Annotated in this window: 37 protein-coding genes, 1 pseudogene and 1 riboswitch; of the genes and pseudogenes, 21 read left to right on the top strand and 17 right to left on the bottom strand. The window is 71.0% G+C overall.

Translation table 11 applies throughout. The annotated features are described in order from the left end of the window. Positions 1-141: 141 nt before the first annotated feature. Together ABZ027_RS09090 and ABZ027_RS09085 are read left to right on the top strand one after the other, a co-directional pair. Positions 142-1,344 carry an FAD-dependent oxidoreductase gene (locus tag ABZ027_RS09090; RefSeq protein WP_356765932.1) on the top strand — a complete coding sequence of 401 codons (1,203 nt, stop codon included), beginning with the start codon at positions 142-144 and terminating at the stop codon, positions 1,342-1,344. 252 nt (positions 1,345-1,596) lie between these two features. Then, positions 1,597-2,409, top strand: coding sequence for an HAD family hydrolase (locus tag ABZ027_RS09085; RefSeq protein ID WP_356765930.1), 813 nt, complete (start codon positions 1,597-1,599; stop codon positions 2,407-2,409). Positions 2,410-2,422: 13 nt separating this feature from the next. On the opposite strand, the gene ABZ027_RS09080 is transcribed toward ABZ027_RS09085, so the two are convergent. From ABZ027_RS09080 to ABZ027_RS09070, 3 genes are all read right to left on the bottom strand, one after another. Next, positions 2,423-3,160 (bottom strand): LysM peptidoglycan-binding domain-containing protein, encoded by a 738-nt coding sequence (locus tag ABZ027_RS09080; protein ID WP_356765927.1) that lies wholly within the window; start codon positions 3,158-3,160, stop codon positions 2,423-2,425. 3 nt (positions 3,161-3,163) lie between these two features. Beyond that, a riboswitch (cyclic di-AMP (ydaO/yuaA leader) is annotated at positions 3,164-3,343 on the bottom strand. 274 nt (positions 3,344-3,617) lie between these two features. Further along, positions 3,618-5,612, bottom strand: a complete 1,995-nt coding sequence (locus ABZ027_RS09075) for a CocE/NonD family hydrolase (protein ID WP_356765925.1) — start codon at positions 5,610-5,612, stop codon at positions 3,618-3,620. Between the two features lie 18 nt (positions 5,613-5,630). Continuing rightward, positions 5,631-7,133: a peptide MFS transporter gene (locus tag ABZ027_RS09070; protein WP_356765923.1), complete on the bottom strand. Its 1,503-nt coding sequence runs from the start codon at positions 7,131-7,133 to the stop codon at positions 5,631-5,633. A gap of 208 nt (positions 7,134-7,341) precedes the next feature. Here ABZ027_RS09070 and ABZ027_RS09065 point away from each other — a divergent pair, with 208 nt between their 5' ends. From ABZ027_RS09065 to ABZ027_RS09050, 4 genes are all read left to right on the top strand, one after another. Continuing rightward, a complete protein-coding gene (locus ABZ027_RS09065) occupies positions 7,342-8,352 on the top strand; it encodes a polyprenyl synthetase family protein (RefSeq protein ID WP_356765921.1) in 1,011 nt (336 codons plus the stop codon). Positions 8,353-8,636: 284 nt separating this feature from the next. After that, a complete protein-coding gene (locus ABZ027_RS09060; RefSeq protein WP_356765919.1) occupies positions 8,637-9,869 on the top strand; it encodes a sigma-E factor regulatory protein RseB domain-containing protein in 1,233 nt (410 codons plus the stop codon). A 54-nt stretch (positions 9,870-9,923) separates the two neighbouring features. After that, a complete protein-coding gene (locus ABZ027_RS09055; RefSeq protein WP_356765917.1) occupies positions 9,924-10,910 on the top strand; it encodes an ABC transporter ATP-binding protein in 987 nt (328 codons plus the stop codon). Further along, complete coding sequence (locus ABZ027_RS09050; protein WP_356765915.1) at positions 10,897-11,901, top strand: ABC transporter permease; 1,005 nt, start codon at positions 10,897-10,899, stop codon at positions 11,899-11,901. The genes ABZ027_RS09055 and ABZ027_RS09050 overlap by 14 nt, the downstream gene beginning before the upstream one ends. A 3-nt stretch (positions 11,902-11,904) precedes the next feature. On the opposite strand, the gene ABZ027_RS09045 is transcribed toward ABZ027_RS09050, so the two are convergent. The 3 genes and pseudogenes from ABZ027_RS09045 to ABZ027_RS09035 form a co-directional block, all read right to left on the bottom strand. Beyond that, positions 11,905-12,489, bottom strand: coding sequence for an NAD(P)H-dependent oxidoreductase (locus ABZ027_RS09045; protein WP_356766140.1), 585 nt, complete (start codon positions 12,487-12,489; stop codon positions 11,905-11,907). Between the two features lie 111 nt (positions 12,490-12,600). Then, positions 12,601-13,836: pseudogene (locus ABZ027_RS09040) on the bottom strand (amidase). Further along, complete coding sequence (locus tag ABZ027_RS09035; RefSeq protein WP_356765913.1) at positions 13,833-14,351, bottom strand: DUF6668 family protein; 519 nt, start codon at positions 14,349-14,351, stop codon at positions 13,833-13,835. Before ABZ027_RS09035 ends, ABZ027_RS09040 begins: the two are co-directional and overlap by 4 nt. Before the next feature lie 258 nt (positions 14,352-14,609). Here ABZ027_RS09035 and ABZ027_RS09030 point away from each other — a divergent pair, with 258 nt between their 5' ends. Beyond that, positions 14,610-16,019, top strand: coding sequence for a tetratricopeptide repeat protein (locus ABZ027_RS09030; protein WP_356765911.1), 1,410 nt, complete (start codon positions 14,610-14,612; stop codon positions 16,017-16,019). Positions 16,020-16,103: 84 nt separating this feature from the next. Here the strand turns inward: ABZ027_RS09030 and ABZ027_RS09025 are convergent, their stop codons facing one another. Beyond that, complete coding sequence (locus ABZ027_RS09025) at positions 16,104-17,051, bottom strand: M28 family metallopeptidase (RefSeq protein WP_356765909.1); 948 nt, start codon at positions 17,049-17,051, stop codon at positions 16,104-16,106. 114 nt (positions 17,052-17,165) lie between these two features. Then, positions 17,166-17,633 (bottom strand): VOC family protein, encoded by a 468-nt coding sequence (locus ABZ027_RS09020; protein ID WP_356765908.1) that lies wholly within the window; start codon positions 17,631-17,633, stop codon positions 17,166-17,168. Positions 17,634-17,669: 36 nt separating this feature from the next. Here ABZ027_RS09020 and ABZ027_RS09015 point away from each other — a divergent pair, with 36 nt between their 5' ends. Beyond that, the gene (locus tag ABZ027_RS09015) at positions 17,670-18,302 is read left to right on the top strand and encodes a CGNR zinc finger domain-containing protein (RefSeq protein ID WP_356766138.1); all 633 of its coding nucleotides are present in this window, start codon (positions 17,670-17,672) and stop codon (positions 18,300-18,302) included. Positions 18,303-18,406: 104 nt separating this feature from the next. Here ABZ027_RS09015 and rarD read toward each other — a convergent pair whose 3' ends face one another. Both rarD and ABZ027_RS09005 read right to left on the bottom strand, forming a co-directional pair. After that, complete coding sequence (rarD, locus tag ABZ027_RS09010) at positions 18,407-19,642, bottom strand: EamA family transporter RarD (protein WP_356765906.1); 1,236 nt, start codon at positions 19,640-19,642, stop codon at positions 18,407-18,409. Between the two features lie 154 nt (positions 19,643-19,796). Then, complete coding sequence (locus tag ABZ027_RS09005; protein ID WP_356765904.1) at positions 19,797-20,651, bottom strand: NAD(P)H-binding protein; 855 nt, start codon at positions 20,649-20,651, stop codon at positions 19,797-19,799. A gap of 316 nt (positions 20,652-20,967) precedes the next feature. Here ABZ027_RS09005 and ABZ027_RS09000 point away from each other — a divergent pair, with 316 nt between their 5' ends. Both ABZ027_RS09000 and ABZ027_RS08995 read left to right on the top strand, forming a co-directional pair. Continuing rightward, positions 20,968-21,531: a DUF6082 family protein gene (locus ABZ027_RS09000; protein WP_356765902.1), complete on the top strand. Its 564-nt coding sequence runs from the start codon at positions 20,968-20,970 to the stop codon at positions 21,529-21,531. 192 nt (positions 21,532-21,723) lie between these two features. Next, a complete protein-coding gene (locus ABZ027_RS08995; protein WP_356765900.1) occupies positions 21,724-21,981 on the top strand; it encodes a hypothetical protein in 258 nt (85 codons plus the stop codon). A gap of 165 nt (positions 21,982-22,146) precedes the next feature. On the opposite strand, the gene ABZ027_RS08990 is transcribed toward ABZ027_RS08995, so the two are convergent. The 5 genes from ABZ027_RS08990 to ABZ027_RS08970 all read right to left on the bottom strand — a co-directional run bounded on the left by ABZ027_RS08990 (position 22,147) and on the right by ABZ027_RS08970 (position 29,083). After that, the gene (locus ABZ027_RS08990) at positions 22,147-23,229 is read right to left on the bottom strand and encodes a 2-oxoacid:ferredoxin oxidoreductase subunit beta (RefSeq protein WP_356765898.1); all 1,083 of its coding nucleotides are present in this window, start codon (positions 23,227-23,229) and stop codon (positions 22,147-22,149) included. Further along, positions 23,222-25,150: a 2-oxoacid:acceptor oxidoreductase subunit alpha gene (locus tag ABZ027_RS08985; protein ID WP_356765896.1), complete on the bottom strand. Its 1,929-nt coding sequence runs from the start codon at positions 25,148-25,150 to the stop codon at positions 23,222-23,224. The genes ABZ027_RS08990 and ABZ027_RS08985 overlap by 8 nt, the downstream gene beginning before the upstream one ends. Before the next feature lie 252 nt (positions 25,151-25,402). Then, positions 25,403-26,062, bottom strand: a complete 660-nt coding sequence (locus tag ABZ027_RS08980) for a response regulator transcription factor (RefSeq protein WP_356766136.1) — start codon at positions 26,060-26,062, stop codon at positions 25,403-25,405. Between the two features lie 279 nt (positions 26,063-26,341). Then, entirely contained in the window at positions 26,342-27,691 is a 1,350-nt protein-coding gene (locus ABZ027_RS08975) for a sensor domain-containing protein (RefSeq protein ID WP_356766134.1), read from the bottom strand. Positions 27,692-27,841: 150 nt separating this feature from the next. Further along, a complete protein-coding gene (locus tag ABZ027_RS08970; protein ID WP_356765894.1) occupies positions 27,842-29,083 on the bottom strand; it encodes a sensor domain-containing protein in 1,242 nt (413 codons plus the stop codon). 195 nt (positions 29,084-29,278) lie between these two features. On the opposite strand from ABZ027_RS08970, the gene ABZ027_RS08965 reads away from it, so the two are divergent. The 11 genes from ABZ027_RS08965 (at position 29,279) to htpX (ending at position 40,316) form a co-directional block, all read left to right on the top strand. Further along, entirely contained in the window at positions 29,279-29,671 is a 393-nt protein-coding gene (locus tag ABZ027_RS08965) for an NADH-quinone oxidoreductase subunit A (protein ID WP_356765892.1), read from the top strand. After that, positions 29,662-30,348: an NADH-quinone oxidoreductase subunit B family protein gene (locus tag ABZ027_RS08960; RefSeq protein WP_356765890.1), complete on the top strand. Its 687-nt coding sequence runs from the start codon at positions 29,662-29,664 to the stop codon at positions 30,346-30,348. The genes ABZ027_RS08965 and ABZ027_RS08960 overlap by 10 nt, the downstream gene beginning before the upstream one ends. After that, positions 30,345-31,649 carry an NADH-quinone oxidoreductase subunit C gene (locus ABZ027_RS08955; protein ID WP_356765888.1) on the top strand — a complete coding sequence of 435 codons (1,305 nt, stop codon included), beginning with the start codon at positions 30,345-30,347 and terminating at the stop codon, positions 31,647-31,649. Before ABZ027_RS08960 ends, ABZ027_RS08955 begins: the two co-directional genes overlap by 4 nt. After that, a complete protein-coding gene (locus tag ABZ027_RS08950) occupies positions 31,646-32,614 on the top strand; it encodes a complex I subunit 1 family protein (RefSeq protein WP_356765886.1) in 969 nt (322 codons plus the stop codon). Before ABZ027_RS08955 ends, ABZ027_RS08950 begins: the two co-directional genes overlap by 4 nt. Before the next feature lie 2 nt (positions 32,615-32,616). Beyond that, a complete protein-coding gene (locus ABZ027_RS08945; protein ID WP_356765884.1) occupies positions 32,617-33,192 on the top strand; it encodes an NADH-quinone oxidoreductase subunit I in 576 nt (191 codons plus the stop codon). Beyond that, the gene (locus tag ABZ027_RS08940) at positions 33,189-33,776 is read left to right on the top strand and encodes an NADH-quinone oxidoreductase subunit J (RefSeq protein WP_356765882.1); all 588 of its coding nucleotides are present in this window, start codon (positions 33,189-33,191) and stop codon (positions 33,774-33,776) included. The genes ABZ027_RS08945 and ABZ027_RS08940 overlap by 4 nt, the downstream gene beginning before the upstream one ends. After that, positions 33,776-34,177: an NADH-quinone oxidoreductase subunit NuoK gene (nuoK, locus tag ABZ027_RS08935; protein WP_356765880.1), complete on the top strand. Its 402-nt coding sequence runs from the start codon at positions 33,776-33,778 to the stop codon at positions 34,175-34,177. The genes ABZ027_RS08940 and nuoK overlap by 1 nt, the downstream gene beginning before the upstream one ends. Further along, on the top strand, positions 34,174-36,168 hold the full coding sequence (locus ABZ027_RS08930; protein WP_356765878.1) for an NADH-quinone oxidoreductase subunit L: 1,995 nt from the start codon (positions 34,174-34,176) through the stop codon (positions 36,166-36,168). Before nuoK ends, ABZ027_RS08930 begins: the two co-directional genes overlap by 4 nt. 6 nt (positions 36,169-36,174) lie before the next feature. Then, positions 36,175-37,749, top strand: coding sequence for an NADH-quinone oxidoreductase subunit M (locus ABZ027_RS08925; RefSeq protein WP_356765876.1), 1,575 nt, complete (start codon positions 36,175-36,177; stop codon positions 37,747-37,749). Further along, positions 37,746-39,269, top strand: coding sequence for an NADH-quinone oxidoreductase subunit N (locus tag ABZ027_RS08920; protein WP_356765874.1), 1,524 nt, complete (start codon positions 37,746-37,748; stop codon positions 39,267-39,269). The genes ABZ027_RS08925 and ABZ027_RS08920 overlap by 4 nt, the downstream gene beginning before the upstream one ends. Positions 39,270-39,452: 183 nt before the next feature. After that, on the top strand, positions 39,453-40,316 hold the full coding sequence (htpX, locus tag ABZ027_RS08915) for a zinc metalloprotease HtpX (protein ID WP_356765872.1): 864 nt from the start codon (positions 39,453-39,455) through the stop codon (positions 40,314-40,316). Between the two features lie 9 nt (positions 40,317-40,325). Here htpX and ABZ027_RS08910 read toward each other — a convergent pair whose 3' ends face one another. Both ABZ027_RS08910 and ABZ027_RS08905 read right to left on the bottom strand, forming a co-directional pair. Then, positions 40,326-40,727, bottom strand: a complete 402-nt coding sequence (locus tag ABZ027_RS08910; RefSeq protein ID WP_356765870.1) for a YccF domain-containing protein — start codon at positions 40,725-40,727, stop codon at positions 40,326-40,328. 177 nt (positions 40,728-40,904) lie between these two features. Then, positions 40,905-42,152 carry an amino acid permease gene (locus ABZ027_RS08905; protein ID WP_356765868.1) on the bottom strand — a complete coding sequence of 416 codons (1,248 nt, stop codon included), beginning with the start codon at positions 42,150-42,152 and terminating at the stop codon, positions 40,905-40,907. Between the last annotated feature and the right edge of the window lie 106 nt (positions 42,153-42,258).

Here is a 42,258-nt window from a genome sequence, read left to right as displayed (position 1 = left end):
CACGAACTGACGAACTGACGAACTGACGAACTGACGAACTGACGAACTGACGAACTGACGAACTGACGAACTGACGAACTGACGAACTGACGAACTGACGAACTGGCGAAGTGACGTAGTGACGTCCTGGGGAGGGACTTCGTGATCCAACCGGTAGCAGTCATCGGTGCCGGCCCGTTCGGCCTGTCGACCGCGGCGCATCTGCGGGCGCGTGGCATTCCCGTCCGTGTCTTCGGCGAACCCATGGTCAGCTGGCGCGACCACATGCCCGCCGGAATGCTCCTGAAGTCGACCCCGGCCGCCTCCACCATCGACGCGCCGCAACCCGGCCACACCCTGGTCGACTACTGCGACGCCGCCGGCATCCGGCGGCTCGTGACGGACGAGGACATCATTCCCGTCGAGACCTTCATCGCGTACGGCGAGTGGTTCCAGCAGAAACTGGTGCCCGAGCTGGAGCGGGAACGGGTGGTGTCCGTGGACCGGCGGACCGGCGGGGGCTTCGAACTGAAGCTGGACTCGGGCGAGTTGTTCACCGCCCGTGCGGTCGTCGTGGCGACCGGCCTGTCGGGCCTCGCCCATCTGCCTGGGGAGCTGGCCGCGGCCGCGCCGGACGGCCCCGCCCCCACCGCGGCGCTCTCCCACAGCTCCCAGCACCACGATCTCAGCCGCTACGCCGGCCAGGAGCTGATCGTCGTCGGCGCCGGCCAGTCCGCGCTGGAGACAGCGGTGCTGGCGGCGGAGGCGGGCGCGCGGGTGCGTGTGGTGGCGCGCGGGCGCGGCAGTGTCGCGTTCGGGGCGCCCCCCTGGCGGCAGCCGAGGCTGCGTCCCGAGTCACCGTTCGGCCGCGCCTGGTCCCTGTGGGCGCTCAGCTACTACCCGCACCCCTACCGCCGCCTGCCGGCCCAGGCCCGCCACTACCTGGTCCGCCGGGTTCTGGGACCGCTGGGCGCGTGGTGGTTGCGCGAGCGCTTCGAGAGCACGGTGCGGGTCAGCGAGGTCGACCGGGTACTGAGCGCGGACACCGCCGACGGCCACCCGACGCTGACCGCCCTCGGCCTCACCGGCCGCAGGGAACGGATGGCGGCCGACCATGTCATCGCGGCCACCGGATACCGCGTGGACCTCGCCGCGATGGACTTCCTCGGCCACGAACTGCGCACCCGGCTCACGGTGAGCCGGGGCGCCCCGAAACTGGGCGCGGGGTACGTGTCGTCCGTCCCCGGCCTGTACTTCACCGGCCTGCCGTCGGCGGCGTCGTACGGGCCGGTGATGCGGTTCGTGTGCGGGACGGAGTTCGCGTCACCGAGGCTGGCGAAACACCTGGCCGCCGCCCACGGGTAGCCGCCCGCCACACTCCGCCGCGCCTGCCGCCTGCCGCCTGCCGTCCGCCGCCCGTCGCGCCGCCCACTGCCGGGCTCCCGCGTCTGCGGGCGGCGGCACCCGAGCCCCTCCGATCCCTCCGAGGAGCCTCAGCGCGACGACCGTTGTAGAGGGACAGGCGCGCGCGGCCGGAGCGGGCGTCACCGCGGGGGAAGGCGGTAGCCGTCCGGTTCGCGTCGAGTCGGCGGGGCGTTCCATCCGTATTCTCTGATCATGGCCGCACCTACCGCATATTCACTGATCGCCACCGACCTGGACGGAACGCTGCTCCGCGACGACGACACGTTCTCCGACCGGTCACTCGCCGCGCTCGCGCGGGTGGCGGCGGCCGGCGCCCGGCACCTCGTCGTCACCGGCCGGCCGGCGCCCAGGGTGCGGCCCCTCCTCGACGTCCTCGGCAGCGAGGGGCTCGCGGTGTGCGGGCAGGGCGCGCAGGTGTACGACGCCGGCGCGGGCCGTCTGCTGTGGTCGGTCACCCTGGACCGGGAGTTGGCCGAGACCGCGCTCGGCAAGATCGAGGCCGAGGTGGGCGAGGTGTACGCGGCCGTCGACCAGGACGGCGTCGACGGACTCACGCTCATCGAACCGGGCTACCTCATGCCCCACCCGACGCTGCCCGCGGTGCGCGTGAAACGGCGCGACGACCTGTGGTGCGAGCCCATCAGCAAGGTGCTGCTGCGTCACCCCGACCTGTCCGACGACGAGTTGGCGGCGACCGCCCGCTCGGTGGTCGGTTCCCTCGCCACGGTCACCATGTCCGGGCCCGGCACCGTCGAACTCCAGCCGTGCGGCATCACCAAGGCGACCGGCCTCGCACTGGCCGCCGACCGTCTGGGCCTCGGCCCGGAACGGACCGTCGCCTTCGGTGACATGCCCAACGACATCCCCATGTTCGACTGGGCCGCCCACGGCATCGCCATGGCGAACGCGCACCCCGAACTCAAGGCCGTGGCCGACGAGGTCACCCTGTCGAACGAGGACGACGGCATCGCCGTCGTCCTCGAAGGACTGTTTCCGCTCAGGTGAGGGCAGGTGAGGCTCAGTACGGGCCGTTCACGTTGTCGATCGAGCCGTACATCGCGGCCGCGTAGTTGCAGGCGGCGGTGATGTTCGCGACCGGGTCGAACGGGTCGAAGGACGTGCCGGCCACGTGGTACGCGGCGAAGGTCGGGTCGATCACCTGGAGCAGGCCCTTGGAGGGGGTGCCCGCGGCGGCGTTGGAGTCCCAGTTGTTGATGGCCAGCGGGTTGCCGGACGACTCGCGCATGATGTTGCGGTAGATCCCGTCGTACGAGCCGGGGATGCCCTTCTGCGCCATGATGTCCAGCGACTCGCGGATCCAGCCGTCGAGGTTGTTCGCGTACGTCTTGGCGACGACCTGGGTGGCCTGGGCGACGGACGTGGTGGGCTTGGCGGCGGGTGCGGCGGCCTTGTCGGCCGTGCTCGCCTTGGTCGTCTTGACCGTGAGCTTGAGACCCGTGTGGATCAGGCTGGGGTGGGCGCCGACAGCCTTGCGGTTGTCCTTGTAGAGCTGCTGCCAGCCACCGGGCGTGTGGTACTTGGTTGCGATGCTGCTGAGCGAGTCGCCCTTGGCCACGGTGTAGGTGATGGACCTGACCTGCGGTGCGGCGCTCGGGGCGCTCGCGGTGGGTGCGGCGCTCGCGGTGGTCGCGGTCAACAGCGGGAGGGCGAGAACGGCGGCGCCTGTTCCGGCGGCGACGACGCCTCGGACGAGCGGGCTGAGTCTGGAGCGGTGGTGGTTACCTCGTGCGGACATGGGGACGTTCCTCTCCGGCGCCTGCGAGGTGAGCTGTCGGGTTCGGGCGGGAGTTGCCCGGCCGTGCCCCCGTGAGGAGGCACGGCTTCACCCCGAGCCGTACCGGAATGTCCTGGAACGTCCCGAACGGCGGCTTACCTGGGTCCCCCGCTCCTGCCGTGCGGTGTTCGTCGGTGGATGTCTCTATGGGCGGCGGCAGGATTCGGCGTCCGCCCGACAGGCCGGGAACGTATGCGAGAGCACATGTCCGAAACAAGTGGCGGATTCACACCTCGTACCTATTGACCTTGGTCTGAGGTATTTGGGGCACTTGATCCTTTGCTGTTGCCAAGGGTCAACTGGCGCGAATGGCAAGGGGGAGGGTGGTGGCGTGAGGCCCGGGTGCGCTGGACCGTGAGTGACTCAACTCACGGTCGAGCACAAGACCGGCAAATCGGGCAATGAGCCCAACTCGGAGTCAACCGGCAGTCCGTGGGATCCGCTTCTCCCAGGTCCGGTGGAAGACCACCTCGTCGCCGTCCGTGCAGATCACCTCGTTCGAGGTGTGGAAGTCCGCTCCGTCACAGGTGAGCTCCGAGCGGGTACGTACGGTGGCCTCCCAGCCGAGCTCCGGCCGGTGCAGCCGGACCGACCAGTCCGAGCGGGCGCGGGCCGACAGGGGATCGGCCTCGTCGATCGTGTACGTCTCCAGGGCGTCCTCGGCGAACTCCAGCCCGTCGGGATACACCCGGGTGCCGCCGTAGCGCGGATCGACCTCCAGCCGCCACTCGCCCTTGGCCACGTCCCGCACGACCAGCCGCTCCGGACGCGGCTCCTCCAGCGTGACCGGCTGGGCGACGCCGAGCGGCGCGGACTGCTCCGGTTCCTCGAAGGTCACCGACGGGCCCGTCTCGTGGTCGCGCACCGGGAGGTCGAGCACGCTGCCGGCCGGGTCGAGGGTGAAGCCCGCCGCGGATTGCGGCTGCGGCCAGATCCACGGCCAGTAGGCGGAGGAGACGGCCAGCCGGATGCGGTGGCCGGCCGGGAAGGCGTGGCCGATGCCGTTCAGCTCGAACTCGACCTCCTCCGTGGCACCCGGCTCCCACGGCACCGCCCGGTCCCGCCCCTGGCGTGCGGACAGGTTCAGTACGCCCCGGGTGACCAGGGTCGAGGAGCCGTCCGGGGCGACATCGCAGAGCCGGGCGATCACCTGGCCGCGCGGCACCTCGGAACTCAGCCTGAGCCGCACCCTCGGCCGCCCCAGCACCCAGGTCTCCTCGCCCACCTCGAACTCGAAGCACACCGACCGCGCGTCCTCCTCCCGCTGGTCCGGCGGCAGGTCGGCGTCGTTCCCGAACGGGAAGAAACGACCGGCGTCGATGCCGGTGTGCTGCGGGGAGCGGACCGGGCGCGGGGCGCCCTGAAGGGCGTACGAGACGGTCGAGACGTGGGGGGAGGGCCAGGCCGGCTCGCCGACCCAGCGGCCGGGCAGGGTGTCGTACACCGTGGCCGGGGGGTGCGAGTCGCTGAGGTAGGCGCGCAGCAGGGGCTCGTCGAGAACGCCCGTGGTCTTTCCCTTCAGCCAGTGGTCCCACCAGCGCAGGGTCTCCTGGAGGAAGCCGATCGCGGGGCCGGGCGGCAGACCGCGGTCGGGGTACTGGTGGGACCAGGGGCCGATCAGGCCGCGCACCCGCTCGGGCGGCAGGTGCTCGACGAGCCTGAGAACCGTGTCGCGGTACGGGTCGTGCCAGCCGCCGACCGCCAGCACGGCCGCGTCGATCGCGCCGTAGTCCTCGCAGACGCTGCCGTGACGCCAGTAGCGGTCCCGGGTCTGGTGGTCGAGCCAGGTGTGGATGAAGGGATCGACCTCCTCCAAGCGCTCCAGCCACATCTGACGCCATGCCTCCCCGGCGTACAGCGGGTCCGGTGGCCGGGACACGAAGGCGAGCATGGTGGACGCCCAGGCGTGCATGTCCACCGCGAGGACGGAACCTCCCATGTAGTGCACGTCGTTGTCATAGCGGTCGTCGGTGGAGCAGACGGTGACGACCGCCTTGAGCGGCTCGGGTGCGAGGGCCGCGATCTGGAGGGAGTTGAAGCCGCCCCAGGAGATGCCGAACATGCCGACCTTGCCGTCGCACCAGGGCTGCGCCGCCAGCCAGTTGACGACCTCGACGCCGTCCGCCAGCTCGGTGGCGGAGTACTCGTCGCCGGGCACGCCCTCGCTGTTGCCGTGTCCGCGGACGTCCACTCGTACGGAGGCGTAACCGTGGCCCGCGTACCAGGGATGGCGTTGCCAGTCGCGGGGCGCGGTCCAGTCGGTCAGCCGGTAGGGCAGGTATTCGAGGATCGCGGGTACTGGTTCGTCCGTCAGGGGGCGCCACACGCGTGCGTAGAGGCGGGTCCCGTCCGGCAGCGGGATGCGGATGTCCTCGTGGGTCGTCTCGTAGGGGAAGGACGTACGGATGTGCATGAGGGTGACCCCGTGAGTTCAGTGGACCGGGTGCATGGTGCGGCGCAGCCACGGCGCGGCTGCCAGCACGGCCAGGCCCGCGGCCACCGCGATCGCGCCGTTGACGCCGAAGTAGGCCTGCTTGGACATGTCGTCGTACAGCTTCACCGTCTGGGCCTGGATGCCGTTGGCGAGCGCGAGGGACAGCATCCACAGCGACATGGTCTGGCTGGAGAAGGCGGCCGGGGCGAGCTTGCTGGTGGCCGACATGCCGGAGGTCTCCAGCAGGATGTCGCCGAGGCCGAGCAGCAGGTACGAGCCGACGATCCACCAGGCGGACATCAGGTAGTCGTCGGAGGCGTGTCCGGAGGTGGGCACGGCCATCAGCAGGAAGGACAGTCCGCCCAGGACGACCCCGATCGCGATCTTGTTGGAGGCGTGCGGCTGGCCGCGGCCCATCCGGACCCAGAGCGCGGCGACCACGGGCGCGAGAGCGACCTCGAAGGCACCCAGCGCGGAGGCGTACCAACTGGCGGGGAAGTCGAAGCCGAGGATGGTCGTCTCGGCGTTCGACGCGGCCAGCAGCATCATCGTCGAGTACGCCTGGAACAGGATGAAGTTGAAGGCGGTGGAGGCGAGGAAGAGCACCACGTAGGGGCGCAGCCGGCCGCGTTCCTCGGCGGTCACGCGGGGGCTTTTGAACATCACCGCGAAGTACACGACCGGGGCGATCACCGAGACCAGGGTGAGCAGGTCGACGAAGCGGTCCATGGTGAGCAGGCCGGCCATGGCGAGGGCGGTCGCGAGCACCGCGACGGCCACGATCCCCGCCACGATCAGTCGGACCGCGCGGCGCATCGCGTCGGGCGCGAGGGCGAATTCGGCCGCGCTCCGGCGTCCGGCCAGATGGCGGCGGCCCCACACGTACTGGATCAGTCCGAACGTCATGCCGATCGCCGCCGCCGAGAAGCCCCAGTGCCAGCCCTGGTGGTCGCCGAGCCAGCCGGTGATCAGCGGGCCCGCGAAGGCGCCGATGTTGATCGCCATGTAGTAGAGCGCGAAGCCGGCGTCACGGCGGTCGTCGTCGGTGGCGTAGAGCTTGCCGACCAGGGTGGCCGCGTTGGGCTTCAGCAGGCCCGTGCCGGCGCTGATCAGACCCAGACCCGCCCAGGTCATGGCGGCCGTGGGCACGGCCATGGCGTAGTGACCGCAGGCGATCAGGACGCCGCCCCACAGCACCGCCCGGTACGAGCCGAGGATGCGGTCGGCGAGCCAGCCGCCGGCGACGGAGACGAGGTAGACGAGCGTGCCGTAGGCGGCGGAGACGGAGGCGGCCGTCCCGGCCGACATGCCCAGGCCGCCGTGCGCGACCGTGTCGGCGAAGTAGAGGACGAGGATGGCCTGCATGCCGAGGAACGAGAAGCGTTCCCAGACCTCGAGACCGGAGAGGGTGAGCAGGCCCCCCGGGTGGCCGAAGAAGGCGCGGTCGTTCTTGGGGGTCGGCGGACTGCCGGGCGAGACATCGGCGGTGGTTCTGGACACGCTCAGCTACTTCCGTACAAGTCGGTACATACCAGTTTGTTATCAAGTGATCAAAAACATTCCGGCAGTGATCCGATACCGCCCAGGCTGGACGGGCAGGCCCTATCGGTGATCGAAACGTGACCGGATACGCTGACTTGAGTGAGGGCAGCGACCTATCGACAAACCGTGTAATCGCCAGCAGACACCAGCAGACAGGAGATCCTTCGTGACCGTCGTCGGGCCGTTCGGGCTGAGCGTGCGGGACCAGGCTCTGGAAGCCGATGTCCAGGCCGGATTGGCGGCTGTCGAGGAGGGACTGCTCGAGGCCACCAAGAGCGAGGTTCCCTTCATCACGGAGGCCGCCCAGCATCTGGTGAGGGCGGGCGGAAAACGCTTCCGGCCATTGCTCGTGATGCTTGCTGCCCAGTTCGGTGATCCCTATGCACCCGGAATCGTGCCGTCGGCGGTGGTCGTCGAGCTGACCCATCTGGCGACGCTGTACCACGACGACGTGATGGACGAGGCCGAGGTGCGGCGCGGGGTGGACAGCGCGAACGCCCGCTGGGGCAACTCGGTCGCCGTCCTCACCGGTGACTTCCTGTTCGCGCGCGCCTCGCACATCCTGGCCGACCTCGGGCCCGAGGCGGTCCGGGTCCAGGCCGAGGCGTTCGAACGCCTGGTCACCGGGCAGATCCTGGAGACCGCGGGCCCCCAGGACGGCCGGGACCCGGTCGAGCACTACCTCGACGTACTCGGCGGCAAGACGGGATCGCTGGTGGCGGTGGCGTGCCGCTTCGGGGCGATGATGTCGGGCGCCGACGAGACGGTGGTCGACGTGCTGACGCAGTACGGCGAGCGGCTGGGCGTCGCCTTCCAGCTCGCGGACGACGTCCTGGACATCGCGTCCGACTCCCACGAGTCCGGCAAGACCCCGGGCACCGACCTGCGCGAGGGCATCCCGACCCTGCCGGTCCTGCGGCTGCGCGAACGGGCGGCCCGGCTGGGCCTCGCCGAGGACGTCGCCCTGTGCGAGCTGCTGGACTCCGACCTCACCGACGACGAACGGCACGCCCGGGCACTGGCCGGCCTGCGCGCGCACCCGGCGCTGGAACAGGCCCGCCGTGACACGGTCCGCTACGCGGAGGACGCCCGCTCCGCGCTGTCCCCGCTGCGGGAGTGCGACGCGAAGCTGGCGCTCATGGAGTTGTGCGACGCGGTGGTCCACCGGGCGGGGTAACGAGGTACCGCTGATCCGCGCCGCTGCCGCGCATACCTACCTGTCCGATCCGAGGCGGCGGCTCCCCACGACCCCTAGGGGTCACGGTGAGCCGCCGCCTTCGCGTGTCATACCGGAGGTGTACGTGGAGTTGAGCCCGCGGGTTGACGCATCTTCACGACCCATTTGGTCAGATGGACACCACGGGAAAACACCAATCCTCACCGATTCGGGTGAGAATGGCGGCTACGGGGTGGACGTAGGGGAGTCGCACAGCCGCCGCCGACGACGGAGGTAAGGCACACATGGCACCGTACGAGTCCGACGACAGCACGACTGCCGCGGCGGAGGTCGACGACAGGTACCCGCGGCGGCGCAAGGCCGCGCGGTACGCCGTCCCGGTCGCGGTGGTGGGGGTGGCGGCGGCGACCCTCGGCCTCGTCCCCGCACTCGCCGACTCCGGCGATCCCGACCTGCCGAAGATCAGCGCACAGCAACTCATCGAGAAGATCGCCGCGTCGGACGTGCAGCAGCTGTCCGGCACGGTGAAGATCAGCACGGACCTCGGACTGCCCGACCTCGGCGGCCTGGAGAGCAGCCTGGCCTCCGGCGCCATGGAGTCGGGCAAGGGCGACGGCTCCTCCGCCGACCCGTCCGCCAAGCTGACCGAGCTCGCGACCGGCACCCACACCGTGCGCGTGGCGGCCGACGGCCCGGACCGGCAGAAGCTGTCCCTGCTGGAGAGCGGCTCCGAGTACAGCGTGATCCACAACGGCAAGGACGTCTGGGGCTACGACAGCAAGTCGAACGAGGTCTACCACGCCACCGAGTCCGGCAAGGCGGCCGCCGACAAGGAGCGCGACGTCCCGGCCACGCCCAAGGACCTCACCGAGGAGGCCCTCAAGGCGGTCGACGACACCACCTCCGTGACCGTCGACGGGACCGCGCAGGTCGCGGGGCGCGACGCCTACCGCCTCGTCATCAAGCCCAAGGACTCCGGCTCCACCGTCGGCCAGATCACCGTGGCCGTGGACTCGAAGACCGGGCTGCCGCTGAAGTTCACGCTGACCCCGTCGAGCGGCGGCGCCGCCGTCGTGGACGCGGGCTTCACCCAGGTCTCCTTCGCCGATCCGGCCGCCTCCACCTTCGACTTCACCCCGCCCAAGGGCGCGAAGGTCACCGAGGGAGAGAAGGGCGAGAAGGGCGAGATCCCCGAGAAGGGTGCGCACGGTCCGGCGGGCGCCAGGCCCGAGGAGGACCTCGGCAAGGGGCTCGACGGACTCAAGGTCATCGGCCAGGGCTGGAACTCCGTCGCCGTCCTCGACACCGGCGGCCAGGGCATGCCCAGCGGCTCCGAGGCCGGCGGCGACCTCGGCGGCTTCCTCGGCTCGCTCGGCGACAAGGTCACCGGCAAGTTCGGCTCGGGCACGGTCTTCTCGACCCGCCTGGTCAACGCCCTGATGACCGACGACGGCAAGGTCTACGTCGGCGCGGTCGACAAGGCCGCCCTGGTGAAGGCGGCCGACGCGGGGCGGTAAACCCGTAGGCGCACGCGGCGGGTAGCGTACGCGCACGACGAATCGAGGGAGCCGATGGGCGAAACGTCCGCCACGGAACCGGAGTTGGAGCCGGATCCCCAGGGTGTGGACGGCAGCGTCATCCACACCCGCGCGCTCACCAAGCGCTACCGCGGCGGACAACTCGCCGTCGACGGTCTCGACCTGACCGTCCCGGCGGGCAGCGTCTTCGGCTTCCTCGGCCCGAACGGCTCCGGCAAGACCACCACCATCCGCATGCTGATGGGCCTCATCGAGCCCACCTCGGGCGCGGCCCGGGTCCTGGGCCACCCCATGCCGCGCTCCTCGCGCTCCGTGCTCCCGCACGTCGGCGCCCTCATCGAGGGCCCGGCTCTCTACGGCTTCCTCTCCGGCCGCCAGAACCTGACCCGGTACGACGCAGCCGACCCGACCGCCGATCCGCGCACCCGGGCCGGCCGCGTCGCGGCGGCACTGGACCGGGTGGGGCTGGCGGCCGCCGCCGGCAAGAAGGCGAAGGCGTACTCGCTGGGCATGAAACAGCGCCTCGGTCTCGCCGCCGCATTGCTCCAGCCGCGCAAGCTGCTCGTTCTCGACGAGCCGACCAACGGCCTCGACCCGCAGGGCATGCGCGAGATCCGCTCCCTGATCCGGGAGCTGGCCTCCGACGGCACGACCGTCTTCCTCTCCTCCCACCTGCTCGACGAGATCGAGCAGGTCTGCACCCACGCGGCGGTGATGGCGCAGGGCCGGCTGATCGTCCAGGGTCCGGTGGCGGACCTGGCGGCGGGCACCCGTGGCCGGCTGGCCGTGACGACCCCGGACGCGGGGGAGGCGGCACGGGTACTGAAGGAACAGGGGGCCTCGGACGTGATCGTCACGGACGACCGGGTGACCGCCGAGCCACCGGACGGTGATCTCGCCGACGTGAACGCGGCGCTGGTGGCGGCGGGCGTCCGCGTCCGCGGCTTCGGGCTCCAACGGGCCTCCCTGGAGGACGCGTTCGTGGCGCTGACCGGGGAGGGCTTCGATGTCGCGGGCTGAGGGGGAGCGGGCTCAGGCCGTGCGGACCGGGCTCGAAGGGACGGGAAGCGAAGGGGCAGGGGTCGAAGGGGCAGGACTTGAAGGGACAGGCGTCGACCCCGCCGGGATCGAACCGTCCGGTACCGCGCCGACCGCGGCGGTACGCGCTCCTCGTGCGCGGTGGACCCTGGGCCTCCTGCGCAACGAACTGCTGACCACCTTCCGGCGCTGGCGCACGCTCGCGCTGCTCGGTGTGCTGGCGGCCGTGCCGATCCTGGTCGGGATCGCCGTGAAGCTGGAGACCAGTGACGGCTCGTCCTCCGGCCCCGGCGGCGGGGGAGGCCCGGCGTTCATCTCGCAGATCACCAACAACGGCCTGTTCCTGGTCTTCACCGCGCTCGCCGCGACACTCCCGTTCTTCCTGCCGATGGCGATCGGCGTCATCGCGGGCGACGCGATCGCCGGCGAGGCCAACGCGGGAACCCTGCGCTACCTCCTGGTCGCCCCCGCCGGCCGCAGCCGTCTCCTGCTCACCAAGTACGCGACGGTGATGGTCTTCTGCCTGGTCGCCACCCTGGTGGTCGCGGTCTCGGCGCTGACCGTCGGAGCGCTGCTGTTCCCGCTCGGCGACCTGGTCACGATCTCCGGCACCCGGATCAGCTTCGCCGACGGCCTCGGCAGGGCCCTGCTGATCGCCTTGGTGGTCGCCGCGTCACTGATCGGCGTGGCGGCCCTGGGCCTGTTCGTCTCCACCCTGACCGGCAGCGGCATCGCGGCGATGGCGACCACCGTGGGCCTGCTGATCACCATCCAGATCCTCGACCAGATCCCCCAACTCCACACGATCCAGCCGTACTTCTTCTCCCACTACTGGCTGTCCTTCGCCGACCTCATGCGCGACCCGGTGTACTGGGACGACCTGGTGAAGAACCTCGGCATCCAGGCCCTGTACGCGGCGGTGTTCGGCTCGGCGGCCTGGGCCCGCTTCACGGCGAAGGACGTGACGTCCTAGGGATCAGCGGGCCTCGTACGGGAAGCGCGCGAGGGGCGGTTCCTGCGCGAAGAAGGTCTTGGCGCGGGCCAGTGCCTCGGCGTCCCTCAGTACGTCGCCGGGCTTGCTGCCGTTGCCGAGCAGGACTCCACCGAACCGCATTCCCATGTACGCGGCCGAGTTGCTGAGCGTGCCGACCAGCGGGTCGGCCACCTCGCCCTTCTCATGCGCGAGCGCGGTGACGCCCCAGATGGTGCGCCCGGCCAGCGTGGCCTTGAAATCCAGACCGGGGGTGCGCAGCCAGCCCGACCAGTGGTCCAGGTAGCGCTTGGTGTGGGCGGAGACGGCATACCAGTACAGCGGGGACGCGATCACGAGGTCCGTCGCCGCGAGCGTGGCGTCGAGCAGCAGCGCGAGGTCGCCCTCGGTGGGGCGAGTGTGGTCGCTGTCGTGCCGCAGGTCCTCGAAGTCGGGGAGGGGATGCTCGGCGAGGTCGATCCACTGTTGCTCGACGTCCGCGGGGAGCTGCTCGGCGGCCCTGCGGGCCAGGAGCTCGGTGTTGCCGTCCTGGCGTGCGCTGCCCAGGACGAACAGGAAACGGCGGGTCATGGAGGTCCCCCAGTGATCGACGGTCGTCAGCTGTGTGTGCACGCACCGTGCCTGCGGACGACTGTGCCCGCGCAGGCATATTGAATGCGTACGCATCTTATGCACGCGCAATCAATGAGCGCAATCAGCCGTCATGCCGTTGATTGACCGCAGCAGCAGATCCTCCCGCCCACGCGGTGCCACAAGCTGGAGCCCGACCGGACAGCCGTCCGCCCCGAACCCCGCCGGAACACTCACCGCCGGATGCCCACTCAGGTTGAACGCCCAGGTGAGGGTGGTGGAGTAGCGCTCGCCGGGCCCTTCGTGCCCGTGCGGTGGGATGGGGGTGGTCGGGGTCAGCAGCAACTCCGCGTCGGCGAAGAGCGCGTCCAGGCTCCGGTCGTTCGCCGCCCGGACGCGGTGAGCGACGGCGAGGTCAGCACCGGTCGTGCGCAGCGCGAGCCAGGCGGGTGCCGGGTCTTCGAGACGAAGGTCGGTGTGTGGCCGCACGAGGCGTAGGGTGCCGGAGTCCGCGAGACGCACGGCCGCGGCGTGGGCGATCGCCACGGTCTCGGGGTCGGGGTCGGCGAAGCCGAGGGCGGGGGACCAGACTGCGGATGGGGGAGTCGTGGCGGTCCGGAGCATCGTGGCCGCGGACGTCGCGCGCGTCGCGTCAGAGTCGGTGTCCGGATGCCGCGCCACCGTGTCCATCGCCCGCCAGTACGCCGCCGCGTCCGCCGCGTGCCGGGTCAGGACGCCGGGCGCGGTGAGTCCCGTATGGTCGGCCGTCGGCAGCCGGCCGTTGGTGACCTTCAGCCCGATCACGCCGCACCACGCCGCCGGGATCCGCACCGTGCCCGCCCCGTCGCTGCCGGTCGCCAGCGGCACCAGCCCCGCCGCGACCGCCGCCGCGGACCCGGCCGAGGAGCCGCCGGGGGTGCGGTCGGCCCGCCAGGGATTCATGGTACGGCCGTGCGCGCCAAGTCCCCAGGTCTGCCAGGGAGTTCAGTGCCCGGGGACGGAGGTGGCACCCACGGCCACGCACCCGGCCGCGAGCAGCGGGCCCGCCGTACGCAGCCCGTGCCGCCCCTTCACTCCGATCGGAACGCCGGCCAGTGGGAGCACCTCCCCCGCCGCGACCCGGGCGTCCACCTCGCGAGCCCACCCCGGGGCGGCCTCCTCCCATACCTCGGCGAACGCGCACAGGGTCGGCTCGGCCCGCCGGATCCGCTCCAGTGTCTCGGCGACCACGTCGACGGCGGACAGGGCGCGCGACCGTACGGCGGAGGCGATCTGCTCACCGGAGAGTGGCAGGGAGATGGAGGGGATCGGGGAGCCGGGCGGGGAGGAGCGGTGGGCGCGGGTCATGCGATGGTGGCGGTGAGCCGGGCCAGCGCGCCCGTCTCGCGGGGCGCGGGGCCGGTCAGGTCGCCCAGGCGCCAGTCGGACACCCAGGGCACGCGGTACACGTCGATCGCCGACTCGATCACCTTGATCTGCTGGGCGAGCGGACGCGGAAGCCGTCCGGGCGCGTCCGCGACCAGCACGACCGCCGCGAGATCGAGGCCGGGAGGGGCCCCGCCGTGCCGGAAGGCCTCCAGGGTGTGCAGCGCGGAGCGCAGCCCGGCCGCATGGGTACGGGCGACGAGCAGGACGGATTTCGGGGCAGCGGGGCCGGGCCAGTCGCGTCCGCAGTCGTGACCGCCGTAGACGGTCGCGAGGGTGGAGGTGCCGGCGCCGCCGTGGGTGCCGACGAAGGAGTAGCGCCGGGGGGCCGCGGAGACGTGGACGGGCTCCGGCGGGACGGGCTCCGGCGCGCGCACGGGCCCGCGGATCCAGATCTCCGGTCCGAGTGGTGTGTCCGTCCGCATACCTGTCCCCATCTGCGTGATCGTTCCTGCTCACCCCTTCCTACCCGACGGCGGTCACCGCATCCGGGACGGTCTCTGACGAGCAGTGAGTTCCTGGAACGAGGCTGTGACGCCACGGTGACGTGAGAATCGCGGGCGAGCGGAGAGACTCGACAGTACGTGTACGACCGGATCTTGACGCTGGGGACGGAGTCCGACGGCGGGAGGGAGCACCATGGAACCCGAAGGTGCTGTCCGGCGACTCTCCGACGCATCCGAGTGAGGGAACCGATGTCTCGATTCAGCCGTGACAAGAAGCGGGACCACCAGGGGGCTCCCCAGCGGGCCGGGCGTCCGGCCGCCTCGGCGGTGCCGATCGACGTCCGCGTTCCCGGCGACGCCGGTCCGGGCTGCGCCTCCGTCGGCGGTGTCGGGGTTGTCGCGGCTCCCGGCGAGGAGATCCAGCAGACCGTCCTGAACCACCTTCACCGCATCGCCCGCGCCACCGGTCACACCGTCCTGGCCACCATCCACGACACCCGCATCGGCTACGTCGTCCCTCTCCGGGTCGCCCCTGACGGTTCGAGCGACTTCAGTTCGGAGCCGGTGCGGCTGGAATCGGCGGGCGAGCGGGACCAGCGGGAGGGGGCGGAGGGACCAGGAGAGTCGGCGGCGTCCGGGTCGGCGCCTCTGCGGTCACCCGTCTGGCCGGAGGCGCCCGCGCCGATGGACACCGACTGGCCCGAGCCGGCGACCGACGTGCCCGCCCCGCCGCCACCGCCCGCCCCGCCCGTGGTCCCCGTTCAGCCCCAGTGGGCGCAGTACGACAGCCCCACGGATCTGCCGCCGGAGGTGCCGGAGCCCGAGCGGGACGAGGCGCCGACGTTCCGGATGCGGGCCGTCCCGGCTGACGCCGTGCCCGAGGGCGCACTGTCGGCCGGGACGACGCCCGACGACGAGGCCGAACCGACGTTCACGCTGCGCACGCTGCCGCAGTCGCCGCCGACCTCCACCCCCGGCACGGTCACCGCCCCGACAGGCGTGTTCGGCCCGCCGCCCGTGATGGACACATCCCCCGCGTCCCCCACACCCCCACCCTCCCGCGCACCGCTCCTCGCCCCCGAGCCCGCCGACGACCTCGGCCTCGACCCCGCCCCCAAACCCACCCCGCCCCGCGGCTTCGACGCCGTCGCCGAGGCTGTTCTCGGGGACGGCCCCCTCACCGCGCCCGGTGACGATGCCGCGCCCGCCCTGCTCGCCGAGCCGATGGGGCGGATCAACGAGGAGGTGAAGGCGGGGCGCACGGACGCCGCGGCGGAGCTGGCGGAGCACACCGTGGCGCAGGCCTCGCAGACCTTGGGGCCGGAGCATCCCGAGGTGCTGCGGTTGCGTGAACTGACCGCCTACATCGCCTACTTGGCCGACGACCCGGTCCGGGCGTTCCGTCTCTCCCTGGACCTCGCGCACGTCCACCACCGCGCCCAGGACGCGGAGGCCGCGTACGGCAACGTGCAGAGCGCCTTCACCGCCTGGCGTGCCGTACGCGATCCGCGTGAGGGACTGGACCTGGGCCACGCCCTGATCGCCCTGTGGACCGAGCTCGCCGCCGAGGAGGGCCCCGCCGCCGACGACGCCGAGCAGTTGGAGAAGGCGCACGCCCGCATGGGCCGGCTCACCGACCGCGCCGGAGACAGCGACTGACCGTCACGCCGGGGCCGCCGGGGCCGCCGGGGCCGCCGGGCGAGCTGGTGCCGTGGCAGGCACGGCACCAGCGCGAACGCACCGTTACGCCGACAACTGCCACACCGCGTACGCGATCGCGTCGCTGTTGCGGTCCAGCGCCGTGTCGTCGATGTTGGCCGTCGTGTCGCACGACGAGTGGTAGCAGCGGTCGAACGCCCGCCCCGAGGTCCCGCCCCACTTGGCCGCCTGCGCTGCCGTCTTGACGTAGTCGGCGCCGCTGAACAGCCCGCCCACCGGCACACCCGCGTTCTTGAAGGGCGCGTGGTCGGAGCGGCCGTCGCCCTCGGTCTCGATCTCCGTCGGCACCCCGAGCCCGGTGAAGTACGTCTTGAACGTCTTCTCGATGGCCGGGTCGTCGTCATAGACGAAATATCCGGGATTCGGCGAGCCGATCATGTCGAAGTTCAGGTACCCGCTGATCCGTGAACGGTTCGCGGTGGAGAGGTTGTTGACGTAGTAACGGGAGCCCACCATCCCCAGTTCCTCCGCGCCCCACCAGGCGAACCGCAGGTGCTTGGTGGGCTGGAAGTTCGCCCGGGACACGGCGAGCGCGGTCTCCAGGATCCCCGCCGATCCGGACCCGTTGTCGTTGATGCCGGCGCCGGCCGTGACGCTGTCCAGGTGCGAGCCCGCCATGACGACCTGGTTGGTGTCCCCGCCGGGCCAGTCGGCGATCAGGTTGTAGCCGACGCGGCCGGAGGACGTGAACTGCTGGACCGTCGTGGTGAATCCGGCGGCGTCCAGCTTGGCCTTCACATAGTCGAGGGAGGCCTTGTAGCCGGCGCGGCCGTGCGCCCGGTTGCCGCCGTTGGCGGTGGCGATGGACTGTAACTGCGTGAGATGTGCCTTGACGTTGGCCACGGATATGTCGGGCGCGGCGGCCACCGTCGTGCCGGCCGCGGGTACCGCGCCGGCGAGTGATCCGCCGGCCAGGAGCGAGGCGGCGACGACGGCGGTGGCCGTGGCGCGCCCGGGAACCGAGAGCTTCATAGGTGGGGGGCTCCGAATTCCTGAGGGAATGAGTGACCGATGGTGAAGCTGAGTCTGAAGTTCCGTCAAGAGCACGATCAGGTCAGCACTGTTCGTCAGCGGAACCATCCGCGCTCAGTGCACGCAGAACTCGTTCCCTTCCGGATCCGTCATCACCACCCACTCGCCCCCCGGCTCGTTCACCTCCCGCAGCACACTCGCCCCGAGCCCCGTCAGCCGCTCCACCTCACCGGCGCGCCGCCCCTCGCCGGGGTGGAGGTCGAGATGGAGCCGGTTCTTGACCGTCTTCGCCTCCGGCACCCGCTGGAACAGCAGCCGCCGCCCCAGCCCGGTCCCGCTCTCCTTGTCGTACGGGTCCTCGGGATGCCGTACGGCGATCAGGTCCCGCCAGGCACGGCGGCCGTGCGACTCGACGGTCAGTTCGGCCGGCGCGGCCCCGAGGTCCAGCAGCTTCTCGATGAGCGCGCTGTTGTCCTCGACCTGGTAGCCGAGCGCCGCGGCCCAGAAGTCGGCCTGCGCGTGCGGATCGCCGGCGTCGATGACGAGCTTCCAGTGCACAGGGCTGGGTGTGGTCTGAGTCATATAACCAGTTATACTGGTTATATGGGCGAGCGTGCGATGGAATCGCCCGGACGGGGGCGTCCGGCTGCCCCCGTCGATTCCCCGGGCCTGACCCTGGTCTCGTACGGCGGCAAGACCTTCCGCTTCGACCCGGGCGCCCTGTGTCTGGAACTGGTGGCGACGGGCGGACCGGGTGAGTTCGCACGGTTCGAGGTCCTGCACGCACCGGCCGACCTGGTGACCTGGGCGGGCCGGAGCCGGTTGCCGAACGGGCTTGAACTCGCCGTCACTGAAGGGGAGTTGCTGCGGGCGCGCGAGCTTCGCGACACCCTCTTCCGGCTCGCCGCGGACCGCGCCCACGGCCGACCGCTCCAGCCGTCCCACCTCGATGCCGTCAACGCGGCCGCCGTAGAGTCCCCGCTGGTCCCCCGTATCGCCCCGGACGGCACCCACGCCTGGGCCCCGGGCGCCACGGGCGCCCAGCTCCTGTCGACGGTCGCCCGGGACGCGATCGACCTCTTCACCGGCCCGTACGCCGACCGTGTCCGCGAATGCGGCTCGGACCACTGCTCTCTGCTGTTCGTCGACACCTCCCGCCCGGGCCGCCGCCGCTGGTGCGCGATGGAGCACTGCGGGAACCGGGAGAAGGCGCGGACGTTCAGATCGCGCCGGCCCACCGAGGAGAGCTGACCTCGGCGAGCCCCTTGCGAGCGCTGCGTCGGGTGGGGGGCGGGACCGCCGACTACGGCTTGGCGGCGGGACCGCCGGCTACGGCTTGGTGGCGGGACCGCCGACTACGGCTTGGCGGCGGAGGGGCCCAGCGGCTCCGGATCCAGCGCCCGCGCATTCCCCTGGCGCGGCTCCGGATTCAGCGGCTCCGGGTCGAGCGCCTTCGCGTCCGAGTCCGGCGTCATGGAGGCCGGCGCCATGGAGTCCAGCGCCTTGCACTCAGGCGGTTCGGCGCCGGACCGCTCCGCGCTGGACCGCTCCGCGGCCGACGGCTTGGCTCCGGCGGCGACGCCGCCCGCGTGCCGGGCGGCGCTCACCGTGCCGGTCGCCGTGGCCGTCGTCGCCGCCGTCGTCGTGGCCGTCGCCATGGCGGTGGCGGGCCCGCCGGTCTCGGACCGAAGCGTGCGGGCGGCGCGGCGGGCGGTGCGCAGGGCGTCCCAGGTGAGCAGCGTCAGCGCCAGCCAGACCAGCGCGAAGCCGGCCCAGCGCTCGGGCGGCATCGCCTCGTGGAAGTACAGGATGCCGAGCAGGAACTGGAAGGCCGGCGCGAGGTACTGCAGCAACCCCAGCGTCGACAGCGGGACGCGGATAGCGGCGGCGCCGAAGCAGACGAGGGGGATCGCGGTGACGATGCCGGTCGAGGCGAGCAGGGCCGCGTGCCCCACGCCCTCGGAGGCGAACGTGGCATCACCCCGCGCGCCGAGCCACAGCAGGTAGGCGAGCGCGGGCAGGAACTGGATCGCGGTCTCGGCGGCCAGCGATTCCACGCCCCCCAGATTGACCTTCTTCTTCACCAGTCCGTACGTGGCGAAGGAGAAGGCGAGAGTCAGTGAGATCCACGGCGGCTGCCCGTACCCGACGGCGAGCACCAGGACGGCCGCGAAACCGATGCCGACCGCCGCCCACTGCACGGGCCGCAGCCGTTCCTTCAGGATCAGGACGCCCATCGCGATGGTGACGAGGGGGTTGATGAAGTACCCGAGCGAGGCCTCGACCACGTGGCCCGAGTTCACCGCCCAGATGTAGACGCCCCAGTTCACGGTGATGACGGCCGCGGCCACCGCGACCAGCCCCAGCCTGCGCGGCTGCCGCAGCAGCTCACCGGCCCACGCCCAGCGCCGCACGGCGACCAGCGCGACGGCGACGAAGGCCAGGGACCAGACCATCCGGTGGGCGAGGATCTCGACCGCCCCGGCGGGCTTCAGCAGGGGCCAGAAGAGCGGCACGAGTCCCCACATCCCGTACGCCGCGAAGCCGTTCAGCAGACCTATCCGGCCTTCACTCCTCGACGTCCCGGCCACGGGCCCTCCCTCTCGCGCTCTGCTCGCCTGCACGAAGGTAGCGCCGAGCACCCCCGGCTGTCATGTCCGTATCGGCATACGGTCATGACAGCCGGGGGTGGGTGCCCGAAGGCCCGACGGGGGAGTTCGACCTCGGGGCGCCGGTCCGCTCGGGTCAGCCCTTGAGCGCGGCCGCGATCGCCTCGGAGAGGGGCGTGGTCGGACGGCCGGCCAGGCGGGACAGGTCACCGGTGGACACGACCAGCTCGCCCTTCTCGATGGACGCGTCCACGCCGGCGAGGGTCGCGGCGAGCGGCTCGGGCAGCCCGGCGCCGGTCAGGATCCCGGTGAGCGCCTCGACGGAGACGGGGCTGTAGGCGATCTCCTTGCCGGTCTGCCGGCTCAGTTCGGCCGCGTACTCGGCGAAGCTCCACGCCTCGTCGCCGCCCAGCTCGTAGGTCTTGTTCTCGTGCCCCTCGCCGGTCAGTACGGCGACCGCGGCGGCCGCGTAGTCGGCGCGCGAGGCGGAGGAGACCCGGCCCTCACCGGCGGCGGCCACGACCGCGTTGTGCTCCAGCACCGGGGCGAGGTTCTCGGTGTAGTTCTCGTGGTACCAGCCGTTGCGCAGCAGCACGTAGGGCACGCCGGAGGCGAGCAGCGCCTCCTCGGTGCCGCGGTGGTCGTCGGCGAGTGCGGCGGTCAGGCTGCCCGGGGCGCTGGTGTACGCGAGCAGTGCCACACCGGCTGCCTTCGCGGCGGCTATGACGCCCTGGTGCTGCTGGACACGGCCCTTGTCGAACTCGTTGCCCGAGACGAGCAGCACCTTGTCGCCGGCCGCGAACAGCCCGTCCAGGGAGGCGGGGGTGTTGTAGTCGGCGAGCGCGATCTTCACGCCGCGGGCCGCGAGGTCGGCGGCCTTCTCCGCGTTGCGGACGACCGCGGTGATCTGGTCGGCCGGAACCTTCTCCAGCAGCTGTTCCACGACGTGGCGACCCAGGTGGCCGGTGGCTCCGGTGACGACGATGCTCATGATGGAAACTCCTTGTGGGGTGCGTTGCCGCTAACCCTACGTCGTGCGCTAACTCTTCGAAAGTACCCACTTTGAAGTAAGTGCCCCCCTGGCGGTAAGTGCTCGCCCACTCCGCGGGTGGCGCCCGAGGGGGGCACACGTATGTCAGGGCGTCTGTCGGCCCAAGCCCCACGTCCCCCCATGCGCCCCCTCTCCGCCTCCCGTGCCGACCTAGGTCCCCGGGCATGCTGGGATGCGGAGTACTACGCCCACTGTGCGACCGGCTCGCGAGCCACCGTTCGGCGCACGGTCACCGGATCCAGGGGGATGCCTTGACATGGCCACACGGAATCTGGCCGCGCGCAGTATCGGTTCTGCGGTAGTGGCGGGGCTGGGCTTCTTACGGACATCTCTCGCCTGGGGTACTCGCCGAAGGCGCCAACAGGACGTGCTGCTGGCGTTGCTGCGGCAGCTCGAAGTGATGACCGAGGAGATCCACCGGGCGAACCTGATCCAGCAGTACCGCCTCACGGTGGACCAGATGAACCGGACCATCGACGACCCCTCCCTGGCGGACGCGTCGAGCACCCTGACCGGCCTGACCGAGGGCAAGCGACGCCAACTGCTCTTCGCCAACCGGCAGTACGGATCCCTGCTCCTGGCTCATCGCGTCGGGGCCTGCGGCTGGGACGAGCTCCTCGGCCATCTGCGCGTTCTGTGTCGCAACGCCGTCTTCGCGGAGTACTGGGACCGTACGGCCGAGCACCGGCGCAGCATCCCCGCGGACTCGGTCGAGGCGCAGGTCGGTGCGGCGGTCGACATCATGATGGAGGAACTCGCGGAGGACCCCGAGGAATGGTGGATCGTGGGGCCGTCGGCCACCGCCGAACCGCCCGCCTGACGGGCGGGGCACCGCCCGTCGCGTACGAACCCACCGGGCAGGGACCGCTGCCGCCGAGGGCGTCAATCGCGGGGAGCCGCTGCCGAGCGAACGAAGGGAATTCTTCCCCGTCAAGAGTGTCGAAGGCGGGGTTGACCATAGAGGATCTTGATAGCGTGACCGGACTGTCACCGGGTGGTAAAGAGGCTCCGAGTGCCCCGCGAATTCCCTGTCCCCAACGTCGTCCGTCGCATCGGGGACCCGCCCAGGTTGAGGGGCAGCCAGACCTCGGAGACCTGCCCGGACCTCTTCGAGCTGAGTGACGGCAACTTCGCCGTCATCGGCACCGAGGCCACGGCCGCGCTGGACCCCCAGCTACCCGCCGACGCGGCTCGCGCCGACTACGAACGGATCGTGGTCATCAGCCGCGAGACCCTGATCCGCGCCAAGAGGGACATCCCCGACGTGTGATGACAGCGCGTGCATCCATGCGCCCCCTTTGCCATCGGTCGCGAAACGGTGAACCGAGCAAGCCGGATGTGTGACACGCGCCGACATCGGAGAGGGCCCGGCCGCTCCACGCGCCGGGCCCTCCTGTGACGTACGACTGACGTACGACTGACGTACGGCCCCCGATCAGCCGACGACGGTCCAGGTGTCCCCACCCGCCAGCAATGCCCCCAGATCCCCCTTGCCCTTCTGCTCGATCGCCGTGTCCAGCTGATCCGCCATCTGTGTGTCGTAGACGGGCCGTTGCACGGACCGCAGCACCCCGATCGGGGTGTGGTGCAGGGTGTCCGGGTCCGCCAGGCGGGACAGGGCGAACGCCGTGGTGGGGGAGGCGGCGTGGGCGTCGTGGACCAGGATGTCCGACTCGTTGTCCGGGGTGACGTCCACGACCCTCAGGTCACCGGTCGCCGGGTCCCGGACCACGCCGCGCGAACCTCCCTCACCGCCGAAGCGGATCGGCCGGCCGTGCTCAAGCCGGATCACCGCCTCCTCGGCCGACTGGTTGTCCTTCAGCGCTTCGAAGGCGCCGTCGTTGAAGATGTTGCAGTTCTGGTAGATCTCGATCAGCGCGGTGCCCTGATGGGCGGCCGCCTCCCGCAGCACCCCCGTCAGGTGCTTGCGGTCCGAGTCGATGGTCCGCGCCACGAACGACGCCTCCGCGCCGAGCGCGAGGGACACCGGGTTGAAGGGGGCGTCCAGCGACCCCATCGGCGTCGACTTGGTGATCTTGCCGACCTCGGAGGTGGGTGAGTACTGGCCCTTGGTGAGCCCGTAGATCCGGTTGTTGAAGAGGAGGATCTTCAGGTTCACGTTCCGCCGCAGGGCGTGGATCAGGTGGTTGCCGCCGATGGACAGCGCGTCCCCGTCACCGGTGACCACCCACACCGACAGGTCCCGCCTGCTGGACGCGAGCCCCGTCGCGATCGCGGGCGCGCGGCCGTGGATGGAGTGCATGCCGTAGGTGTTCATGTAGTACGGGAAGCGGGAGGAGCAGCCGATGCCCGAGACGAAGACGATGTTCTCCTTGGCCAGACCCAGCTCGGGCATGAAGCCCTGCACCGCGGCGAGGATCGCGTAGTCACCGCAGCCGGGGCACCAGCGCACTTCCTGGTCGGACTTGAAGTCCTTCATGGACTGCCGGGCCTCGGCCTTGGGAACGAGCGAAAGCGCCTCGACCGTGCCCGTGCCTTCCGTGGACGTCTCAGCCATCGATGGCCTCCTTGAGTGCCGCGGCGAGCTGCTCCGCCTTGAACGGCATACCGTTGACCTGGTTGTACGAGCGGGCGTCGACCAGGTACTTCGCCCGCACCAGCGTGGCGAGCTGACCGAGGTTCATCTCGGGGATCACCACCTTCTCGTACGCCTTCAGCACCTCGCCCAGATTCCGCGGGAACGGGTTGAGGTGACGCAGATGGGCCTGCGCGATCGACTCGCCGGCCGTCCGCAGCCGCCGTACCGCCGCCGTGATCGGCCCGTACGTCGAGCCCCAGCCCAGTACCAGGGTCCGCGCCCCGTGCGGATCGTCGACCTCGATGTCCGGTACGTCGATGCCGTCGATCTTGGCCTGGCGGGTGCGGACCATGAACTCGTGGTTCGCGGGGTCGTAGGAGATGTTGCCGGTGCCGTCCTGCTTCTCGATGCCGCCGATGCGGTGCTCCAGGCCCGGCGTGCCCGGGATCGCCCACGGGCGGGCGAGGGTCTCGGGGTCGCGCTTGTACGGCCAGAACACCTCGGTGCCGTCGTCCAGGGTGTGGTTCGGGCCCTGCGTGAACTGCACCCGCAGGTCCGGCAGTTCGTCCAGTTCCGGGATGCGCCAGGGTTCGGAGCCGTTGGCCAGGTAGCCGTCGGACAGCAGCATCACCGGCGTGCGGTACGTCAGCGCGACGCGCGCCGCCTCCATGGCCGCGTCGAAGCAGTCGGCCGGGGTGCGCGGGGCGATCACCGGGACCGGGGCCTCGCCGTTGCGCCCGTACATCGCCTGCAGCAGGTCCGCCTGCTCGGTCTTGGTGGGCAGACCGGTCGACGGGCCGCCGCGCTGGATGTCGATCACCAGCAGCGGCAGTTCGAGGGAGACCGCGAGGCCGATGGTCTCGCTCTTGAGCGCGACTCCGGGCCCGCTGGTCGTGGTCACCGCCAGCGAGCCGCCGAAGGCCGCGCCCAGCGCCGCGCCGATACCCGCGATCTCGTCCTCGGCCTGGAAGGTGCGCACGCCGAAGTTCTTGTGCTTGCTGAGCTCGTGCAGGATGTCCGAGGCCGGGGTGATCGGGTACGAGCCCAGGAACAGCGGCAGGTCCGCCTGGCGGGAGGCCGCGACCAGGCCGTACGACAGCGCCAGGTTCCCGGAGATGTTCCGGTACGTGCCGACCGGGAAGGCCGTGGTCGCCGGGGCGATCTCGTAGGAGACCGCGAAGTCCTCGGTGGTCTCACCGAAGTTCCAGCCCGCGCGGAAGGCGGCGATGTTGGCGGCCGCGATCTCGGGCTTCTTGGCGAACTTCGACCTCAGGAACTTCTCCGTGCCCTCGGTGGGCCGGTGGTACATCCATGACAAGAGGCCGAGCGCGAACATGTTCTTGCTGCGCTCGGCCTCTTTGCGGGTGAGGTCGAATTCCTTGAGTGCCTCGACGGTCAGGGTGGTCAGTGGGACCGGGTGGAGCTGGTAACCGTCGAGGGAACCGTCTTCCAGTGGGGAAGCGCCGTACCCCACTTTCTGCATCGCCCGTTTCGTGAACTCGTCCGTGTTGACGATGATCTCCGCGCCGCGCGGCAGGTCGCCGACGTTGGCTCTGAGAGCGGCCGGGTTCATCGCCACCAGCACGTTGGGCGCGTCGCCCGGCGTGAGGATGTCGTGGTCGGCGAAGTGCAACTGGAAGGACGAGACACCGGGCAGGGTCCCTGCGGGGGCGCGGATCTCGGCGGGGAAGTTCGGCAGCGTCGACAGGTCGTTGCCGAAGGACGCCGTCTCCGAGGTGAAGCGGTCGCCGGTGAGTTGCATGCCGTCACCCGAGTCCCCCGCGAAACGGATGATCACCCGGTCCAGACGGCGGACGTTCTTCACGCCCGCCGTGGTGCGCTGCTCTCCCGTGACGGATCCGTCGGCCTGCTCCGCTGGGCTACTGACCTGGCTGGTCACTGAACTGGACCTCCCTAGAGGCGGCTGTCTGGGAGCGGCCGTCCCGCTGGCCTCCCAAGAGCAACCCTACGACCGTAAGGGTCGCCTTCCCTGGGTCATTCGCATGATGGACACGCCTTTGAGACGATGGAGAACGCTGATTTGTCATGATTTACCCGCCCCCGACATTCACTGTGAAGACGCTCTCGCGCGACCCCCCGTTCTCGTCCCGCGAGTGATGGACCCCGGCCTATCTGACACAGTGTCAGATTGTCAGGAGTTCAGATAGGTGAGGACCGCCAGCACGCGCCGGTGGTCCCCGTCGCTCGGGGACAGCCCGAGTTTCAGGAAGATGTTGCTGACGTGCTTCTCCACGGCTCCGTCGCTCACCACCAGTTGCCGCGCGATCGCGGAGTTGGTCCGCCCCTCCGCCATCAGGCCCAGCACCTCGCGCTCTCGCGGGGTGAGACCCGCGAGCACGTCCTGCTTGCGGGAGCGGCCCAGCAACTGGGCGACGACCTCCGGGTCGAGGGCCGTACCGCCCTCAGCCACCCGGACCACCGCGTCCACGAACTCACGCACCTCGGCCACCCGGTCCTTGAGCAGATAGCCGACGCCGCGACTCGAACCGGCCAGCAGTTCGGTGGCGTAGCGCTCCTCCACGTACTGCGACAGCACGAGCACCCCGAGCCCCGGATGCGCCTTGCGCAGCTGGACCGCCGCCCGCACGCCCTCGTCGGTGTGCGTCGGCGGCATCCGTACGTCCGCCACCACGACGTCCGGCAGCTCGCCCTGCGCTTCCAGCTCGGTGATGGTCTTGATCAACGCCTCGCCGTCACCGACCCCGGCCACCACGTCATGTCCACGGTCGGTCAACAGCCGGGTCAGGCCCTCCCTCAGCAGCACCGAATCCTCGGCGATGACCACCTGCACCCTGTCCTCCACGATTTTTGGCCCCCGAGCCCCTGTAGTGGGCCGAAACCGGCCCCGTCCCCATCCCTTGGGGGGCAGTATCCCGCGATCCGACCTTCCTCACCGGGCCTGTGGACAGACCGGGCGCGGCGCGCGTGACCGGGTTGGTGGCACGGCTGGGGGTTCGGTTGCACGGCTGAGGGTTCGGTGACCGGGCTGGGGGTTCGGTGACCGGGGCACCCCTCGGCCCCCTGATCCGCGGGGAATTCGCAGATCAGGGGGCCGAAGCGAGCGACCGGGCTACACCGCTCGCCAGGGCAGTTCGGCGGTGATCCGGGTCGGGCCACCGGCCGGCGAGTCCACCACCAGGATTCCGTCCACCGCGTCCAGCCGCTCGGCCAAGCCGGCCAGCCCCGAACCGGCGGAGGTGTCCGCGCCGCCGACCCCGTCGTCCACGACCTGGAGCATCAGGCGGTTCTCCACCTGCCACACGTCCACCGACGCCTGCGTGGCGCGCGAGTGCTTGCTGATGTTCTGCAGCAGCTCCGACACCGTGAAGTACGCGATCCCCTCGATCGCCGGGGCCGGCCGCGCCGACAGGTCCACCTCCACCTGCACCGGCACCGTGCACCGCGAGGCGACGGAGGACAGCGCGGCGTCCAGACCGCGGTCCGTCAGTACGGCCGGGTGGATGCCCCGGGCCAGGTCCCGCAGCTCCTGCAACGCCGTCTTCACCTCGCCGTGCGCGTCCCCCACCAGCTGGGCCGCCTCCTGCGGATTCTCCGCCAGCTTCTCCTTCGCCAGCCCCAGGTCCATCGCCAGCGCCACCAGCCGGGCCTGCGCCCCGTCGTGCAGGTCCCGCTCGATGCGCCGCAGGTCCGCGGCGGCCGTGTCGACCACGACCCCCCGGTCCGACTCCAGCTCCACCACCCGCGCCGACAGCCGCGACGGCCCGAGCAGCCCGTGCACCAGCAGCCGGTCCACCATGGTCAGCGCCCGCAGGATCCAGGGCGTGGCCAGCGTGATCAACAGGCCCACCAGCGCCGTCACGGTGATCTCGAACGGGTTGTCGAGGTACACCTGGTGGCTCTCGTCGCCGTACAGCTGGATCCCGTCCTGCCCGCCGTACAGCGGGAAGAGCCAGAACCACACCGGGTACGTCATCAGCGTCCAGCCGAGCGCGAAGAAGTTCACCGCGACGACGAAGGAGAACACCGACCACGGCAGGTGCACCAGCGTGTACAGCACGCTCCGCCACGACGTGCCGCTCTTCAGCACGGCGCCCATCCAGGCCAGCGCGCCCTGCTTCTTGATCCGCAGCGGCTCCGGGTCGGCCACGTCGAGTCCGAGCAGTCCCCGCGCGCGGGCCCGCTCCAGCGCCCCGAGCCCCCGGCAGCCGGCCAGCCCCGCCGCCAGCACCGGAATCCCGAGGAACGTCACCAGCAGCCCCATGCCGAGGGTGACCATCGTGACGGCGTACACGAACATCAGGACGCCGATCGGCAGACCCAGCAGTACGTACGCCAGTTCGCGCCAGCTGCGCGCCTCGAACGGCGCCCGCAGCCCGGCCGGCAGACGATGCCGACGTGCCCCGTCGGGGAACCCGAGCTCGCTGTCGTGCCCGTAGCTCTGTCCGTAGTGCGTGGCCATCGCCTCGTCCTTCTCCTCGTCCTGCGGCTGTGCCGTCGTACCTTCACTCTGCTGTGCCGCGCGCCTGCGGACCATGGAGTCCGTCGGCGTCTCGGAAGGGGGGTTTTCCCTACCGCTGCCGCCTGCCGCCTGCCGCCTGCCGCCTACCGCCTACCGCCTACCGCCGTGCCCGCGGGACCCGCCCGCGCCGGAGGCCTCGTCGCGGTCCCGCCAGGGCAGCTCCGCGGTGACGATCGTCGGACCGCCCGGGGGTGAGTCGATGACGAAGAGGCCGTCCACGGCGTCCAGGCGGTCGGCGAGGCCACGCATGCCCGTACCGCCGTCGAGGCGCGCACCACCGCGGCCGTCGTCCCACACCTGGATCAGCAGCCGGTCGTCGGATCGCCACACGTCCACCGACGCCGATCTCGCCCCGCTGTGCTTGCTGACGTTCTGCAGCAGCTCCGAGACGGTGAAGTAGGCGATGCCCTCGATGGCCGCGACCGGCCTGGCATCCAGGTCCGCCGTCACCTTCACCGGCACCGTGCACCGCGAGGCGACGGAGGACAGCGCGGCGTCCAGACCGCGGTCGGTCAGGACGGCGGGGTGGATGCCCCGGGCGAGGTCCCGCAGCTCCTGCAGCGCGAGTTTCACCTCGCCGTGCGCCTCCTCGACCATCGCCGCCACGACCTTGTCGTCGGCCTGCCCCTCCAGCAGCCGCTCCTTGGCCATGCCCAGCCCCATCGCCAGATTGACCAGCCGGGCCTGCGCGCCGTCGTGCAGATCGCGCTCGATGCGGCGCAGATCGGCCGCGGCCGTGTCGACGACGACACCCCGGTCGGACTCCAGCTCGGTGATCCGCCGCTCCAGTTCGTCGGAGGGCGACAGCAGACCGCGCACCATCGCCCGGTCGACATTGGTCAGCCCCCGCGCGATGAGGGGCAGCACCGGCCACAGCACGAACAGCGAGGTCAGCGTGAAGGTGAAGGTGAAAATGCCCCAGGGCAGCCGGATGAAGTCGTACAGCATCGTCCGCCAGCCGACCGGGTCCTTCAGCCCCGTCCACAGCCGCTGGAGGAATCCGCCGCCCCTCCTGCCCCACGGCAGCGGGCTCGGCTCGTCCACCCGCACCCCGAGCAGCGCCCTGGCCCGCGCCCGCTCCAGCCTGCCCAGCTGACGGGCCCCCATCAGCCCGAGGGCGAGCAGCGGCAGTCCGATCACCGTGACGGTCAGCCCCGCTCCGAGGGCCAGCGTCGTCACGACGTAGACGAATCCGATCAGCGCCGCCGGAAAGTTCGCCAGCAGGTGCGCGATCTCCTTCCAGGTGTGCCGGGGGAAGGCGAGACGGGCGGGTGGAAGGCGGTCGCTGTCCGCTTCCCCTAAGGGGCTCGAGGCCGGGAGACGTTCGGTCATACGGGTCAGCGTGCCGTGCGTCGGCCCGCCGCGCCATGAGGCGGACCGCCGCGACGCACGGGGGAAAACCCCACCCCGGCCATCCGAGGCTTTCCTCAGGCCAGACGGGCTGCTTACGCTCCCTTTAGCAGGGCCTAGACTCCGGTGCGTACAGATCGTCTAACAGCAGCGTTCACAGGGAGCGAGGGACGGACCGTGCGGGAACCGACCGCTGTCGCGGCGGACTACTTCCAGTCGTACTCGGTCGTCGGGCTGCTCGCCGTCGTCGGCGTGCTGTTCGTCGCGGTCGCCTTCGGCGCCGGACGCCTGCTGCGGCCCGTGGTCCCCACCCCCGAGAAGCTCCTGACGTACGAGTGCGGAGTCGACCCCGTCGGCGAGGGCTGGGCGCACACCCAGGTCCGCTACTACGTCTACGCCTTCCTGTACGTCATCTTCGCCGTCGACTCGATCTTCCTGTTCCCCTGGGCCACGGTGTTCGCCGCTCCCGGCTATGGCGCGACCACCCTCGTGGAGATGTTCATCTTCCTGGGCTTCCTCGCCGTGGGCCTGCTGTACGCATACAAGAAGGGCGTCCTGACATGGACGTGACCCCCACTCCTTCCGAGCCCGTTCTGCTTCCGGAGCCGAAGCGGCTGGGAGCCCTCGCACGGCTGGCCCCCGAGCCGATGAAGGTGGTCCTGAACTGGGGCCGCCGCTACTCCCTGTGGGTCTTCAACTTCGGCCTCGCCTGCTGCGCGATCGAGTTCATCGCCGCGTCGATGGCCCGCCACGACTTCATCCGCCTCGGTGTGATCCCCTTCGCGCCCGGCCCCCGCCAGGCCGACCTGATGGTGGTCTCCGGCACGGTCACGGACAAGATGGCGCCGGCCGTGAAGCGCCTGTACGAGCAGATGCCCGAACCGAAGTACGTGATCTCGTTCGGCGCGTGCAGCAACTGCGGCGGGCCGTACTGGGACTCGTACTCCGTCACCAAGGGCGTCGACCAGATCATCCCGGTGGACGTCTACGTCCCGGGCTGCCCGCCCCGCCCCGAGGCGCTGCTGCAGGGGATCCTCAAGCTCCAGGAGAAGATCGCGCGGGAGTCGCTGGGGGAGCGGTACGGGTCGGGGTCTGGGGCTGGGTCCGGGACGGGGCGTCCTTCGGCGGCGGCGCTGACGAGTGGGCTGGTGCGGGGGCCGGAGGCGGGGTCCGGCTCGGGTTCGGGGTCCGGTCACGGTTCCGGTTCGGGGTCCGGTCACGGTTCCGGTTCGGGGGAGGGGCGATGACCGGGGTCGGCTGGCTGCCCGCTCCGGTCGAGGAGCTGTTCGGTACGCAGGCCACGGCCGAGGAGTCGTACGAGGTGCTGACGGTCGACGTACCGCCGGCGTCCTGGCTCGCCGCGCTGGAGGTGGCCCGCGACCGTCTGGCCTGCACCTACTTCGACTGGCTGAGCGCGGTCGACGAACCCGGCGCGGGCTTCCGTGTCGCGGCGCACGTGGTGGCGCTCTCCCCGGTGCGACGACTCTTGCTGCGTACGACGGTCCCGCACGAGGCCCCTGTCCTGCCGAGCGCGGTGGACGTGTTCGCGGGCGCGGCCTGGCACGAACGTGAGACGCACGAAATGTTCGGCGTCGACTTCCGGGGCCACCCGTCGCTGGACCACCTCCTGCTTCCCGAGGGCTTCGAAGGCCATCCCCTCCGCAAGGACTTCGTCCTGGCCGCCCGCGTCGCCAAGGCCTGGCCCGGCGCGAAGGAACCGGGGGAGTCCGCAGCGGGCGGGGCACACGGTGCCCCCAAACGCCGCCAGATGCTTCCCCCGGGCGTCCCCGACCCGAACGAGTGGGGCCCGCAGAAGGGCCAGCTCCCACCGGCCCCCGCCCGCCCGGCCCGGGGCGCTGGGCGCACGACACCGGAGCGCCCGGCTCGCGCGACGGGCGAGCGTCCGGTACGTGCGGCCGGCGAGCGTCCGGTACGTCGGGCGCGTTCGGCGTCGGAGGGGTCGGCGAGCCAGACCGGGGGGCCGACGCGTCAGCCGGTGGAGGACCGGGAGGCGACGCCGCCGACGGTGGACGCCCCGCCGACCGTGGACGCCCCGTCGGCTCCGGACGCCTCGTCGGCCGATGCCGCCGCACCGGCCCGTCCGCGTCGCACGCGCTCGGCGTCGGAAGGCTCGGCGAGTCAGCAGGGCGGGACCGGCACCGGTGCGGGCGAAGGCCCCGGTTCCGGCCCGGCCCGACGTGCGCGCAGCGCCGGTGAGGGCTCCGCGTCGCAGTGCACGCAGCCCCCGGCCGAGGACACACCCGCCCGTCCCTCCAGGAGCCCCCGCACCTCGGACGCCCCCTGGCACCACGCCCGCCCGACCTTCGACGAACCGGAACCGAACGGCCCCGCCGAACCCTCCGAGGCCGCGACTCCAGGCCCGGTGGCTCCCGAGCCCGCCCCTCACAAGCCCACGACCTCCACCCCCGAAGACACCGCCGAAGACACCGCCGAACCCGAAGCGCCCGAAGCCCCCGCCCCACACCCCCGGGCCGAACCCCCCAAAGCCCCCGACGCCCCCGAACCCCCCCAAGGAGGCTCGCAGTGAATGACGCTTTCGACGTCGCCCTGCGACTCCTGATCGTCTTCGGCGTCTTCCTCACCTTCCCGCTGATCGTGGGTCAGACCGAGCACAAGGTGATGGCCCACATGCAGGGGCGCCTCGGCCCGATGTACGCCGGCGGTTTCCACGGCTGGGCCCAACTCGTCGCGGACGGCGTGAAGTTCGCGCAGAAGGAAGACATCGTCCCGGCGGGCGCGGACCGCCGTATCTTCCAACTCGCCCCGGCCGTGGCACTCCTCCCGTACCTGCTGGTCCTCCTGGCCATCCCCATCGGCCCCGGCGAGGGCGCCGTCGGCGAGGTCGTCGACGCGGGTGTGTTCTTCGTCCTGGCCGTGATGGGCGTAGGCGTCCTCGGCTCGCTCATGGCCGGCTGGGCCTCCGCCAACAAGTTCTCCCTCCTCGGCGGCCTGCGCACCGCCGCCCAGCTCCTCGCCTACGAACTCCCGATGCTGCTCACCGCCGCCTCGGTGGCGATGGCCGCCGGGACGGTGTCGCTCCCCGGGATCCTGGACGCCTTCGAGTGGTGGTGGCTGCCCTGGCAGATCGTCGGCGCGATCGTCTTCTTCGTCGCCGGCCTCGCCGAACTCCAGCGGCCCCCCTTCGACATGCCGGTCGCCGACTCCGAGATCATCTTCGGCGCCTACACCGAGTACACCGGCCTCCGCTTCGCCCTGTTCCTGCTCGCCGAGTACGCCGGAATCGTCGTCCTGTGCGGCCTGACCACCGTCCTCTTCCTGGGCGGCTGGCACGGTCCCTGGGGCGCCGACGGCCTCGGCTGGGTCTGGACCCTGCTGAAGACCGCCGTCCTCGCCTTCGTCGTGATCTGGCTCCGCGTCACCTACCCCCGCCTGCGCGAGGACCAGCTGCAAAAGCTCTCCTGGACCCTCCTGGTCCCCCTGTCCCTCGCCCAGATCGCCCTCACCGGCATCGTCAAGGTGGTGATCCAGTAACCATGGCCGAGCCTCTCCCGCCCACCCGGCCCCGCATCCCCGGCTCAGGCCTCGCCAAGGGCCTGGCCGTCACCCTGCGCACGATGACGAAGAAGACCGTCACCGAGCAGTACCCCGACACCCAGCCCGACCTGCCGCCCCGCACCCGTGGCGTCATCGGCCTGTTCGAGGAGAACTGCACGGTCTGCATGCTGTGCGCCCGCGAATGCCCGGACTGGTGCATCTACATCGACTCCCACAAGGAGACGGTCCCGCCGGCCGCACCGGGCGGCCGCGAACGAAGCCGCAACGTCCTCGACCGCTTCGCCATCGACTTCTCTCTCTGCATGTACTGCGGTATCTGCATCGAGGTGTGTCCTTTCGACGCCCTGTTCTGGTCCCCGGAGTTCGAGTACGCCGAGACCGACATCCACGAACTCACCCACGAACGCGACAAGCTCCGCGAGTGGATGTGGACCGTCCCGGCCCCGCCCGCCCTCGACCCCGGCGCGGAGGAACCCAAGGAGATCGCGGCCGCCCGTAAGACCGCCGAGAAGCTGGCGGCCGCCCAGGCCGAACCGGAGGAGGGGCAAACGTGAACCTCGCCACCGAAACCCACGGCTTCCTCTCCCCGACCGGCGTCGAGATCGCGTTCCTCCTGGTCGGCCTGGTCACCTTCGGCGCCGCGCTGGTCACGGTCACCACCAGGCAACTGGTGCACGCCGCCCTGTGGCTGGTGGTCGCCCTCGGCGGCCTCGCCGTCGAATACCTCCTGCTCACCGCCGAGTTCATCGCCTGGGTACAGGTCCTCATCTACGTCGGATCCGTCGTCGTCCTCCTCCTGTTCGGTCTGATGCTCACCAGGGCCCCGATCGGCCGCTCCCCGGACGCCGACTCCGGCAACCGCTGGGCCGCCCTCACCGTGGCCGTCGCCGCGGCCGCCGCCCTGGTCTGGGTCGTCGTCGACGCCTTCCGCGCGACCTGGATCGACCTGGACGGGCCCCCCGCCGGTTCCACCGAGGCCACCGGCGCCAGCCTCTTCCAGAACTGGGTGCTTCCCTTCGAGGCCCTGTCCGTCCTCCTCCTCGCCGCCCTCGTCGGCGCGATCGTCCTGTCCCGCAAGGCGAAGGCCGACGCGACCCGAGCCGATACCGCCGAGGCCGACCAGGAAGGCGCCCGCTGATGCACCTCGCCTATCCCGCCGTCCTGTCCGCCCTCCTCTTCTGCACCGGCCTGTACGGAGTCCTCGCCCGCCGCAACGCGATCCTGGTCCTGATGTCGGTCGAGCTGATGCTCAACGCCGTCAACCTCAACCTGGTCGCCTTCGACGTCTGGCTCAGCCGGGCAGCTGAGGAGACCCTGCACTCCGGCCAGGCGCTGACCCTGTTCACCATCGCCATCGCCGCAGCCGAGATCGGCATCGGCCTGGCGATCGTCCTCGCCGTCCACCGCAACCGCGGCACCGCGGACATCGACAAGCTCCGCGACACCGCCGAGGGCCACGGGAGCGACCCGGCCGACGGCTCCGGCAGGGGCACCCCGACGGCCGGGACGGCCGCCGAGAAGGCTGAGGCCAGCGCGTGACCACGACCACCCTCGCCGTCCTCGTCCCCCTCCTTCCGTTCCTCGGCGCCGCGGCCGGTCTGCTGCTGGGCCGCACCGCCCCCGGCTTCATCCGCCCGCTCGCCGTCCTGCCGGTACTCGCCTCCCTCGGTCTCGCCGTGATCGTCGCCGTGCGGCAGGGCGGCGGCCACACCATCGAGGCGGCCACCGAACTCACCCCCACCGGCTCGGTCCCGATCGAACTCGCCCTCGACATCGACGGCTTCGCCGCCCTCGTCGCCGTCCTGGTCGCCTTCGTGGCCGCCTGCGTGCAGATCTACTCGACGGGCTATCTGCGCGACGACCCGCGCTACCCCTCGTACGCCGCCCTCGTCTCCCTCTTCACCTCCGCGATGCTGCTCGTCGTCTACTCCGGCGACCTGATGCTGCTGCTGGTCGGCTGGGAGATCATGGGTATCTGCTCGTACTTCCTGGTGGGCCACTACTGGGAGACCCCGGAGGCCCGCGCCGCCTCCCTCAAGGCCTTCCTCGTGACCAAGCTCGGTGACGTCCCCTTCCTCATCGGCCTGTTCGCCCTCGCCACCGACGCCGGCTCCTTCCAGATCACGAAAGTCCTCGGCGCCGTCGCCCACGGCGGACTCGACCACCCGACCCTCATCGCCCTCCTGCTCCTGGCCGGAGTGGCAGGCAAGTCGGCGCAGTTCCCGCTGCACACCTGGCTCCCCGACGCGATGGCGGGCCCCACCCCCGTCTCCGCGCTGATCCATGCCGCGACCATGGTCGCGGCCGGCGTCTACTTCGTCGCCCGACTCCTCCCCGTGTTCGAGGCCTCCCGGGCCGCGATGGTCGTCCTCGCCGTCATGGCCGCCGTCACCATGGCCGGCTCGGCCCTCGCCGCGCTTGCCCAGGACGACATCAAGCGCGTCCTCGCCTACTCGACGATCGGTCAGCTCGGCTACATGACCGGCTCCCTCGCCGTCGGCGACCGCTCAGCCGCCGTCTTCCACCTCCTCTCGCACGGCGCCTTCAAGGCGCTGCTGTTCCTCGCGGCCGGCGTGATCATCCACGCCGCCGGTACCAACTCGCTGGCCGCCATGTCCCGCATGAGCAACCTGCGCCACCGCGTCCCCGACGCCTTCTGGACGATGACCGTGGCGCTCCTCGCGCTCGCCGCCATCCCGCCGTTCAGCGGCTTCTTCTCCAAGGAGTCCGTCCTCGGCGCCGCCGAGCACGTGGCCACCGGACACACCGAGCAGGCCCCCGGCGCCGCCGGCTGGACCGTCCTCGTCGCCGGGCTCCTCACCGCCCTGCTCACCGCCGCCTACGCGACCCGGCTGTGGCTGCTCGCCTTCTACGGCCGGGGTGCCCAGGCCCCCGACCACGGCAGGCAGCCCCTCACCATGACCGTGGTGCTGTGGGTCCTCGCCGTCCCGTCCCTCGCCGTCGGCGCGCTCGCCTACCGCACGCTGCCCGACTGGTTCGACGGCCGTGACCTCACCCCGACCCTCACCACCTCCGTCCTCGGCACGGGCGTGGCCCTGGTCGGCGGCCTCGTCACCTACACGGCCTGGCGGCACACCACCCAACTCGCGGCCAAGGTCCCGCTGGGCGCGGTCGCCGCCCACCCCGAGGGCGACGCCGGCCAGGTGGAGGCCGAGGCCATCGCCAGCCACCGGCCCGCCTACGGAGACGTGGCCCACGCACCCGACCCGTCGGACCCCGCACGGCTCCTGCTCGGCCCGCTGCACCGCCACGCGGCCGTCGGCTTCCACCTCGACGCCGTGTACGCGGCCCTCTTCGTCCGCCCGGTCCAGGCCGGAGCCACCCTCGTCCGGTTCCTCGACCGCGAGGTCGTCGAGACCTACGTACGCGGCGCGGGCGCGCTGCCCCGGCTCCTCGGGGCCGCCGTACGACGTGCCCAGACCGGCAATCTGCAGACCTATGTGAGCGCGCTGCTCGCCGGCACCGTCGTCCTGGTGGTCGCCGCCGTCCTCGTCGCCACCGGAGCGTGAGCAGGCGTGATCGATATCAACGAGTCCGTGATGCAGTTCCTTCTGGCATTGATCGTCGTCGGCCCGCTCCTCGGCGCCGCGGCCGCTCTCCTGCCCGCCCCGCCCGGACTGAAGGGAAAGTCACCCGAGCAGGCCGCGCTGCGGCACGGTGTGACGGTCACCGGCGTGATCCTCATCGCCGCGATCGTCCTCGCGCTCGGCTTCGACCACGACCACCCCTCGACGATGCAGGCCACGACCGACATCAGCTGGATCCCCGCACTCGACGTGCGGATCCACCTCGGCATCGACGGCATCTCCCTCCCCCTTCTGGTCCTGACCGCGCTGCTGACCTTCCTCTGCGCGCTCTACTCCTACTTCAAGCCGCCGACGGGACCGACCCCGAAGGCGTTCGTCGCCCTGCTGCTCGTCCTCGAGGCCGGCACCCTCGCCACCTTCGCCGTCCTCGACCTGCTGCTCTTCTTCCTCGCCTTCGAGATGGTCCTCATCCCGATGTACTTCCTCATCGCCCGCTGGGGCGGTGCGCAACGCACCCAGGCGGCTTGGAAGTTCATCCTCTACACACTGCTCGGCTCCGTCGTCATGCTGCTCGGCCTGCTCCTGATCGGAATCAGGGCGGGCACCTTCGACATGGTGGCACTCGCCACTGACAACGGCCGCTCGCTGACCACATCCGTGCAGGTCGTCGCCGTCCTCGCGATCGGGATCGGACTCGCGGTCAAGACCCCGATGTGGCCGCTGCACAGCTGGCTGCCCGACGCCCACACCGCCGCCCCGACCGTCGGCTCGGTCCTGCTGGCCGGTGTCCTGCTGAAGATGGGTACGTACGGGTTCGTCCGGATCCTGTTGCCGGTCGCCCCGGACGGTTTCCGCACCTTCGCGCCCTACCTCGCCGCCTTCGCCGTGGTCGGCATCATCTACGGATCCCTGGCCTGCCTGGCCCTCGCCAAGCAGGGCGCGAAGGGCGACCTCAAACGCCTCATCGCCTACTCGTCCGTCGGCCACATGGGCTTCGTCCTCCTCGGCATCTCGACCATGACCCCGACCGGCGTGAACGGCGCGCTGTTCGCCAACATCGCCCACGGCCTCATCACCGGCCTCCTCTTCTTCCTGGTCGGCGCGGTGAAGGACCGAACCGGCAGCACCGACCTCGACACCCTCGCCGAGGAGACGGGGGCGGCGCTGTACGGCAAGGCCCCACGCCTCGGGGGCCTGCTCGCGTTCGCCGCGGTCGCCTCGCTCGGACTGCCCGGCCTCGCCGGGTTCTGGGGCGAGATGCTGGCGCTGTTCGGCGCGTTCGAGCCCGCCGACGGCCTGAGCCGCGCCGCCTTCCTCACCTTCATGTCGATCGGCGCCTTCGGCACCCTGCTGACGGCCGCGTACATGCTCATCGTGGTCCGCCGCGTCTGCATGGGCGCCGTACCGCGGGAAGCCCCGAAACTCACCGACGTGCGCGGCTACGAGTTCGCGGCGTGGACCCCGCTCGTCGCCCTCACCGTCGTCGCCGGTCTCTGGCCCAGGGCCCTCCTCGGCCTGACCGACCCGGCCGTGCAGCAGCTCCTCGCAGGAGGCACCCGATGAGCTCCCTGGCCCAGCCGTCGGCCGCGACGCTCGTCCAGTCCGTCGACTGGCTCGCCATCGCCCCGCCCACCATCACGGCCGTCGTCGCACTCGTCGTCCTGGTCGCCGACCTGTTCGTCGGCGAGCACAGGAAGGCGCTGCTCGGATGGCTCTCGGTCGCGGGCCTCGCCGCCTCGGTCCTCATGCTGCTGCCCCTCCTGGACGGCGACCGCTCCACCTTCTGCCTGACGGGCGACGCCGGCGTGTGCAGCTACACGGCTGACCGCTTCACCCTCGTCCTCCAACTCCTGGTCCTCGGCGGTGCCCTCCTCGCCGCCCTCCTGTCGGTCACCGCCCTCAAGGACGCCGACAAGCAACTCCCCGACGGGGAGTACTGGTTCCTGCTGCTGTCCTCCGCGGCCGGAGCGGCCCTCCTGCCCGCCTCCCGCGACCTGGCGACCCTGATCGTCGCCCTGGAGGTCGCCTCCCTGCCCGCCTTCGCCCTCGTCGGCCTCCGGCACGGCGACAGGAAGTCCTCCGAAGCGGCCCTGAAGTTCTTCCTGTCCTCGGTCACCGCCACCGCGGTCAGCCTCATGGGCATCAGCTTCGTGTACGCCGCCACCGGCACCCTCTACCTCACCCAGGTCGCCGAGCGCATCCAGCACGTCGACGGGCAACTGCACACCCTCACCCAGACCGGCGTCGTCCTCACCCTCATCGGCTTCGCCTTCAAGACCGCCGCCGTGCCCTTCCACTTCTGGGTGCCCGACACCTACGTGGGAGCGCCCCTCCCGATCGCCGCCTACCTGTCGGTCGTCGGCAAGGCCGTCGGCTTCTCCGGCCTCATCCTCATCACCGTCGTCGCCCTCCCGTCGTACGCCGACGTCTGGGGTCCGGCCCTCGCCGCGCTGGCCGCCCTCACCATGACCGTGGGCAACGTCGGAGCCCTCCGCCAGCAGGCCACCCGCGCGTACAGCGCGGTACGCCTGCTCGCCTGGTCGTCCGTGGGCCAGGCCGGGTACCTCCTCGTCCCGATCGCCGCCGCCGCGTACTCCGACGACGCCGAGCACTCCATCGGCTCCACCGTCGCGTACGCCCTCATGTACGGCGCCGTGAACCTGGGCGCCTTCGCGGTGGCCGCACTCGTCGGCCGTACGAAGTCCCTCAACCGCATCTCCGACTACCGCGGCCTGTACGCGTCGCACCCCCTCGCGGCGCTCCTGCTGGCCTTCTTCCTGCTCTGCCTGGCCGGACTGCCGCCGGGCATCATCGGTCTCTTCGCGAAGGTCACCGTCTTCTCCGCGGCCGTCGACGCGGGCCTCGGCTGGCTCGCCGTGGTCATGGCCGTGAACGTCGTGATCGCGCTGTTCTACTACCTCCAGTGGACGACCCTGCTGTTCCGCGCCCCGGAGGGCGAGACCGTCAAGCACCGGCTGCCCGCCCCCCTCACCGCCGCGATCGCCCTCACCGGCGTCCTCGCCCTCGCCCTCTCCGGAGCCCCGCAGCTGGTCCTGCGCTTCGCCGACACCGGCCTGTTCTGACCCGTCGTCCGGAGGGCCGCCGAGGGCCCCCGGACGCACAAGGGAACTAGTGGCCCTCGCCTGCCGTTCACCAAAGCGGGAGGGTCCACTGGGCGTGACACCGCGACACCAGTGGTACTGCTGATCAACAAGGAAGGTCAGCAAGCAAAGGGTTCCCCTGCTGTACGACTTGGAGGGCGTACCGTGCACCGCCGGCACAACGGGCTCAGGACCGCAGTACTCCTCGGGGGACTGTCCGCACTCATCATCGTCATCGGCGCCTTCTTCGGCCGCGCGGGGCTCGTCATCGCGGTCGTCGTCGCCCTCGGGACCAACGCGTACGCGTACTGGAACAGCGACAAGCTGGCTCTACGCGCGATGCGTGCCCGCCCGGTCAGCGAGTTCGAGGCCCCCGCCCTGTACCGCATGGTCCGCGACCTCTCCACCCAGGCCCGCCAGCCCATGCCGCGCCTGTACATCTCCCCGACCGAGGCCCCCAACGCCTTCGCGACCGGCCGCAATCCGCGCAACGCCGCCGTGTGCTGCACCGACGGCATCCTGCGCCTCCTGGACGAACGCGAACTGCGCGGCGTCATCGGGCACGAGCTCAGTCACGTCTACAACCGCGACATCCTGATCTCCTCGGTCGCCGGCGCCCTCGCCTCCGTGATCATGTTCCTGGTCAACTTCGCCTGGCTGATCCCGATCGGCCGCTCCGACGACGACGACGGCCCCGGCCTCCTCGGCATGCTGCTGATCATGATCCTGGGTCCGATCGCCGCCACCCTCATCCAACTGGCCATCAGCCGCTCCAGGGAGTACGAGGCCGACGCCTCCGGCGCCCAGCTCACCGGCGACCCGCTCGCCCTGGCCAGCGCCCTGAACAAGCTCGAAACGGGTACCAAGCAGCTCCCGTTGCCCCCGGAACCCCGCATCGAGACGGCGAGCCACATGATGATCGCCAACCCCTTTCGTCCGGGGCAGGGATTCTCCAAGATGTTCTCGACCCATCCGCCGATGGCGGAGCGCATCGCCCGTCTCGAGAAGATGGCGGGTCCCCGCCCATGACGTCGTGGCTCAGCGGTTGGCGAACCCTTGGTCCGTCTCGACCACCTCGCGTCCCAGCGGCATGAGGGAGATCGGGATGAGCTTCAGGTTGGCCCACCCGAACGGGATGCCGATGATGGACAGGAACAGCGGGATGCTCGTGACCAGGTGTCCCAGGGCCAGCCACCAGCCCGCGAAGATCACCCAGATCACATTGCCGACGAACGACCCCGCCCCCGCGTCCCGCCGCTCCACCGTGGTCCGGCCGAACGGCCACAGCACGAAGCCCGCGATACGCAGCGACGCGATGCCGAACGGGATGGTGACGATCAGGATGAAGCACACCAGCGCGGCCAGGGTGTACGCGATCGCCATCCAGATCCCGCAGAAGATCAGCCACAGGATGTTCAACAGCAGGTTGAACGGGTTCATGATCGACACCTCTCGAAGTCGTGTCGCCGACACTGCCTGCCAGAACCAGTATCAGCTGGTCATGTGCTCAACAGGAACCGCAACGGCCCTGTGGCGTGATCGGGAACATCGGGAGACGATGGCGAGAAGCATGTCCAGGAGCGTCCCCGGCCCCGGCCAGTCCGCCGGTCCCGGGGTCTATCTCCGCCCCGCACCCCACCGCCGTACTCCGTACGCCACCACGCCGACCGCCAGCACTCCCGCCCCCACCGCCACCGAGACCGCGGGCAGCGCGAACGCCAGGACCACGCAGCCGAGCAGGCCCGCCGCCGGCGTCAGGCGGGCCGCCGGAGCCCGGGAGAGCGTCCAGGCCGACGCGTTGGCCACCGCGTAGTACGCCAGCACACCGAAGGACGAGAAGCCGATCGCACCCCGCACGTCCACCGTGGCGGCCAGGACGGCGACCACCGCCCCCACCGCCAGCTCGGCCCGGTGCGGGACCTGGAAGCGCGGGTGCACGCTTGCCAGCGCGGAGGGCAGGTGCCCGTCCCGGGCCATGGCCAGCGTCGTCCGGGAGACGCCCAGGATCAGGGCGAGCAGGGAGCCCAGCGCGGCCACGGCGGCGCCCACCCGTACCACCGGGACCAGTCCCGGCACCCCCGCCGCACGCACCGCGTCCGCCAGCGGAGCGCCCGCCTGTCCGAGGCCACCCGCCCCCAGGACGGACAGAACGGCCACCGCCACGCACGCGTACACGGCCAGCGCGATACCCAGGGCCAGCGGGATCGCGCGGGGGATGGTGCGCGCCGGGTCCCGCACCTCCTCGCCCAGGGTCGCGATGCGCGCGTACCCCGCGAACGCGAAGAACAGCAGGCCGGCCGCCTGAAGGATCCCACCCACACCGTCCGACGCCCCGATGTCCAGCTGTCCGGCGTCGGACGCTCCCGACCCCAGGGACACGACCACCACGGCAGCCAGGACAGCCAGGACCACCGCCACGATCGCCCGGGTCAGCCAGGCGGACTTCTGGACACCGCCGTAGTTCACCGCGGTCAACGCCACCACGGCCGCGACCGCGACCGCGTGCGCCTGCCCCGGCCAGACGTACGCGCCCACGGTGAGCGCCATCGCCGCGCACGAGGCGGTCTTCCCGACCACGAACGACCAGCCCGCGAGATAACCCCAGAACGGCCCGAGCCGCTCGCGCCCGTACACATAGGTGCCGCCGGACATGGGGTACAGGGCGGCCAGCCGCGCCGACGAGGTGGCGTTGCAGTACGCCACCACGGCGGCGACCGCCAGCCCGACCAGCAGCCCGGAGCCGGCCGCGCGTGCCGCGGGCCCGAGGGCGGCGAAGATCCCGGCGCCGATCATCGAACCGAGACCGATGACGACCGCGTCGCCCACTCCGAGGGTGCGCCGCAGTTCAGCACCCGAACCTGTCATGTGCGGCACCCTACTGACCGCTGCAACCAGGGGGTGCAGCCATGGCGTCCTGTTCACCAACACGGCATGAAGACTCGCGCGACGCACACACCGTGCGCACCCGGCC

This window comes from Streptomyces sp. NPDC006332, assembly GCF_040612855.1.
Classification (GTDB): Bacteria; Actinomycetota; Actinomycetes; order Streptomycetales; family Streptomycetaceae; genus Streptomyces.
Note: the sequence above shows the minus strand (reverse complement) of the source record. Positions and strands in the feature narration are given on the sequence as shown.

What these genes read in the sequence shown, in the direction of transcription:
- ABZ027_RS08905 (WP_356765868.1), bottom strand. Translation starts at nt 42,152, where the DNA reads ATGACAGGTTCGGGTGCTGAACTGCGGCGCACCCTCGGAGTGGGCGAC.
- ABZ027_RS09025 (WP_356765909.1), bottom strand. Translation starts at nt 17,051, where the DNA reads ATGAAGCTCTCGGTTCCCGGGCGCGCCACGGCCACCGCCGTCGTCGCC.
- ABZ027_RS09000 (WP_356765902.1), top strand. Translation starts at nt 20,968, where the DNA reads ATGGCCACACGGAATCTGGCCGCGCGCAGTATCGGTTCTGCGGTAGTG.
- ABZ027_RS09080 (WP_356765927.1), bottom strand. Translation starts at nt 3,160, where the DNA reads ATGTCCGCACGAGGTAACCACCACCGCTCCAGACTCAGCCCGCTCGTC.
- ABZ027_RS08960 (WP_356765890.1), top strand. Translation starts at nt 29,662, where the DNA reads ATGGACGTGACCCCCACTCCTTCCGAGCCCGTTCTGCTTCCGGAGCCG.
- ABZ027_RS08970 (WP_356765894.1), bottom strand. Translation starts at nt 29,083, where the DNA reads ATGACCGAACGTCTCCCGGCCTCGAGCCCCTTAGGGGAAGCGGACAGC.
- ABZ027_RS09045 (WP_356766140.1), bottom strand. Translation starts at nt 12,489, where the DNA reads ATGACCCGCCGTTTCCTGTTCGTCCTGGGCAGCGCACGCCAGGACGGC.
- ABZ027_RS08920 (WP_356765874.1), top strand. Translation starts at nt 37,746, where the DNA reads ATGAGCTCCCTGGCCCAGCCGTCGGCCGCGACGCTCGTCCAGTCCGTC.
- ABZ027_RS08910 (WP_356765870.1), bottom strand. Translation starts at nt 40,727, where the DNA reads ATGAACCCGTTCAACCTGCTGTTGAACATCCTGTGGCTGATCTTCTGC.
- ABZ027_RS09055 (WP_356765917.1), top strand. Translation starts at nt 9,924, where the DNA reads ATGGGCGAAACGTCCGCCACGGAACCGGAGTTGGAGCCGGATCCCCAG.
- ABZ027_RS09015 (WP_356766138.1), top strand. Translation starts at nt 17,670, where the DNA reads ATGGAATCGCCCGGACGGGGGCGTCCGGCTGCCCCCGTCGATTCCCCG.
- ABZ027_RS08975 (WP_356766134.1), bottom strand. Translation starts at nt 27,691, where the DNA reads ATGGCCACGCACTACGGACAGAGCTACGGGCACGACAGCGAGCTCGGG.
- ABZ027_RS09085 (WP_356765930.1), top strand. Translation starts at nt 1,597, where the DNA reads ATGGCCGCACCTACCGCATATTCACTGATCGCCACCGACCTGGACGGA.
- ABZ027_RS09075 (WP_356765925.1), bottom strand. Translation starts at nt 5,612, where the DNA reads ATGCACATCCGTACGTCCTTCCCCTACGAGACGACCCACGAGGACATC.
- ABZ027_RS08990 (WP_356765898.1), bottom strand. Translation starts at nt 23,229, where the DNA reads ATGGCTGAGACGTCCACGGAAGGCACGGGCACGGTCGAGGCGCTTTCG.
- nuoK (WP_356765880.1), top strand. Translation starts at nt 33,776, where the DNA reads ATGCACCTCGCCTATCCCGCCGTCCTGTCCGCCCTCCTCTTCTGCACC.
- ABZ027_RS09050 (WP_356765915.1), top strand. Translation starts at nt 10,897, where the DNA reads ATGTCGCGGGCTGAGGGGGAGCGGGCTCAGGCCGTGCGGACCGGGCTC.
- ABZ027_RS09020 (WP_356765908.1), bottom strand. Translation starts at nt 17,633, where the DNA reads ATGACTCAGACCACACCCAGCCCTGTGCACTGGAAGCTCGTCATCGAC.
- ABZ027_RS09005 (WP_356765904.1), bottom strand. Translation starts at nt 20,651, where the DNA reads ATGAGCATCGTCGTCACCGGAGCCACCGGCCACCTGGGTCGCCACGTC.
- ABZ027_RS08955 (WP_356765888.1), top strand. Translation starts at nt 30,345, where the DNA reads ATGACCGGGGTCGGCTGGCTGCCCGCTCCGGTCGAGGAGCTGTTCGGT.
- ABZ027_RS09060 (WP_356765919.1), top strand. Translation starts at nt 8,637, where the DNA reads ATGGCACCGTACGAGTCCGACGACAGCACGACTGCCGCGGCGGAGGTC.
- ABZ027_RS08945 (WP_356765884.1), top strand. Translation starts at nt 32,617, where the DNA reads ATGGCCGAGCCTCTCCCGCCCACCCGGCCCCGCATCCCCGGCTCAGGC.
- ABZ027_RS09035 (WP_356765913.1), bottom strand. Translation starts at nt 14,351, where the DNA reads ATGGGGACAGGTATGCGGACGGACACACCACTCGGACCGGAGATCTGG.
- ABZ027_RS09030 (WP_356765911.1), top strand. Translation starts at nt 14,610, where the DNA reads ATGTCTCGATTCAGCCGTGACAAGAAGCGGGACCACCAGGGGGCTCCC.